This is a genomic window from Streptomyces fradiae ATCC 10745 = DSM 40063 (assembly GCF_008704425.1).
Classification (GTDB): Bacteria; Actinomycetota; Actinomycetes; order Streptomycetales; family Streptomycetaceae; genus Streptomyces; species Streptomyces fradiae.
In genome coordinates, this window is the sequence record NZ_CP023696.1 from 3761278 (window position 1) to 3818636 (window position 57359).

Consider the following 57359-nt stretch of genomic DNA (forward strand, 5'->3'; position numbering starts at 1 on the left):
GGGCTCCCAGCGCGGCTGGAACTTCGCGTTGAACTTGTACAGCGACTCGATCTGGAACCACCGCGACAGGAACACCAGCAGCCCTCGCCAGACCCGCAGGACCGGGCCGGCGCCCAGCCGCTCGCCGCGGGCCAGCGCCGAGCGGAACATCGCGAAGTTCAGCGACACCCGCGCCACCTTCAGCTGCGGGGCGGCCTGCAGGGCGGCGACGATCAGCAGCTCGTTCATCCCGGGGTCGGCGGACCGGTCGCGGCGCATCAGCTCCAGCGACATGCCGTCCGCCCCCCACGGCACGAAGTGGATGATCGCCTTCAGATCGCCGTACGGGGAGGTCTCCGCCGACTCGTCGGCCTTGTGGGCGGTCGCGATGACCGCGTCGCCGTCCGCCGGGTCGCCGATGCGGCCCAGCGCCATGGAGAAGCCGCGCTCGGTGTCGGTGCCCCGCCAGTCGGCTGCGGCCCGGCGGATGCGCTCCAGCTCCTCGTCCGGCAGGTCACGCGCGCGCCGCACCCGCGTCTCGTAGCCGTTGCGCTCGATCCGCTTGACCATCTGGCGCACATTGCGCATGGCGCGCCCGGACAGCGAGAAATCCGCGACGTCCACCACCGCCTCGTCGCCCAGTTCCAGGGCGTCCAGGCCGGTCTCGCGCGTCCACACCTGGCCGCCGGTCTCCGAGCAGCCCATGACGGCGGGCGTCCAGGAGTGGGCCCTGGCCTCGTCCATGAACCGCTCGATGGCACCGGGCCAGGCCTCCACGTCGCCGATCGGGTCCCCGCTGGCCAGCATCACCCCGGACACCACGCGGTACGTGACGGCCGCCTTGCCGCTCGGCGAGAACACCACCGCCTTGTCGCGGCGGAGCGCGAAGTGGCCCAGCGAGTCCCGGCCGCCGTGCCGGGCGAGCAGCTCCCGCAGCCTGGCCTCGTCGTCCTCGGTGAGCCGGGCCACCGGGTGCTCGGGTCGGAACGCCAGGTAGATGGTGGTGACCGCGGTGAGCAGCCCCAGCGCGCCGAGCGAGTAGCCGACCGTCCAGGAGACGCTGCCGCCGTACGCCACGGGCCCCTCGACGCCGACCAGGCCCAGCAGGACGTGCTCCAGCCGGTCGCTGAGGCTCGGGTCGCCGACGACCTTCCCGGGGTGGGCGCTCACGACCAGCAGGCCCAGGCCCAGCGAACCGGCGCTCATGAGCACGAAGTTGGCCAGGGCCCGCCAGCGGCTGCGCGGGTCCGGCAGGGCGGCGAACTGCCTGCGGTGGCCCAGCAGCAGGGCGAGCAGGGCGAGCGACAGCAGCACCCCGACGACCGAGTGGCGGTACAGGAACTGCGCCACCGCCCCGGCCGGGAGCAGCACCACCGCGGCCCGCCACGCGCGGCGCTTGCGGCGCTTGAGCCCGTGCGCGAGGAGGAGCAGCAGGACGCCCACGCTGAGGGACAGCGCGGCGGACAGCGGTCCCAGCGTGCCCGGCAGGACCTCCACCAGGTCGTGGAACCGGCTCGCCCGGAAGCGGGGGAAGACCCCGGCGGCGATGTCCACCAGGCCGATGAACGTGCAGGCCGTACCGACGAGCGCGGGCACCTTCTCGGCACGCGGTCCGCGCAGGATCCGGCGTACCCGAGTCGGAACCGATGCCGACTTATCCCCATCTACCGTGACAGACATGGCTTCCCGTGGCTCCGCGAGAGATTGACGCGTCCCTTCGGCCCGAAACGACGTCGGGGCCGGAACAACCGGACGATGTGCGCTCTCTAGGACGGCGGGTCGGCGCGGAGGGTTCACTCCCGCCCGGAAAATTCGCCGCGGCGCCTGACGGCACACGGCGACACGCCATGGCGACACGCGACACGCGACACGGCGACACACGACGCGCCGAGCACGACGAGAAGAAGGCTTCGACGACGCATGGGTCTCACCAGCAACAAGGTCCTGGCGCTGGCCGTCCTCGCCGCGGCGGCGCTGTTCGCCGCCACGGTGTGGCTGTGGCCGCGCCTCGCCCGGCGGTCCTGGCGCGCGGTGCTGGGCAGGGCCGGCCTGCTCCTGGCGACCCAGCTCGCGCTCTTCGCCGCCGTGGGCCTGGCCGCCAACAACTACTTCCTCTTCTACGGCTCCTGGGCCGACCTCCTCGGCCGGGAGCAGGAACTGGGCGTCGTCGTCGACCACTCGGCGGGCGGCGAGCACGTCAAGGTGGTGGAGAAGCGCCCCATGGACGTGCCGGGCGGCCACCACCCGCAGGTGGGCGGCCAGATCCAGAAGGTGGTGATCTCCGGCCCGAAGTCCGGCATCGACAGCCCCGCGTACGTCTACCTGCCGCCCGAGTACTTCCAGCCCGCGCACGCCCGCCGCACCTTCCCCGCCGCCGTCGTCCTCACCGGCTATCCGGGCACCGCCGAGAACCTGCTCAAGGGCCTGCGCTACCCGCGTACCGCGTACGAGCAGGCCAAGGCCGGGAGGATGCAGCCCATGGTCCTGGTGATGCTGCGGCCGACGGTCGCGCCGCCGCGTGACACCGAGTGCGTGGACGTGCCGGGCGGGCCGCGCACGGAGACGTACTTCGCGGAGGACCTGCCGACCGCCGTCTCCCGGGCCTACCGGGTCGGCGGGGCCGCGCGGAACTGGGGGTTGATCGGCAACTCGACGGGCGGCTACTGCGCGCTGAAGATCGCGCTGCACCATCCGGGCCGGTTCGCCGCGGGCGCCGGGCTGTCGGCCTACTACAAGGCGGCCGAGGACGTCACGACCGGCGACCTGTTCCGGGGCGACGCGAAGCTGCGCAACCGCGCCGACCTGCTGTGGAGCCTCGACAACCTGCCCCAGGGCCGTACGTCGTTCCTCGTCACCACCTCCCGGCAGGGCGAGGGGAACCTGGCGGGCACGCGTGACTTCATCGCGAAGGTGAAGGCGCCCGCGCGCGTGTCGTCCATCACGCTGGACAGCGGCGGCCACAACTTCGGCACCTGGAACCGCGAGATCCCGCCCGCGCTGGTCTGGCTGAGCGGCCGGCTCAGCGCCGCGTGACGGCGCCGCGCCGGCCGCTACCGGCCGGGGGCAACCTGGCCGGCGCCGCGCCGGCCGTACCGGCTCAGGGCCGCGTGACCGCCGGGGCCGCCTCCGTGCCGTCGCCCTCGCCGTTGCCGTTGCCGTTGCCGAGGCCGTCGCCGCCGTCTCCGACGCCGTCGCCGTCGCCGTCGCCCAGGGAGCGGCGCAGGGCCCCGTGCAGCCGTTCCGGGGTGAGGACGCCCAGGTAGCGGCCCCCGTCCGGGTCCACGACGGCGACCCAGCCGGCGTCGTACCGCAGCATCGCGGAGAACGCCTCCCGAAGCGACCCGCCCAGCTCCACCCGCGCCTCCATGCGCCGCGCGTACTCCCGCACCCCGCCGGGCGCCGCGCCCGCCGCGGACGTACGAGCCGGGGACGCGCCCGCCGTCCCCGGGGCGGCCGGTCCGGCGGCCTCCGCGGCGGCCGGGAGCCAGCCGTACGGGCGGCCCTCGGCGTCGACGACCACCGACCGGGCGCCGTCCCACGCGCGCGGGAGCGGGTCGTCGAGCCGTACGACGGGCGGCCGGTCGAGGTGGGACTCCTCCACGGGGGTCACCGACAGCCGCCGCAGCGCCCGGTCCGCGCCGACGAACTCCGCGACGTACGGCGTGGCCGGGGAGCCCAGGACCGCGGCGGGCGGGTCCAGCTGCTCGATGGTGCCGTGCCCGTACACGGCCATGCGGTCGCCGAGCCGGACGGCCTCCTCCAGGTCGTGCGTGACGAACAGGACCGTCTTGCGCATCCGTGCCTGGAGCGCGAGGAACTCGCTCTGCAGGCGCTCCCGCACGACCGGGTCGACGGCCCCGAACGGCTCGTCCATCAGCAGCACCGGCGGGTCGGCGGCCAGGGCGCGCGCCACGCCGACCCGCTGGCGCTGCCCGCCCGACAGCTGGTCGGGGTACCGGTCGCCGAAGGCGCGCGGGTCGAGGCCCACCAGCTCCAGCAGCTCCGCCGCGCGCGCGTGGGCCCTGGCCCGGCGCTCGCCGAGGAGGCGCGGGACGGTCGCGGTGTTCTCCAGCACCGTGCGGTGCGGGAAGAGGCCGACCTGCTGGATGACGTAGCCGATGCCGCGCCGCAGCTCCACGGGGTCGGTGGCGGCGACGTCCCGGCCGTCGACCAGGACGCGGCCGGAGGACGGTTCCACGAGCCGGTTGACCATCTTCATGGTGGTGGTCTTGCCGCAGCCGGAGGGGCCGACGAGGGTGACCAGCTCACCCCTGCCCACCTCGAACGACAGATCGTCCACGGCGGTCGTGCCGTCCGCGTACCGCTTGGTGACGTGTTCGAAGCGGATCACTGCTCCCCCTTGAGGCGCGTGGTGGCGTTGAGGCCATGGTGCACGGTCCGGAGCGTCCTCCGGGTGAATGTCGGTGCCGGGCGTTAGGGTCGAACCCATCGAACACCGCATCGAGTCCACGGCGCTGACAGGCCGTCCGGAGCCGGGGGAGGTGGGAAGCGATGACCGGCTGCCTCGCGGCCAACGACTGGATCTGCCCGGAGTACGTGACCTCCCGCGCCGGGGAGCTCGCGGACGCGACCGCGCAGCACCTGTGGATCACCGGTGTGTCGGTGCTCCTCGGGCTCGCCGTCGCCTTCCCGCTGGCGCTGCTCGTGCGGGCCCGGCCGGGGTTCGCCGGGCCCGTGCTGGGCCTGACGACGGTGCTGTACGCGGTCCCGTCGCTGGCGATGTTCTCGCTGCTCCTGCCGGTGTTCGGGCTGTCGGCCGCGCTGGTCGTGACGGGGCTGGTGCTGTACTCGCTGACGATCCTCGTACGGAACATCCTGGCCGGGCTGGCGGCCGCGCCCGCCGAGACGCGGGAGGCCGCGCGCGGGATGGGGTACGGCACCGGGCGGCTGCTGTGGGAGGTGGAGCTGCCGTTGGCCCTGCCGGCGGTGCTGGCCGGGGTGCGGATGGCGACGGTGTCCACGGTCGCCCTGACGACCGTGGGCGCCCTGGTGGACTACGGCGGCCTGGGCACCCTCATCACCGACGGGCTCAGGAGCTTCTTCAAGGCCCAGGTGCTCACCGCCTCCGTGCTGTGCGTCCTGCTGGCGGTGACCGCCGACGTGCTGCTGCTGGGCGTCCAGCGGCTGCTGACCCCGTGGACGCGGGCCACCCGGCGACGGGCCCCGGCGCCCGCGCGGGAGGGGCGGCCGGGCGGTGGTCCGCGGCCTGAGGGCGGTTCGCGGCAGCGTGGTGGCGGGTGGCCGGGGGGCGGGCCGCCGCCGCGCGGTGGTGCCGGGGAGTCCGGTGCCGGAGGGCTGGGTGGCGGCGGGGAGTCCGGTGCCGGGGGACTCGGTGGCCGGGGACTCGGCGGCGGGGGGCTCGGTGCCGGCGGACTCGGTGGCGTCGGGAAGGGGGGCTGAGCGATGGGTGTGGTGGGCGACGCCTGGGCGTGGCTGTCGACCGGCGCCAACTGGCGCGGCGAGGCCGGCGTGTGGCACCGGCTGGGGGAGCACCTGTGGTTCAGCGGGATCTCCCTGCTGGTGGCCTGCCTGATCGCGCTGCCGCTCGCGTTCTGGCTGGGGCACGTCGGCCGGGGCGGCGCCCTGGCGGTGAACGTGTCGAACGTCGGCCGCGCGGTGCCCACGCTGGCGGTGCTGGTGCTGCTGACGCTCACGCCGCTGGGCCGGTACGGGGGCGTGCCGGCGGTCGTCGCGCTGGTGCTGTTCGCCGTGCCGCCGCTGCTCACCAACACGTACCTGGGCATGCGCGAGGTGGATCGGACGGTGGTGGAGGCCGCGCGCGGCATGGGGATGTCCGGCGGGCAGCTCTTCCGTACGGTCGAACTGCCCCTGGCGGCGCCGATGGTGATGACGGGCCTGCGGCTGGCGGCCGTCCAGGTGATCGCCACGGCCACCCTCGCCGCGATGGCCGGCGAGGGCGGCCTGGGCCGGATCATCACGGCTGGTTTCCACACGTACGACACGGCGCAGGTGTTCGCGGGGGCGCTGCTCGTGGGCGCCCTGGCCCTGCTGGTCGAGGGCGTGCTGGCGGCGGCGGGCAGGGTGCTCGCGGGCCATGGACCGAACGGACGGAGACCTGAATCGTGAGAAGCGCGAACAACCGCCTGGCCGTCGCGGCTCTGGGCGTCCTCGCCCTGACCGCGGGGCTCACCGGGTGCGGAGGCAGCCTGGAGGAGCGCGGCGGGTCGACCGGCGACCCCTCCGGGACCGGGGGCAAGGGCGCGGTCGTCGTCGGCTCGGCCGGCTTCACCGAGTCGCGGGTGCTCGCCGAGCTGTACGCGGGCGTCCTGGCGGACGCGGGATACCGCACGTCCATCAGGACCGTGGAGAACCGCGAGCTGTACGCACCCTCCCTGGAGAGCGGCGAGATCGACGTCGTACCGGAATACGCGGCTACGCTTGCGGAATTCCTCAACGCGAAGGCGAACGGCCCGAAGGCGGCCCAGGAGAAGCCCGTCGCGTCGAGCGATGTGACGGCCACCGTGGCCGCCCTGGAGAAGCTCGCCGCGCCGCGCGGGCTGAAGGTCCTTCCGGCGGGTGACGCGGTCGACCAGAACGCTTTCGCGGTGACCAGGGAATTCGCCGCCGAACACCAGCTGAAGTCCCTTTCCGATCTCGGCCGTTCGAAGATCAAGGTGAAGATCGCGGCGGGCGACGAGTGCACCGTCCGGCCGTTCTGCGCGCCCGGTCTGAAGTCCGTCTACGGAATCGACGTGGCGGGCGTCGACCCCAAGGGCGTGGGCACGCCCCAGGCCAAGCAGGCCGTGAAGGACGGCGCCGCGCAGCTGGTGCTGACCACGACGACCGACGCCACGCTCGACGCCTTCGGACTGGTGCTGCTGGAGGACGACAGGAAACTCCAGAACGCCGACAACGTCCTGCCCGTCGTCAATGCGCGGGACGCCGGTTCACCCGGCGTCGCGGACGCCCTCAACAAGATCACCAAGTCGTTGTCGACGGCGGATCTGGTCGAGCTGAACCGGAAGGTCGACGCCGAGCGCGCAAAGCCCGCCGACGTGGCGAAGGCTTACCTGGAGGAGAAGGGACTGGTCGGTGGGTAACGGCCGCCCGTACGGGAAGTGGAGTCACCGTGCCGGTTCGCCGCGCGCACGGAACAATGCCGGGCCCCCGTCCCGAACTTCCCGTACGCACGGTAAATTTCAGGCCATGCCACGTGGACGCCACCGCCATTCCCCACCCCTGCACCGGCTGCTCCCGCCCTCCGCGGTGGCCGGCGCGTCCGTCCTGTGCGCGGCGGGCGCCTGGCTCCTCGCCGATCCGCTGGGGCTGCGTCTGCTCGTCGCCGCGGCGGCGGCCGCCGCGGTCACGGGAGCGGTCCTCATGCGCTCCTGGGACCGCGCGGCCGGCCGGCGGGTCGCCGAGCTGACCCGCGCCAGGGCCGGCGACCAGTGGAAGACCGAGGAGCGCATAGCCGATCTGGAGGCCGACCTCGAGGAGGCCCGCGAGCTGCGTGCCAAGCTGGACGCGAAGCTGCGCGCCAAGCGGGTCGAGCTCGCGGGGCTGCGCAACGAGCACGCGGAGCTGCTGCGCCGGTACGCCACCGCCGAGACCCAGCGCGCCAGCGCGCTGGAGGGCCGCCGCCGGCTGGCGCTGGGCGCCACCGCCCCGGGGGCTCGCGGCACGGGCGGTACGGCCGGCGCTCCGGCGGGCGGCGCTCCGGCGTCCGGCGGGGCGCCCGCGGTCACGTCCGCCGCGCCGGCCAAGGAGGACTACCTGCGCGCGGCGCGGGCCCTCGACAGCCTCGCGCGCAACGCCGCGGAGCAGAAGGCCCGCCGCTCCGCCGAGCCGTCGGCCGGTCGTCCCGCCGATCGACCCGCCGATCGCCCGGCCGGTCCCGTGGCCGGGGTGCCGGGTGCTCCTGCCGGGGCGATCGGTCCGGCCGGTTCGCCCGCCGGCACGGCCGGGTCCTCCGCCGGCGCGGCACCCGGCCTCACCGGCCCGGTGTCCGGTACCGCCGGGCCCACCGGGCCCACCGGTCCCACCGCCGGGGCGACCGGCACGTCCGCCCTCGCGATGCGCCCCGTCCCGGCGGCGGCCACCATCGTCCCGTACGCCGCCCGGCGCCGCCCCGTCCCGCGCCCCTCGGGCAGCTTCGACTTCTTCGGCACGCGGAAGGCGGCCCCCGCGCCGGGCGGTGACACGCCGGGCGGTGACAAGAAGAAGCCCGCCGCGATCGAGGCGGCCGTCCAGGACGAGGACCTGGCGGACGTCGTCGGCGAGGAGGCCCTCGCCGAGGCCGGCCCGGCCGGCCGGGAGGCGGCGGGGCGGGCGGTCGGCGAGGTCATCGACCTCACCGCGCACGACGAGACCGAGCAGCTCGACGTGGCCGGGCTGCGCGACGCGGTCGGCTCGTAGGCACGGCGGGGCGGCGCGCGTACGGCACGCCGCTGGAGCACACCCAGCTCGCGCTGGAGACCGGAGGCGGCCGGGGACATGTGGTCCCCGGCCGCCTTCCGCGCGTCAGGGGGCGCCCCGCACGGGGACGCCTGCCCCGGGCCGCCGGGCGTCCGCCGTACCGCGGCTACTTGTCGATGTCGCCGACGACGAAGAAGAACGAGCCGAGGATCGCCACCATGTCCGAGACCAGCGTCCCGGGCAGCAGCTCCGACAGCACCTGGATGTTGTTGTAGGAGGCGGAGCGCAGCTTCAGCCGGTACGGGGTCTTGTCGCCCTTGGACACCAGGTAGTAGCCGTTGACGCCGAGCGGGTTCTCCGTCCACGCGTACGTGTGGCCCTCCGGGGCCTTGAGGACCTTCGGCAGCCGCTGGTTGACCGGGCCGGGGGGCAGCTCGGCGATCCGGTCCAGGCACGCGTCGGCGAGGTCGAGCGCGTTGTGCGTCTGCTCCAGCAGGCACTCGAACCGCGCGAGGCAGTCGCCCTCCCGCCGGGTGACGACCTTCAGGGTGTCCTGGAGCTCTCCGTAGGCGAGGTACGGCTCGTCGCGGCGCAGGTCGAAGTCGACGCCGGAGGCCCGGGCGATGGGGCCGCTCACCCCGTACGCGTGCGCCGCCTCGGGGCTCAGCACGCCGACGCCGCGGGTCCGGCCGCGGAAGATCTCGTTGCCGAGGACCAGCCGGTCGTACACGTCCATCCGGGAGCGGACGGCGGCGACGGTCTCGCGGGTCCTGCCCAGCCAGCCCGCCGGGAGGTCCTCCTTCAGCCCGCCGACCCGGTTGAACATGTAGTGGATGCGGCCGCCGGAGACCTCCTCCAGGATGTGCTGGAGGTCCTCGCGCTCCCGGAAGGCGTGGAAGATCGGCGTGATGCCGCCCAGCTCCAGCGGGTACGAGCCGAGGAACATCAGGTGGTTGAGGACCCGGTTCAGCTCCGCGAGGAGGGTCCGCGTCCACACGGCACGCTCCGGGACCTCCATGCCGAGCATCCGCTCGACGGCGAGGACGACGCCCAGCTCGTTGGAGAACGCCGACAGCCAGTCGTGGCGGTTGGCCAGCATGATGATCTGCCGGTAGTCGCGTGCCTCGAACAGCTTCTCGGCGCCGCGGTGCATGTAGCCGATCACCGGCTCGGCGTGGCGGATCACCTCGCCGTCGAGGACCAGGCGGAGGCGGAGCACACCGTGCGTCGAGGGGTGCTGGGGGCCGATGTTCAGCACCATGTCGGTGCTCTCCGCGGCACCGCCGATGCCGACCGTGGTCTCCCTGGGCTGGGTGGTCTCCGTCATGCCGCTCAGTATCCCCCGGCGGGCCGCCCCTGGAGCAGCCAGGTGAAGTCGCCCAGGCCGCCCCGCGCGGTCAGCTCGGCGGCCTCCCCGGCGCCGGCGAGGGCCCGTACGTAGGCGGCCGGATCGGAGGAGGCCAGCGCGAGCGGCGGGCGCTGCCCGGACACGCCGAGCCGCCGCAGGGCGTCCCGCTGCGACAGCAGCTCGGCCGGGCCGGACGCGGCGGCGGCGCACGCGTCCAGCGCCACGTGGGAGGTGAGGTCGCGGGTGCCGTCCGGGACGGGCGGGACCTCCCGGCCGTCCCGGAAGCCGGTGAGCGTGCCGTAGGGGGGCCGTGCGCCCGCCGTGTGCGCGTAGTCGACCGCGACCGCCAGCCCGGCCGCCACGGTGCCGGCCGCCGCCGCCCACGCCTCGTCGCGGGGGCGGCCGATCTCGGCGCGGGCGCCCGGCCCGCGCAGCGGCCACCAGCGGTCGAGCCACCCGGCGTCCGCCCCGCGGACCGGTGGGCCGAGCCGTTCGGCGCCGTCCCGGCGGACCTCCACGTACCGGGGCGTGCCGTCGTCGTCCACCTGGGCGACCTCGACGGGGACGTTGTCCAGCCACTCGTTGGCGAACAGCAGGCCGCGCACCCCGGCGGGCGGCTCGGCGACCCACTCGACGCGCGGGTCGAGGCCCGCGGGCCGGGGCGCGCGCTCCACGGCGTACGCCCGCAGGCGCACGCCTTCCGGAAGCCTGCCGGGCTCCGGCCGGGCGCCGCCCGGCCCGGCGCCCGGCCCGGCGCCGCCCGGCCCGTGTGTGGTGCCCGGACCGCCCGCCGGGACCCCGGTGCCCGTGGCGCCGCCCCCCGCACCGGGCGCGGCCGACGCGTCGAGGGCGGCCAGCACGCCGGTCACCAGCTCGCCGCGCCCCGCGCCCATGTCGACGAACACCACCTCGTCCAGGTCCCCGGCGGCCCGCAGCTCGCCGGCGACCCGGACCAGGAGCCGGGCGACGGCACCGGCGTACAGACGCGAAGCGTGGACGGAGGTGCGGAAGTGGCCGGCGGGGCCCTCGGGGCGCAGGTAGAAGCCGCCCGGCCCGTACAGCGCCTCCTCGGCAGCCGCCCGCCAGCCCCGCCACGGCCCCGGCCCGCCGCCCCGGACCCGGGCCCGCCCCCGCGTCGGGCCCGCCTCCGGGCACGGTCCCCGGCCCTGGTTCCGCCCTCGGTCCGGGCCCTGGTCCGGGCCCGTGCCCCGCTTGCCGGACGCGTCCGCTCCGCCCGTCTCCGCCGTCTCATCCGCCACGGGCCCAGTGTCCCTCCCGGTGCCGCCGCGCGGGTCCACCCTGCGGAGTAGGCCAGCCGGAGAGGTATCGCTCTCCTGGTTGACCCGTGCACCTATCGGATTTCCCTACGCTTGCTACGTGCAGCGCCTCTACGACTTCCTCCGCAGACACCCGACGGGCGTCGACAGCTTCTGGGCGGTGATGCTCTCCGGGTTCTCCGCCCTGTGGGTGGGCACGGTCCCGGAGGACGGGCCGCACCGGGGGGTCGCCGTCGTCATCGTCCTGCTGTTCGGGCTGGTCGTGGCGTTGCGGCGGCGCGTGCCCGAGGTGATGCTGCTGCTGGCGGTGGCCCTCGGCTGCGCCCAGCTCGTGGTGGGGCTGCAGCCCAACCCGGCCGACTTCGCGATGCTGGTGATCATCTACACGGTCGCCGCCCACGACGGGCCGCGCTGGGCGTCGCGGCTCGCGCTGGTCGGCGGGGCGTGCGCGGCGACGATCTCGCAGCTGCGGTGGCCGCTGGAGGGGGTCTCCACGCCGGGCCAGGTGTTCTTCACGGTCGTGATGTCGGTGCCGTTCGTGCTGGCCTGGGTGCTCGGTGACTCGATGCGCACCCGCCGGGCGTACCTGGCCCAGCTGGAGGAGCGCACCGACCGGCTGGAGCGGGAGCGGGAGGCGCAGGCGAAGGTGGCGGTGGCCGCCGAGCGGGCCCGTATCGCGCGGGAGCTGCACGACGTGGTCGCCCACAACGTGTCCGTCATGGTCGTCCAGGCGGACGGCGCCGCGTACGTCCTGGACAGCTCGCCCGAGCAGGCGCGGCAGGCGCTGGAGACCATCTCCTCCACCGGGCGGCAGGCCCTCGCGGAGATGCGGAGGCTGCTCGGCATCCTGCGCACCGGCGAGCCGGAGGAGGCGGGGGAGTACGTGCCACAGCCCGACGTGCAGCAGATCGAGGACCTCGTGGAGCAGGTCCGCACGGCCGGCCTGCCCGTCGAGTTCACCGTGGAGGGCACCCCGCGCCGGCTGCCCAGCGGGGTCGAGCTCACCGCGTACCGCATCGTGCAGGAGGCGCTGACCAACACCCGCAAGCACGGCGGCCCCGACGCCGGGGCCAAGGTGCGGCTGACGTACTTCGACGACGGACTCGGCCTGCTGGTCGAGGACGACGGCCGGGGCGCCGCGCAGGAGATGTACGTCGACGGCGGCGCCGACGGCAGGGGTCACGGCCTGATCGGCATGCGCGAGCGGGTCGGCATGGTCGGCGGCACCCTGGACGCCGGCCCGCGCCCGGGCGGCGGCTTCCGGATCAGCGCCCTCCTCCCCCTGCAACCCGCCCGCTAGCCCCACCGCCCCGCCCCGCCCCACCCCGTCCCCCGGCCCCACCCCGTCCCACTCCGTCCCGCCCCACCTCGCCCGCCTTGGCCCCGCTAGGAACAGGACCCCAGACATGACCATCCGGCTGATGCTCGTCGACGATCAGGTGCTGCTGCGCACCGGCTTCCGCATGGTGCTCGCCGCCCAGCCGGACATGGAGGTGGTGGCGGAGGCCGGCGACGGGGTGGAGGCGCTCCAGGCGCTCAAGACCACGCCGGTCGACGTGGTGCTCATGGACGTCCGCATGCCGAAGCTCGACGGGGTGGAGGCCACCCGGCGCATCTGCGCCGAGCCGGGCGCGCCCCGCGTCCTCATCCTCACCACCTTCGACCTGGACGAGTACGCCTTCTCGGGGCTGAAGGCGGGCGCCAGCGGCTTCATGCTCAAGGACGTGCCGCCCGGCGAGCTGCTCGCCGCGATCCGCGCCGTCCACAGCGGCGACGCGGTGGTGGCGCCCTCCACGACGCGCCGCCTGCTGGACCGGTTCTCGCCGATGCTGCCCAGTGGCGGCGGCAGGCAGTCCGAGCACAAGGCGGTCTCCCGCCTCACCGACCGGGAGCGGGAGGTCATGCTCCTCGTCGCCCAGGGGCTGTCGAACGGCGAGATCGCCGCCCGCCTCGTCCTCTCCGAGGCGACCGTGAAGACCCACGTGGGCCGCATCCTCACCAAACTGGAGCTCCGCGACCGCGTCCAGGTCGTCGTCCTCGCCTACGAGACCGGCCTGGTCCGCGCCGGCGGGGGGAGCCTGTCCTGATGCTGCTGTGGCTGAACGGCCCCTTCGGCGGGGGCAAGACGCAGACCGCCCACGAGCTCCACCGGCGCCTGCCCGGCAGCGTCGTGTGCGACCCGGAGGAGGTCGGCTTCGGTCTGCACCGCATGACCCCGCCCCCGCTGCGTGCCGACTTCCAGGACCTGCGGTCCTGGCGGCAGGGCGTCCACGAGGTGCTCGACCTCGTCCTGCGCCGACACGGCACCGGGCCGGTCATCGCCCCGATGACCCTCGTCGACCCCGGCTACTTCGCCGAGATCGTCGGCCGCCTGCGCGACGACGGCCACGAGGTGCACCACTTCGCGCTGCTCGCGGGCCGCGACACCGTCCTGCGGCGGCTGGCCGAGCGCGGACTGGGGCGCGGCCTGAAGAGGGAGAGCTTCGCCGTCGCCCGGCTGGACCACTGTCTGGAACGGCTCTCCCGTCCCGAGTTCGCCCACCACCTCCACACCGACCGGATGACCGTCCCGCAGGTGGCCGACGCCGTGGCCGCCCACGCCGGGCTGCGCCCGCTGCCCGACACGTACGGCCCGCTCCGGCACCGCCTCCACCGCGCCGTGGTCGGGCTGCGCCACATCCGCCTCGGCTGAGGAGGCGCGGCCCGCGCGGAGACGCCTAGCGCAGCACCGTCTCCAGGAAGTCGCCGCCGATCCGCGCCACCGCCGCCACGTCGAGCTGGTGCAGGACGTAGCGGCCGCGGCGGCGGACCGTCACCAGCTCGGCCTTCTTCAGCACCGACAGGTGGCGCGACACCTCCGGCGGCGTGATCCCGTACGTGTCGGCCAGCTCGCTCGTGGTGTACGCACCGCGCGCGAGCTGCCGGCACAGCCGCATCCGCAGCGGGTGGGCCAGGGCCTCCATGCGTCGCTGCAGCAGCTGCACCGAGGCGGGGCCCGCCACGGACGGCGCACCGACCGGGTACTGCACCACCGGGCGCCAGCGCGGCGCGTGCAGCACCACCAGGTGCGGCCAGCCGAAGCTGGTCGGCAGGAACGTCATGCCGGCTCCCACCGCCGGGTCCGTCGCCGTCGTCCGGGCGTGGGTCATCTTGTCCACCTGGATGAGCCGCCGCGGCCCGTCCTCCTCGACCGCGACGGCGGGCGACACCGCCCGTACGGCCTCGGTCACCCCCCTGTGGCGCAGCAGCTCGCCCTTCTCGCGTGCGTCGGCGACCAGGCCGGGCCCGACGCGCCGCCACGTGTCGGCGAAGAACGCCTCTTCGCATTCCTCGAACAGGCGCCGCAGCCACGCCCTGACCCCACTCGGGTCGTCGAGCAGCCGGCGGGCGAACTCCAGCTGCCGGGGCCCCCGGTTCGCGGCCAGTTCCAGCACACGGGCCGGCCGCACCGGCTCCTCCTCCATGGAGGAGGAGCAGTTGAACTCCAGCGCCGCCCGGACGAACCGCTCCTCGTCCAACCGGTCCAGCAGATCCAGCTCCTCCGCGAGCGTCGTCCCCGGCCGCCCCCCGCCCGGCAGCCCCGCGTACGGGTGGAAGACGTCCGACATCGTCGCCGTCCACAGGAAGTTCGCCTCGTGGAGCCGGTCGGCCAGGTCCGGCTTGAGTCCCGCCGCCGTCGCCGTCGCCCATCCGTGCAGCCCCGGATGGTGCGCCGGCTCGTCCAGCGCGTGCAGGGCCACGCCGAGCTCGGCGAGGGGCGAGACCGCGAAGTCGATCCGCTCGGGCGGCAGGCCGGTGATGTCTATCGTCACGCTCACGCCCCCTATGGTGCGCCGTGCCGGATGGAGCGGACGCTCGCTTGACGACCCTGGTCAATCGATGGGCCTCCCCCGCCTTGACCGCCGCAGCCTGGTCCCGTGAACGCGACCCAGCAGCACCTCCTCGACTCCTACCGTGCCACCGTCCACGGCCGCCCCCTTCCGCCCCCGCCGGGCACCACACCCCTACGGGCCCTCTTCCACCGAGCCTCCTCCCCCTCCCGAACGCCCAGACCCGTCCCGGCCTCCGCCACCCCTTGAGGTCGCACCGACCGCCTTCCGGATCAGCCTCCGATCAGTCCTACCGCGTCTCCCTCACCTCCTCCCGCAACACCTGCCGCACCGACTCCATGAACTCCGCCACCGCCTCCCTCACGTCGTCCGCCGTCCACTCGAGCCCCGGCGCCGTGACCCCCACCTCGGTCACCGCGACGCCGGGCGGGCCACCCGCGCTCCCCGCGTACCAGCTCTGGAAGAGAGCCGTCCCCGCCTCCTCCGCCTGCCGGACCGCAGCCTCCGTCAGCGCCTCGGGCGGGTACGGCAGCCACACCTGGAACTCGTGGGTGTGCGGCACCTCGGGGTGCACCCGGAACCACGGCACGCCCGCCGCCTCGAACCCGGCACGGAGCGCATCCGCCACGACCCGCGCCTGCGCCACGTAGGACGGCAGCCTCGGCAGTTCCTGCTCCAGGCCCAGCAGCGCCGCGAGCGCCGCCGGATGCTGCTGGAAGACGCCGCCCCCGTATCGGTGGCGCCACACCCGTGCCTCGTCCGCGAACGACTCCGGCCCCACCAGCGCCGCCCCCGACATGCCGTTCAGCGACTTGTAGAACGACACGTACACGCTGTCCGCCAGGCCGGCGATCTCCGGCAGGTCCCGTCCGAAGTGGGCCGTCGTCTCCCACAGGCGGGCCCCGTCGAAGTGCACCACCGCGTCCCTCTCACGGGCCGCCTCCACCACCTCCTCCAGCTCCTCCCAGGCGGGCAGCACGAACCCCGCGTCGCGCAGCGGCAACTCCAGCATCAGCGTCCCGAACGGCTCCCCCACCGCCCGTACCTCCTCGGCCGTCGGCAGCCGGCCCGCCCGTGTCGGGTGGACCGTCCGCAGCCCGCTCAGCGCCCCCAGCGCGCCCTGCTCGTGCACCTCCGGATGGGCCAGCGGATGCAGCGCGACGACCTGGCTGCCGGTGCGCCCCGCCCAGCACCGCAGGGCCACCTGCTGCGCCATCGTCCCCGTCGGGAAGAACACCGCCTCCGGGAAGCCGAGCAGCTCCGCCACCCGCCGCTCCAGATGCCCGACGATGCCGTTGCCGTAGAGGTCGACGGCCTCGTCCAGGTCGTACACCGACGGCCCCTCGGCCGCGAGCCTCGTGAGCCACTGCGCCGGTGTCGTCTCCGCCGACGTCCGGTGCAGCGACCTCCCGGCCGCCCGCCACGCGGCGTTCCGCCGCCGCCGTTCCGCCCCCTCGTCCTCGACCACCCCGCCTGAGTCCGCCTCCTTGCCGTCGTCCGCCTCGGTGCCGTCGGTCACCTCCTTGCCGTCGGTCACCTCCTGTTCTTCGAGCACCTCGCCGCCGGCGTTCACTTCCGCGTACCCGTCCGCCCCCTCGTCCTCGACCGCCTGCCTGGCTCCGTCTGCTCCCCTGCCTTCGGCCTCCTCTCCCCGCGTCCCGCGCCCGCGTTCGTTCTCCTCCGGCCGTCCCTGCCCGGCCTCCGTGCTCTTCTCGGCCCCGTCGCGGCGTCCGGCGAGCTCGCTTTCGTCACCCATCGCATCAGTCATGCGGCGATCATGCCCAGGCGCCGTCCACAGCCGCGTGGGATTATCGGACCGGCCTATGGGGCCTGTGGACGGCCCGGAGGCGGCGGCGAAACGCTGGCGTAGCATGACGAGAAATCGTCCGGTACCCGCCGAGGACTGGAACGGAAGGCCGTCGCCACGTGAACCCACCAGCAGAACCCCGCCCCGCCCGGCTCTCCGTCGGCGTCGTCGGCGCCGGCCGGGTCGGACCCGCCCTCGCCGCGTCCCTGCAGCTCGCCGGGCACCGCCCGGTCGCCGTGTCCGGTGTGTCCGACGCGTCCCTGCGGCGCGCCGCCGACCTGCTCCCCGGCGTCCCCGTCGTCCCGCCCGCGCAGGTCATGGAGCGCGCCGAGCTGGTGCTGCTGACCGTCCCGGACGATGCCCTGCCCGGCCTGGTCCAGGGTCTCGCCGAGACCGGGGCCGTCCGCCCCGGGCAGCTCCTCGTCCACACCTCCGGCCGGTACGGCGTCGCCGTCCTGGACCCCGCCCGCCGCGCCGGGGCGCTGCCGCTCGCCCTGCACCCCGCCATGACCTTCACCGGTACGAGCGTCGACGTGCAGCGCCTCGCCGGGTGCTCCTTCGGGGTGACCGCGCCGGAGGAGCTGCGCCTGGCCGCCGAGGCGCTCGTCATCGAGATGGGCGGCGAGCCCGAGTGGATCGCCGAGGAGGCCCGCCCGCTCTACCACGCGGCCCTCGCCCTGGGCGCCAACCACCTCGTCACCCTGGTGGCCCAGTCGATGGAGCTGCTGCGCCGGTCCGGCGTCGGCTCGCCCGACCGGATGCTCGGCCCGCTGCTCGGCGCCGCGCTGGACAACGCGCTCCGCTCCGGTGACGCCGCCCTGACCGGCCCCGTCGCCCGCGGGGACGCCGGGACGGTCGCGGCGCACGTGGCGGAGCTGCGCAAACACGCCCCGGCGACGGTCGCCGGCTATCTGGCGATGGCCCGCTCGACCGCGGACCGGGCCCTCGCACACGGGCTGCTCAAGCCAGAACTCGCGGAGGACCTGCTCGGAGTCCTCGCCGCGGGACCCGCGGGAGAAGAACGCACCGACGACACCGAAGGCCCGGAAGGGGACACCAGCCGATGAGCCCGACGCCGCACTCGCCAGGGACGTCCGGCGGCACCTCGGGCGCCCACCCCGGCGTCACGCTCGTCCACACCCGTGAGGACCTCGACCGGCTCGTCGACCAGGCCCGCGGGGCGGCCCCCGGCTCGCAGGTGGCCGTGGTCATGACCATGGGCGCCCTGCACGACGGGCACGCCACACTCGTGCGGGCCGCGCGCGGGCGGGTCGGACGGGACGGGTTCGTCGTCGTGACCGTCTTCGTCAACCCGCTGCAGTTCGGCGCGGGCGAGGACCTCGACCGCTACCCCCGCACCCTCGAGGCCGACGTGCGGGTCGCGGGCGCGGCCGGAGCGGACGCCGTGTTCGCGCCGTCCGTGGAGGAGATGTACCCGGGTGGCGAGCCGCAGGTCCGCCTCTCCGCCGGCCCGATGGGGGAGCGGCTCGAAGGCGCCTCCCGCCCCGGCCACTTCGACGGCATGCTCACCGTCGTGGCCAAGCTGCTCCACCTGACCCGACCCGACGTGGCGTTCTTCGGGCAGAAGGACGCCCAGCAGCTGGCCCTCATCCGGCGCATGGTGCGCGACCTGGCGTTCCGCGCCGAGATCGTCGGCGTGCCCACGGTCCGGGAGCCCGACGGCCTGGCCCTCTCCAGCCGCAACCGCTATCTGTCGCCCCGCGAGCGCCGCACGGCGCTGGCCCTGTCGGCCGCGCTGTTCGCCGCGCGCGACCGGCTCGCCGCCCAGCAGGCGCTTCGCGCACGCGCCGAGACCCTGCCGACGTCGCCGAGCCGCGCCGAGGCCCTGTCCCGGCTCGGCGAGTCCCGCGCGGCGGCGGACGCCCACGCCGTCGCCCAGGTGGCCCAGCACGGCCAGGGCGGCGGTGCCGACGGCGTCCGCGCGGCGGCCCGCGCCGTCCTCGACGAGGCCGCCGAGGCGAAACCGCCCCTCCACCTCGACTACCTCGCCCTGGTGGACCCGGCCGACTTCACCGAGGTGCCCGACGACCACACGGGCGAAGCGGTCCTGCTCGTCGCGGCCCGCGTCGGCACCACGCGGCTGATCGACAACCTGCCCCTCACCTTCGGAGCCCCCGCATGACCGGCATACGACTGCATGCCCCGGCGCCCGGCTGGGCCATCGACGCCGACGTGGTCGTCGTGGGCTCCGGCGTCGCCGGCCTGACCGCCGCCCTGCGCTGCACGGCGGCCGGGCTCCGTACGGTCGTCGTCACCAAGGCCCGGCTCGACGACGGGTCCACCCGCTGGGCGCAGGGCGGGATCGCCGCCGCGCTCGGCGAGGGCGACACGCCCGAGCAGCACATGGAGGACACCCTCGTCGCGGGCGCCGGCCTGTGCGACGAGGAGGCGGTCCGCGTGCTCGTCACGGAGGGGCCCGACGCGGTACGCCGCCTCATCGCCACCGGCGCCCGGTTCGACACGGACGCGGCCGGCACGATCGAGCTGACCCGGGAGGGCGGCCACCACCGCCGCCGCATCGCCCACGCGGGCGGTGACGCGACGGGTGCCGAGATCTCCCGCGCCCTGGTCGACGCGGTCCGCGAGCGCGCCGTCCGCACCATCGAGAACGCCCTCGTCCTGGACCTGCTCACCGACGCCGACGGACGCACGGCCGGCGTGACCCTGCACGTGATGGGCGAGGGCCAGCACGACGGCGTCGGCGCCGTCCACGCCCCGGCCGTCGTCCTCGCGACGGGCGGCATGGGCCAGGTCTTCTCGGCCACCACCAACCCGGCCGTCTCCACCGGCGACGGCGTCGCCCTCGCCCTGCGCGCCGGGGCCGAGGTGAGCGACCTGGAGTTCGTGCAGTTCCACCCGACCGTCCTGTTCCTGGGCCCCGAGGCGGAGGGCCAGCAGCCCCTGGTCTCCGAGGCGGTACGGGGCGAGGGCGCCCACCTGGTCGACGCGGACGGCGTCCGGTTCATGGTCGGACAGCACGAGCTGGCCGAGCTGGCGCCCCGCGACATCGTGGCCAAGGGCATCATGCGGCGCATGCGGGAGCAGGGCGCCGACCACATGTACCTCGACGCCCGCCACTTCGGCGCCGAGATGTGGGAGTCCCGCTTCCCGACCATCCTCGCCGCGTGCCGCACCCACGGTTTCGACCCGGTGACCGAGCCCATCCCGGTCGCCCCCGCCGCCCATTACGCCTCCGGCGGCGTCCGCACCGACCTGCGCGGCCGCACCACCGTGCCGGGCCTCTACGCGTGCGGGGAGGTGGCCTGCACCGGCGTGCACGGGGCGAACCGGCTCGCCTCCAACTCCCTCCTGGAGGGCCTGGTCTTCGCCGAGCGCATCGCGGACGACATCGCCACCACCCTCGCCACCACCCTCGCCGCCCCGGAGACGGCCGCCCCGGAGACGGCCGACCCGGAGACGGCCGACCCAGCCACGGCGGGCCCTCACCCGCACGGCCCCGCCTCCGCCGGCCCCGGTCCCACCACCGCCCCCGGCGGCCCGGAGCCCCGCACGGCCACCCCCGTCCCGCACCCCGCCCCCCGTGTCCTGCCGCTGCTCGACCCGGCCGCACGCCCGCGCGTGCAGCGGGTGATGACCCACGGCGCGGGCGTCCTGCGCTCCGCCGACAGCCTCGCGAAGGCGGCCGAGCAGTTGGACGCCATCCACGGCGACGCCCTCGGCGGGGCCGGGGGGAGCGGCCACAAGACGGCCGAGCCCGGCGTCGAGTCCTGGGAGACCACCAACGTCCTGTGCGTGGCCCGCGTCCTGGTCGCGGCCGCACGCCACCGCGAGGAGACGCGCGGGTGCCACTGGCGCGAGGACCGCCCCGACCGGGACGACGCCGCCTGGCGCCGCCACCTCGTCGTACGTCTCCGTCCGGACCGGAGCCTGGACGTCCGTACGACCGCCACCCACGACTTCCCCCCGACCGACCGGCCTCTGAGCCACTCCGCCGCCGGCACCCGAGACCCGGCCCGAGACCCGGCCCGAGACCCGGCCCGAGACCCGGCCCGAGACCCCGCCCACCACCCCGCCGCACAGGCCGCCGCCCGCAGGGAGCAGCAAGCATGACCACGCCCGAAGAACGCCCGCAGCCCGTGGACGTCCCCCTGATCCAGATCGGCGCCCCCGCGCCCGCCGAGGACCCGGCGGAAGCGGTCGGCGGCTGCGGCGACGGCTGCGGCTGCGGAGCCGGCCCGGAGGGCGACGAGGTGTACGAGTGCGGGCTCGACCCGGCGCTCGCCGAGCTCCTCGCCCAGCTGGGCCTCGACCCGGTGCTGGTCGAGGACGTCGCGTACCGCGCGATCGAGGAGGACCTCGACGGCGGCGTGGACGTCACCACCGTCGCGACCGTCCCCGAGGACGCCGTCGCCACCGCCGACTTCACCGCGCGCGAGGCGGGCACCGTCGCCGGCATCCACGTCGCCGAGGCGGTGCTGTCGATCGTGTGCACCGAGGAGTTCGAGGTGGAGCGGCACGTCCTGGACGGCGACCGCGTCGAGGCGGGGCAGAAGCTGCTGTCCGTCACGGCCCGCACCCGCGACCTGCTGACGGGGGAGCGCAGCGCCCTCAACATCATGTGCCGCCTCTCCGGCATCGCCACGGCCACGCGCGCGTGGGCGGACGCCCTGGAGGGGCACAAGGCGAAGGTCCGCGACACCCGCAAGACCACGCCGGGCCTGCGCGCCCTGGAGAAGTACGCGGTCCGCTGCGGCGGAGGCGTCAACCACCGCATGTCCCTCTCCGACGCCGCGCTGGTCAAGGACAACCACGTGGTGGCGGCCGGCGGCGTGGCGCAGGCGTTCAAGGCCGTGCGCGAGCAGTTCCCCGACGTGCCGATCGAGGTCGAGGTCGACACCCTCCACCAGGTCCGCGAGGTCCTGGAGGCGGGCGCCGACCTGATCCTGCTGGACAACTTCACGCCCGCCGAGACCGAGGAGGCCGTCACGCTCGTCGCGGGCCGCGCCGTCCTGGAGTCGTCCGGCCGGCTCACGCTGGAGAACGCCGCCGCCTACGCCGCGACGGGCGTGGACTACCTCGCGGTCGGCGCCCTCACCCACTCGTCGCCGATCCTCGACATCGGACTCGACCTGCGAGAGGCCCGGGGCTGACCGATGCTCCTCACCATCGACGTCGGCAACACCCACACCGTCCTCGGCCTCTTCGACGGCGAGGAGATCGTCGAGCACTGGCGGATCTCCACGGACGCCCGCCGCACCGCCGACGAACTGGCGGTGGTCCTCCAGGGCCTGATGGGCATGCACCCGCTGCTCGGCGAGGAGCTGGGCGACGGCATCGAGGGCATCGCGATCTGCTCGACGGTCCCGTCCGTGCTGCACGAGCTGCGCGAGGTCACCCGCCGCTACTACGGCGACGTGCCCGCCGTCCTGGTCGAGCCCGGCATCCGGACGGGCGTGCCGGTCCTGACCGACAACCCCAAGGAGGTCGGCGCCGACCGGATCATCAACTCGGCGGCGGCGGTCGAGCTGTACGGAGGCCCGGCGATCGTCGTGGACTTCGGTACGGCGACGACGTTCGACGCGGTCAGCGCGCGCGGCGAGTACGTCGGCGGGGTCATCGCGCCCGGTATCGAGATCTCCGTCGAGGCGCTCGGCGTCCGGGGCGCGCAGCTCCGCAAGATCGAGGTGACCCGCCCGCGCGGGGTGATCGGCAAGAACACCGTCGAGGCCATGCAGTCGGGCATCATCTACGGGTTCGCCGGGCAGGTCGACGGGGTCGTCCAGCGCATGCGGCAGGAGCTGGTCGGCCCGGACGGCGACCCGTCCGACGTGACGGTCATCGCGACGGGCGGGCTCGCGCCGATGGTGCTGGGCGAGGCGAAGCTGATCGACGAGCACGAGCCGTGGCTGACCCTGATCGGCCTGCGCCTGGTCTACGAGCGGAACGTGTCCCGCATGTGACGCGCACGCAGCGCCGGTGCGGGAAACCGCGGGCCACGGAGCCCGGCGGGAAGCCGGGCAGCGGCGGCCACGGGAGCGCGGCCGGCAGCCACGGAACGGCGGCCCTGGAGCGGGGCCGGGAGCAGAACGCGCCCGGCCCCGCTCCTGCACCATCTTTGACCGCTATGCCCGTATTGTCGGAACTATGCCCACGCCATACGGATCCCGAGGCGGCCTGGCGTTCAGCGCAGACGAACTGCGTGTGCTGCGACGCGCCCTGGGCCACGCCCTGCACCCGACCAAGCTCGCCGACGAGGACGTGCGGGACTGTCTGCGCCTCGCCGGTGCCGTGGACGAGGCGGTCCGCGAAGGCGGCAGGATGAGGGCCTTCGTCCTGGCCGACCTGGCCCGCTACCGGGCCGCCCTGCCCGGTGCGTCCCCCGGCTACCTGGACCTGCTCCGCGACGCCCTCGCCGCCGGGTACGACCCGGTGCCCGCCGACCTGGCGGCGCTGCGCTCGCTGCGCGGCGCGCGGGAGGCCGCCGCGCTTCTGGCGCGCTGCGAGGAACTGGCCGAGCGGTCCGTACGCGCCCGCCTGGCGGCCCGCCACGCCCCGGCCGCGCACGCTGTCCCCGCACCCCCGGCCGCGCACGCCGTCCCGGCACCGCACACCGTCCCGGCGCCCGCGGCGGCGCGGACCGCACCCGCGCCGGCCACTCCAGCCGCCCCGGTCGCTTCGGTCGCTCCGGCCATCCCGGCCCCGGCCACCCCCCGCACCCGTCTGCTCGTCCTCCAGGGCGGGCGGGCCGGGGACGGCGCCGAGGAGCCGAAGCGGCCCCAGCCGCCCAAGCCGTCCGCGCCCGCGCCGGCGGGGCGCCCGGTGCCCAAGCCGTCCGAGGTCTTCCCGCCGCGCCGCCGCCCGACTCCGCCCCCGTCGGAGAAACGGGTCGCGGGGTAGTTACGCTGGACGCCATGGACTACGTATCCGCGCTCCTTCCGCCCGTGGTGATGGCCATCTTCTTCACCGTGGTCATCGTGACGATCGTCAAGAGCCAGGGCGGCCCGAACAAGTCCAAGGAGGACGCGGCCGTCGACGCGGCGTTCGCGCGTGCCGAGGCCGCACGGACCGAGGGTGCGCCGAAGCCCGGCAAGGCCTGACGCCCATCGGGCCCGGCCCCCGGAGCACCCGAAGCCCCCGCCCGCACCCCCGCGGGCCCGGGCGGGCAGAGGCCCCGCCCCGGCGGCCCACGACCGGGGCCCGCCGGAGCCGTGCCCCGGCCTACGGCCGCAGGGCCACGGCCCGGTGCCGCGACCCAGAGCGTGGCCCCCGAGCATGGCCACCCCCGAGCATGCCCCCGGAGCATGCCCCAGAGGACGTACGGCGTGATCAGCGCCGTACGTCCTTTTTGCTCCGTCAATAACGGTTCGTCACGAGTGGCCCCACTATGGTGACGTTGTGCCCCGTCAATTGGGAGACCTCGAGGACGCCGTGATGACGCGCGTCTGGCAATGGAACCGTCCGGTCACCGTCCGGGAAGTCCTGGAGGACCTCCAGCGGGAACGGTCCATCGCCTACACCACGGTCATGACCGTGCTGGACAATCTCCACCAGAAGGGCTGGGTCCGCCGGGAAGTCGTCGGCCGGGCCTATCGATATACGGCGGTCTCCACGCGGGCCGCGTACTCCGCCGCACTGATGAACGAAGCGTGGTCGCAGAGCGACAACCCGGCCGCCGCTCTCGTCGCCTTCTTCGGCATGATGTCGTCCGAGCAGCGGGAAGCGCTGAACGACGCGATCCGCATCGTGCAACGCGACACCCCCGAAACTGCCGAAGCCCCGGAAGGCCCCGCCCCGGCGGAACGCCAATCCCCCGGAAAAGGCCGGCCTCCCGCCGCCGGAGAAGCGCCGAATGCCCCCGCGGAAGGCACCGCGCCGGACGACAGCACTCCGCGCGCGGACGAAAGCGGAGAGCAAGGTACGGGCCAAGGCCGCCCGCCCGCCGCCGCCACGCCCGGGGGCCCGCAAAGCGACGCCGAACGCCCGGCGGAAAGCCCGGACGACGGTTTCCCCGGTACGACTCCGCAAAGCACCCCCCGAGTCCTCGCCGCGCCCCCGGAGTCGAACGCCCGACCGACATCCGCCCCGCCCGTGGAGCCCGACCGCCCCGCCGGTCCCCCCGGCCCCGCCACCGGCCCGCCGCCCACCCGCGGGAAGCGGGCCCGCGAGGGCGGCAACGGCCGGGGCGGCGCGGAGCGATAGCGTTCCCAGCCATGTCACCCACGTCATCCGGCCCCGGCCCCACCCCCGGCCCCACCCCCGAACCCACCCCCGGCCCCACCTCACCCACCCCCTCCCACGCCCCCACGCCCACTCCACCCCCCACCCCCACCCCCGCCCGGACACCCACACCCCCACCCACACCCACCGCCATCCCCGCCCCCGCCCCCACACCCCCCACCGCCGACCGGGCGAGAACCGTCACCGTCCGCCGGGCCCGCACCAGCGACGTGCCGGCCGTCCGCCGCCTCGTCGATCCGTACGTCGCGCGCGGCATCCTCCTCGACAAAGCGACGGTGACGCTTTACGAGGACATCCAGGAGTTCTGGGTCGCCGAACGGGACGAGGACGCGGCCGTAGTGGGTTGCGGCGCCCTGCATGTGATGTGGGAAGATCTCGCCGAAGTCCGCACTCTCGCCGTCGATCCCGACTTCAAGGGCGCCGGCGTCGGCCACCAGGTGCTCGACAAGTTGCTGCACACCGCCCGCTGGCTCGGGGTGCGCCGGGTATTCTGCCTCACCTTCGAAGTGGACTTCTTCGCCAAGCACGGCTTCGTCGAGATCGGCGAGACGCCCGTCGACGGGGATGTCTACAGCGAGCTCCTGCGTTCCTATGACGAGGGCGTCGCCGAGTTCCTCGGCCTGGAACGGGTGAAGCCGAACACCTTGGGCAACAGCCGGATGCTTCTGCACCTGTGAGCGTGCCGCCGGACGCGATCCCTATGTCCGAATCGCGTATGTTTCCCGCGTTCTCGCGGTTCTGAACCCGTCCCGAGGGTTTGTGTTTTCCTGAGAAAAGCGGTTTCCTTTCCGCGTACTGCTTTTTCGATGAAAGGAAATCCGGTGGCACAGAAGGTTCAGGTCCTTCTTGTCGACGACCTCGACGGCGGCGAGGCGGACGAGACCGTGACGTTCGCTCTGGACGGCAAGACCTACGAGATCGACCTCACCACCGCCAACGCGGAGAAGCTGCGTTCCGTGCTGGAGCCGTACACGAAGAGCGGCCGGCGCACCGGCGGCCGTACGGCCGGCGGCCGCGGCAAGGGCCGCGCCGCCGCGAGCGGCAGCCCGGACACCGCGAAGATCCGCGCGTGGGCCAAGGAGAACGGCTACCCGGTGAACGACCGCGGCCGGGTCCCGGCCGAGGTCCGCCAGGCGTACGAGGACGCCAACCGCTGAGCGGCGGCCTCCCGACGCCCGCCCTCCGCCGGGCGGCCCCGCCGGGAGCCCCGGGCGCGCACCACGCCGGCACGGGCGCCGTCAGCCGAGGGCAGCGCCCCCGGCGCGGGCGGCGGCCAGCAGCCGGGCCCGGTGGCACTCCGCCGCGGCCACGGCCACCAGCCGTACCAGCCCGGAGCCGCCCGAGAGCCCCGCGCACGCGGTGGCGCCGGTCTCCGTGAGCCCCGCGAGCGTGGCCTCCACCTCGCGGCCCGGATCGGGCGGCCGCAGCCACACCGGGGCGCCGGGCGCGCCCGCCGCGTCCCAGCCCGGGGGAGCCGGGGCGGTCATCCGGCACCCCGCCCCCCAGGCGGCCAGGTCCAGGGCGACCCCGCCCCACTCGAGCCAGTCGAGCAGGCCGGGAAGCTCGTCGGCGGTGCCCGCCCCCACCAGGACGCGCATCCGCCGCCCCTCGACCGCGACCGGCCAGTCGCCGCGCACCCGCCGCAGCACGGCGAGGCCGGCGGCGACGGGGAGGTCCAGGACGTCGAAGCGCAGCCCGGTCGGCAGCCGCACCGGCGGCCCGTCGACCGCGGCCCAGCCCAGCACCTCCGCGTACCAGCGCGCGACGGGCGATCCGTCCGCACGGCGCCGCCGGTTCGTACGGCGCCCGTCGAGCGGGGCGCGGGGTGCGGGGACGGGAAGGGCCATGCCCCGGGAACTTCCCCCGCACCCCGGAAGTTACGTGGAGTGCGGGGGTGGTCGCGGTGGGTGTGCGAGAGGAAGGCGGGCGGGGTCGGGCGGCGGCGCAAGGGTGTTCGCCCGTAGCTGAGGGGACGGGCGTGCGCCGCATGGACCGTCACCGCTTGCGGGTAAGACATCCCTAGTGGGGAGGGGCGACACGCGGGTGCGGACGTCTTACGTTCGCCATCGGCGTACTGCCGGTACGGGTATCTGCCTGGCCTGCGGGAACATCGTCTCGCACCATCGGGTTGGAGCAGTTGTCGGCGTTCGGGGTCAGGAGGCCATCGACGGGTGTCGGCAGTTGGAATGAGCGGTCCCCGCTTGCGGGACTAAGCTGCGGAAGGACAGGGAGGGGACCGACCCCTTACTGCCTGACCGCTCTGAGGAGCGATTAACGATGTTCGAGAGGTTCACCGACCGCGCGCGGCGGGTTGTCGTCCTGGCTCAGGAAGAAGCCCGGATGCTCAACCACAACTACATCGGCACCGAGCACATCCTCCTGGGCCTGATCCACGAGGGTGAGGGTGTCGCCGCTAAGGCCCTGGAGAGCCTCGGGATTTCGCTCGAGGCGGTCCGCCAGCAGGTGGAGGAGATCATCGGCCAGGGCCAGCAGGCCCCGTCCGGGCACATCCCCTTCACGCCCCGTGCCAAGAAGGTGCTGGAGCTGTCGCTCCGCGAGGCCCTTCAGCTCGGCCACAACTACATCGGCACCGAGCACATCCTGCTGGGTCTGATCCGCGAGGGCGAGGGCGTCGCCGCCCAGGTCCTCGTGAAGCTGGGCGCCGATCTCAACCGGGTGCGGCAGCAGGTCATCCAGCTGCTCTCCGGCTACTCCGGGGGCAAGGAGGCCGCCACCGCCGGCGGTCCCGCCGAGGGCACCCCCTCCACGTCCCTGGTCCTCGACCAGTTCGGCCGGAATCTGACCCAGGCCGCCCGCGAATCCAAGCTCGACCCGGTCATCGGGCGCGAGAAGGAGATCGAGCGGGTCATGCAGGTGCTGTCCCGCCGTACGAAGAACAACCCGGTCCTCATCGGCGAGCCCGGCGTCGGCAAGACCGCCGTCGTCGAGGGCCTGGCGCAGGCGATCGTCAAGGGCGAGGTGCCCGAGACCCTCAAGGACAAGCACCTCTACACCCTGGACCTCGGCGCGCTGGTCGCCGGCTCCCGCTACCGCGGTGACTTCGAGGAGCGCCTGAAGAAGGTCCTCAAGGAGATCCGCACGCGCGGCGACATCATCCTCTTCATCGACGAGCTCCACACCCTGGTGGGTGCGGGCGCCGCCGAGGGCGCCATCGACGCCGCGTCGATCCTGAAGCCGATGCTGGCCCGCGGTGAGCTCCAGACCATCGGTGCCACCACGCTCGACGAGTACCGCAAGTACCTGGAGAAGGACGCCGCGCTGGAGCGCCGCTTCCAGCCGATCCAGGTCGCCGAGCCGTCCCTGCCGCACACGATCGAGATCCTCAAGGGTCTGCGCGACCGGTACGAGGCGCACCACCGCGTGTCCATCACGGACGAGGCGCTGGTGCAGGCCGCCACGCTGGCCGACCGGTACATCTCCGACCGCTTCCTGCCGGACAAGGCGATCGACCTCATCGACGAGGCCGGCTCCCGGATGCGCATCCGCCGGATGACCGCGCCGCCGGACCTGCGCGAGTTCGACGAGAAGATCGCCGGTGTCCGCCGGGAGAAGGAGTCCGCGATCGACGCGCAGGACTTCGAGAAGGCCGCGTCGCTGCGCGACAAGGAGAAGCAGCTCCTGGCCGCCAAGGCCAAGCGGGAGAAGGAGTGGAAGGCCGGCGACATGGACGTCGTCGCCGAGGTCGACGGCGAGCTGATCGCCGAGGTCCTGGCGACCGCCACCGGCATCCCGGTCTTCAAGCTGACGGAGGAGGAGTCCTCCCGTCTGCTCCGCATGGAGGACGAGCTCCACAAGCGCGTCATCGGCCAGAAGGACGCCATCAAGGCCCTGTCGCAGGCCATCCGCCGTACGCGGGCCGGCCTCAAGGACCCGAAGCGCCCCGGTGGCTCGTTCATCTTCGCCGGCCCGTCCGGTGTCGGTAAGACCGAGCTGTCCAAGACGCTCGCCGAGTTCCTCTTCGGCGACGAGGACGCGATGATCTCGCTCGACATGTCCGAGTTCAGCGAGAAGCACACCGTGTCCCGCCTCTTCGGCAGCCCGCCCGGATACGTGGGCTACGAGGAGGGCGGCCAGCTCACCGAGAAGGTGCGCCGCAAGCCGTTCTCCGTCGTCCTCTTCGACGAGGTCGAGAAGGCCCACCCCGACATCTTCAACTCCCTGCTCCAGATCCTGGAGGACGGTCGCCTGACCGACTCCCAGGGCCGGGTCGTGGACTTCAAGAACACGGTCATCATCATGACGACCAACCTCGGGACCCGGGACATCTCCAAGGGCTTCAACCTGGGCTTCGCCGCCCAGGGCGACGTCAAGACCGGCTACGACCGGATGAAGGCGAAGGTCAACGAGGAGCTGAAGCAGCACTTCCGCCCCGAGTTCCTGAACCGTGTCGACGACACCGTCGTCTTCCACCAGCTCAGCCAGGAAGACATCATCCAGATCGTCGACCTGATGATCGCCAAGGTGGACGAGCGTCTGAAGGACCGCGACATGGGCATCGAGCTCAGCGGTGACGCGAAGATCCTCCTGGCGAAGCGGGGCTACGACCCGGTGCTGGGTGCCCGTCCGCTCCGCCGGACGATCCAGCGCGAGATCGAGGACATCCTGTCGGAGAAGATCCTCTTCGGCGAGCTGCGCCCCGGTCACATCGTGGTCGTGGACACCGAGGGCGAGGGTGAGGAGAAGAAGTTCACCTTCCGCGGCGAGGAGAAGTCGGCCCTGCCGGACGTGCCGCCCATCGAGGCGGCCGGCGGCCCCGGACCGAACCTCTCCAAGGACGCCTGACGCCGCAGGCCTGACGGCCGGCGCCTGAACGGGCCCGCCCCGAGACCGTTGCCATGGTCTCGGGGCGGGCCCGTTCGCGTACCCGGGCCGTGGCCGGTGGCCGCCGGGGCGTCCCCGGCGGCGGCCCGTCCCCGGTGGTGGCCCGTCCCCGGCGGTGGTTCGGGCAGGCTCGCCCGGCCCCGGTCGCCCCGGATGAGCGGCCGGCCGGCCCTCGGTCCGGTTCCGGCCCGTCAGCAGGTCCCTCGGTCCGGTTCCGGGGGCGTCAGCAGGTCCCTCGGGTCCGGTTCCGGGGCGTCAGCAGGTCGGCTCGGGCTTGTGCCAGGTGCACTCCAGGGAGGCGGCCGGGAGGGACGCGGCCGGGGCGGGGGCGCGGAGACCCGGCCGCGGTTCGGCGCGGCGGATCTCGCCGGCCGCGGTGTCCGAGGAGGCCAGGGTCACCACGACGGCGTCCTCGATGTCCTTGACCGACGCGGCCAGGTGGTTGTTCAGCACCACGCTGTAGACGAGGCGGCGGCCGGCCGCGTCCGCGACGTACCCGGAGAGCGCCGACGCGCCGGTGAGGGTGCCGGTCTTGGCGCGGGCGTTCAGCGCGGCCGGGGTGTCGCACATGCGGCGCCGCAGCGTGCCGCCGACCGCGCGGTCCGGGGCGCAGGCGACGGGCAGGGAGGCGTACCAGTCGGCGAACCAGGGGGCGTCCTGGACGGCGAGCAGCAGGTCGGTGAGGCGCTGGGCGGGGATGAGGTTCATCCGGGAGAGGCCGGAGCCGTCGGCCTGGCGGAGCCCGGAGGTGTCGACGCCCTCCTTCACCAGGTACGCGTCGACGGCCTCCAGGCCCGCCTCCCAGGTGCCGCGGCCCGAGACGCGGTGGCCGACGGCCTTGGTGAGGGCCTCGGCGTGCATGTTGTTCGAGAGCTTCATGAAGGGGTGCATGAGCTGCTTGAGCGGCATGGACTCGTGCGCGGCCACCGGCTTGGCGGAGGCGGGGGTGGGCAGGCCGAGCCGGGTCGGGCCCCAGACGCGTACGCCGTGGGCGGCCAGGGCGTCGGCGAAGACGGCGGTGGCGTAGCCGGTCGGCTCGTCGACGGTGACCCACTCCTTGGTGGGGGAGGCGCCGACGGGGATCTCGCCGCGGACCACCAGGGTGTTGGTGCCGTGGGCGCGCTCGATGGTGAGGGTGTCGGGGCGCCCGGCGGCGACGGTGGTGGCGCGGTTGTCGACGCGTACGTAGCCGGTGCGCGGGGTGAGGGCGACGGTGGGGCGCGCGCCGGGTGCGGCGGGGGCGGCCTCCACGATGACCGTGCCGGAGTCGTAGTCGGTGTCCGGGGCGAGGGTGAGCGCGGAGATCTGCGCGGAGTAGTACGAGGACTCGTCGTCCGCCGCCCAGGAGCGGCCCAGCCGGCGGGTGTCGAAGCGGGTGTCGTCGGCGACGAGGCGGCCGGTGACGTGGCGGATGCCGGCGGCGGCCACGCGGGCGGCGAGCCGGTCGTAGTCGGCGGCGAGCGTGGTGGGGTCGCCGGTGCCGCGCAGGTAGAGGTCGCCGTGGAGGGTGCCGGCGTGGCGGCGGCCGGTGGCCAGCACCTCGGTGCGGAAGCGGTGGTCGGGGCCGAGGAGGGCCATGGCCGCCACGGAGGTGGGGATCTTGGTGTTGGAGGCGGGCATCAGCCGGTCGCCGCCGTCGCGCCGGTAGAGGACGGCGCCGGTCGCGGCGTCGGCGACGACCACCCCGGCGGCGGCTCCGTCGAGGCGCGGGTCGGTGAGGATCTCGTCGATGGCGCCCTTGAGGCCGGTATCGGAGGGCCCGGCGCCGGCGGGTGCGCCGGTGAAGCCGTGCAGGGTCCAGGCGAGGAGCGCCGCGAGGCCGAGGGCGGTGGCGCGGGCGGCCGATGACTTGCGCGTCTGCGTGGTGCGCGTCACGGGTCTCATGGCCGAAGGATCCCGGAGCGAGGGCGCCGCAGGAAGACGGCGGGCCGCTTCCCCGTGACGATGCGCACAGGGCGATACGGACGTACTACCCGCAATAGTGACCCAAGGGGTGAATCGATCTTCCGGCGAGGTGGTCGGGGTCATAGTGCGCGGGGGTGATGTGCGGGGTCGCGCGGCGCGATGTGCTCCGTTGTGGGGCGACAGGCCCCGCCCACCTTGGAGATGCGGGGCCGGTGTCCGTTTTGGGTGTATATCCCAGGGGTGGTGGCGGTGCTGTCCGAGCCGTCAAGTGTCCGCGTCACACAGCGGGCACTACGACCGATTGTCGTAGAAACGGCGTTTGGGACATGCCGGGAGAAGCCGGTACCAAGGATGACCGAAGCCCCGGCACGCCGCTCGTGCCGCCGGCTCGCCCCCATCCCCCACTCGGAGGTTCACCTCGTATGTCGCAGCGCGCCCAGCACCCCACCCGTAACGCCGTCGTCGCCCTCGCTGCCGCCGGCATCGGAGTCACCGCGGTGTTCGGAGCAGGTGCGTCGGCCGTCGCGGCCGAGGCCAAGGCCCCGCTCGCCATGGACACCGCCGCCGCCGTCGCCGCCCAGGCGCAGGCGCAGGCGCAGGCCGCCCAGCAGGCCGCCGCCGCCAAGGCCGCTCAGGCCGCCAAGGCGAAGGCCGCCAAGGCCGCCGCGGTCAAGGCCGCCGCCAAGAAGGCCGCCGCCGCGAAGAAGGCCACGAAGGCCGCCGCCTGGGTCAAGCCCGTGGCCGGCTACACGCTGACCGCCGGCTACAACCAGGGCGGCGCCATGTGGACCAACAAGCACTCGGGCCAGGACTTCGCCGTCCCGGTCGGCACCCCGGTGAAGGCCGTCCACGGCGGCACCGTCGTCAAGGCCGGCCCCAACGGCGGCGGCGACGGCCCCGCGTACGGCAACGCCATCGTGATCAAGCACCCGAACGGCACGTACTCGCAGTACGCGCACCTCTCGAAGATCGGCGTGAAGCCCGGCGCCAAGGTGAAGACCGGCCAGCTCATCGCCAAGTCCGGCAACACCGGCAACTCCTCCGGCCCGCACCTGCACTTCGAGATCCGCACGACGCCGAACTACGGCTCCTCCCTCAACCCGGCGACGTTCCTGCGCGCCGAGGGCGTCGTCCTCTGACGGACCGCACCCGGCCCGTCACGGATCAGTCCGCGTCGGGGAAGTGGAGCACCGGGAAGCTCCCCGTGTTCGTCGGGGCGTGCTCCGGCAGCCACAGCACCGCGATGGCACCGCCCCCCTCCGGGGCGGTGCCGTCCGGCGTCGCGGCGTTCCGGAAGGTGAGCCGCGCGCCCAGCACCCGCGCCTGGCCCGCCGCGATGGTCAGCCCCAGCCCGTGCCCGGCACCCGCACGGCCCCGGTCGCTGGCGCCCGTGCGGAACCGGCTCGGCCCCTCCCGCAGCAGCGCCTCGGGGAACCCCGGCCCGTGGTCCCGCACCCGCAGGACCCGCCCCTCGACGGTCACCTCGACCGGCGGCCTGCCGTACTTGGCGGCGTTGGTCAGCAGGTTGCCGAGGATCCGCTCCAGCCGCCGCGGGTCGGTGCTGACCCACGACTCGTGCACGACCCGCACCTCCGCGTCCGGGTTCAGCAGCGCCACCCGGCGGCCGACGAACTCGCCGAGCGCGATCTCCTGGAGCTCGGCCCGCTCCGACGCGCTGTCCAGCCGGGCCACCTCCAGCACGTCCTCCACCAGGGTGCGCATGGCCCGCGCCCGGTCCCGCACCAGCTCCGTCGGCCGGCCGGGCGGCAGCAGTTCGGCGGCCGTCAGCAGCCCCGTGACCGGGGTGCGCAGCTCGTGCGCGATGTCCGCGGTGACCCGCCGCTCGGCCTCGATGCGCTCCTGGAGGGCGTCCGTCAGGGCGTCCACGGCCCGCGCCAGCTCGTCCGTCTCGTCCCGTACGACGCCGCCGATGGCGTCCCGCACCCGCACCTCGGTGTTGCCCTGCGCGACCTTCCCGGCTGCCGCGGCGGCCTTGCGCAGCCGCCGCGAGAGCTGGCCGCCGATCAGCACGCCCAGCGCCGATCCGGCCAGCACCACCGACACCGACCCGACGACCAGCGCCTCGTCCAGCCGCCGCATCACCGTCGCGCTGCGGTCCGCGAAGGGCGTGTGGAGCGACAGCACGTCGCCGTTGCCGAGCGGCACGGCCGCCCACACGTCGGGCGCGCCGGCCGCGTGCTCCTCCACGTAGGTGCCGCGGCGCCTGCGCTCCACGAGGCGGTCCAGTTCGCGCGGCAGCTTGGGGTCGTTGAGCTTCGTGCCGAAGCGGGGCTCCTTCGGCTTGGACGACTCGTAGACGCGCTGGGCGAAGAGCAGCCGCTCCATCTGCACCTCGCGCGCGTTGTCGAGCATCGACACACGGGCGGCGTTGTGGACGACCAAGCTGAGCGCGACGGCGATCAGGGCGCCCACGGCGGCGATGGCCACCGAGATCTTCCACCGCACACCCGTCCGCAGTGCGGGCTGTCTCATCGGCGTCAGGCCCTGAGCTTGTATCCGAAGCCGCGGACGGTCTCGATCCGGTCCTGGCCGATCTTGGCGCGCAGCCGCTGGACGTGGACGTCCACCACGCGCGTGTCACCGCCCCAGCCGTAGTCCCAGACCCGCTCCAGCAGCTTGTCCCGCGACAGCACCGTGCCCGGCGCCGACGAGAACTCCAGCAGCAGCCGCATCTCCGTCGGCGTCAGCGCGACCGGCGCCCCGCCCCTGCGGACCTCCATGCCCTCCGTGTCGACCTCCAGGTCCCCGAAGGCCAGCAGCCCGCGCTCGGCCCGCCCGCCCCGCTCGCCCGCGTCGCCGCCCGCCGCGCCGCCCGCGTTCTCGAAGCGCCGCAGTACGGCTCTGATCCGCGCCATCAGCACGGCCCCGTCGAACGGCTTGGTGACGTAGTCGTCGGCGCCCGCCTCCAGGCCCAGCACCACGTCGATGGAGTCGGCCCGCGCCGACAGCATGATCACCGGCACCGTCGACTCGTCGCGGATGCGGCGGCACAGGCTGACCCCGTCCATCCCGGGCAGCATCACGTCCAGCAGGGCGATGTCGGGCTGCCGCGCCCGGAACGCCTCCAGCCCCGACAGCCCGTCCGGCATCGCCGTGACCGCGAAGCCGTCCCGCTCCAGGGCCAGCTGCGTGGCCTCCCGGATGACGTCGTCGTCCTCCACGAACAGGACGTGCGTCTCCGCCATACCGCGCCCTCCCGCGCCCGCCGCCACTTCCGGCCTCAGTTCTCGCTCGGCGCGGTCGGCGCGGGTCCGCTGATGTCCCCGCCCTCGACCGCCTTGCTGTACTCGTTGTGCACCGCGTAGTGCTCGGTGAACCGGTCCGACGACCAGCGGTACGTGATCACGTCCTCGCCGGACGGATAGGCGATCGGGTCGCCCTTCGCGTACACCTGCTTGGTCACGACCAGGTCGCCGCGGTCGATCTCCGAGTAGACCGCCGGCTCCTCCAGCGCGAAGACGTTCTCGTACCGCTGCTCGCGCACCCGGTACACGTACGTGCCCACGCCGACCGCGTCACCGCAGGTCATCACGTTCACCACGACGTCGGCCACACCGGTGCCGGTGAGGTTCCCGTACGACGTGTCGACCGGGTACGCGTCCTCGGCACACGGCTTCAGGTCCCGCTTCACCTGGTCGCCGACCTTCGGGTCGTCCTTCAGCAGGGCGACCACGTCGACCCGGCGGAACGCCGGCGACGCCGAGGCGGTGGGCGTCGGCGGCCCCGACACCGCGGACTGGTCGGCCGGCACCGCGCCCTCGTCGCGGGCCCCGGTGCCGCCGGTGGAGCAGCCCGTGGCCAGCAGCCCGAGCACGCCGACGGCGGCGAGCCCGGCCACCGCCGCCCTCCCCGCCGCCGTACCACCGCCGGGCTCCGGCGGCGTGGTGCCGCCGTTCCCGTCCTCGCCGCTCAGGCCGCGCACCGCTCCTGCTCCCGTCCGTACCGCCGCTGTTCCACCACCCGCGCCCCGCGCCCGGCGCGCCGCCGGTCCGGCGCCGGACCGGGACGGTCCGCCGCGCCCGTGCGGTCCGCCGCGCCCGCGCGGCCGGGCGTAGCCGTCCGGCCGGACGCGCCCGTCCGGTCCGAGCCGGTGGCGCGGGCCCTGGGGGCGGTGCGGTCCGTGCGGTCCAGGGCGCGGGCGTCGAGGTCCCGGCTCTCCAGCTCCTGGCGGAGCCGGGCGAGCGCGCGGTGCAGAGTGCTCTTCACCGTACCGGTCGACATGCCGAGCGCGGCGGCGGTCTCCTCGGTGCTCATCTGCTCCCAGTGGCGCAGCACGACGACGCTGCGCTGCTTGGGCGCCAGCACCTTCAGCACGTCCATCAGCAGGGCACGGTCCGCGTGCTGCTCGGTCGCGTCGTCCACGGACGCGTCGGGGAGCTGCTCGGTGGGCACCTCCTCCAGCTTGCGGGCGCGCCACCACTCGGTCCGGGTGTTGATCATGACGCGCCGCAGGTAGGCGTCGGCGAGGGACTTGTCCGCTATGCCGTCCCAGCGGCCGTACGTGCGGGCGAGGGCGGTCTGGAGCAGGTCCTGGGCGTCGACCGGGTCCGGCACGAGCCGCCGGGCGCTGCGCAGAAGGGCGTCCTGCCGGGTGCGTACGTACTCCTCGAATCCGAGCACCTCGCCGTGCGACATCCGAAACCGCCTCCGTCTCCCCGTGAAAATGCCGTGGTCCCCGCAGCGCCCGGCGGCCCTTTCGGCCGCCCTCCGGCGCTGACACAGGAGAAGCTACGGAGCGGTTGTCACGGCACTGTGCGGTCCGCCCCTCGGCGGACGCACGGCTGCCCATCGGTTGTGTAACAGGCGGGTGGGGGCGGCGGTGCGTGAGGCGGCGGGTGCGGAGGGAGACGGCCGGGGAGCGGTACCGGGGCTGCCGGTACGGGCCGGGGCGGGCCGGTCTGGGCCGGGGGGCTTGAGGCGTTCCCGCTGAGGGGCCGGCCGCCTTCCGGCAGGGCGGGCGGCGGCAGGCCTCCGGGGACCAGCGCCGTGACGGCGCGGGACCGGCGCCCCGCGGGGCGCCGGTCCGGAGGGCCCGCGGGCCCGCCCCGGAGGGCTGCCGGCCCGGAGGGCCCGCCCCGGAGGGCGGGCGGGCCGGGCGCAGGTCCCGTGGGCGGGGCGGGTTCAGGCGGAGGGGAGCCGGTAGCGGGCGCCGTCCAGCGGTTCCACCAGGCCGTCCGCGACGAGGCCGTCCAGGGCGCGGGCCCGCTGGACCGCGTCGTGCCAGACGGCGTCCAGCGCGGACTGCGGCACCGGGCCCGTCGCCTCCCGCAGGACGGCGAGCAGCTTGCCGCGCACCTGCCGGTCGGTGCCCGCGTAGGTCTGCCCGCGCCGCGGCGGGCCCTCGTGGGCGGGCTTGCCGGCGAGGCGCCAGGCGCACGCCCGCGCGATGGGGCAGCGCGCGCAGTCCTCGCCGCGCGCCGTGCAGACCAGCGCGCCCAGCTCCATGGAGGCCGCCGCCCAGCGGGCCGCCGTGGCCTCGTCCTCGGGCAGCAGGGCGCGGGCGAGGCGCCGCTCGGCGGCCGTCGTGGCGTTCGGCGGGTACTGGACGCCGGTCACCGCGCGGGCCAGCACCCGGCGGACGTTCGTGTCCAGCACCGGATGGCGCCTGCCGTACGCGAACGACGCCACCGCCGCCGCCGTGTACTCCCCGATCCCGGGCAGCGCCAGGAGCTGGGCGTGGTCGTGGGGTACGTCGCCGCCGTGCCGTTCCGTTATGGCGACGGCCGCGCCGTGCAGCCGCAGGGCGCGGCGGGGGTAGCCCAGCCGCCCCCAGGCGCGGACCGCCTCGCCGGGCGCCTCGGCCGCCAGCGCGGCGGGACGCGGCCAGCGGGCCATCCACTGCTCGTACACCGGCAGCACCCGGTTCACGGGGGTCTGCTGGAGCATGAACTCGCTCACCATCACCCCCCAGGCGCCCGCCTCCGGGCGCCGCCAGGGCAGGTCGCGCGCGTGCTGCTCGAACCACGCGAGGACGGGCGCGTGCAGCCGCTGGGCCGGATGGGCGGTGGCCGGTGCGGTGGCGCCCGGGTCGGGGCCGACCGGCGCCCGGTCGGCCGGGGCCGCCTCGGCAGGACTCGGCATCGGGGCGGCGGCCGGGGCCGGCTCGCCCGGGGCCGTGTCGCCCGGGGCCGGGGCCGGGGTGGCGGAGGCGGGGGCGTCCGGGGCCGGTGCGGCGGAGGCGGGACGGGCGGAAGCCGGCGGGGCGGAGGCCGGGCAGGGGGAGGGCGGGTCGAGGGGGGCCGGGGCGAGGGGGGCCGTTTCAGGAGTCTCGGTCGCAGTCATGGCCCTTCGATCCTGACACGGCCGGGCCGGAATTCCGCGCTCCCGCCCCCGGACCGGCCGCCCGTGCCTCAGGAGACCCTGCGGCGGCCGCCCGTGCGGCGCGGGGCGGCGCGCCGGCCGCGCGACCGGGTGCGCTGCCGGGGGACGGCCGCGGCCAGGTCCACGTCGGGCCCCGGCCCCGCCAGCCACCGCGCGGCGCCCGAGCCGCTCAGGCGCATGGTCTCCACCAGGCGCTGCGTCGGACCGGTCAGCAACCGTACGAAGAGGACGACCGCCAGCGCGCCCAGCACGACGCCCGCCGCCACGTCGTGCGGGTAGTGCACGCCCACGAAGACCCGCGAGAACGCCATCACGACCGCCAGCGGCATCGTCAGCCACGCGATGACCCGCCACGCCAGCGCCAGCGCCATCGCGGACGCTCCCGCGATGGCCGCGTGGTTGCTGGGGAACGACCAGTCCCCGTACGGCGGGCACTCCGCGATGGACGCGGCGGCGCCCACCACGGCACGGCACGGCCGTTCCTCGTCCACCAGCGACTTCAGCGTCTCGCTGACGACGTAGCCGAAGGCGGTGGCGACCGGCGCGAGCGCGGCGATCGCCACCGCCCGCCCGTCGGCGGGCCGGGCCCGCCACCAGGCGACGACGAACAGCACGCCGAAGACCAGGAGTCCCGCGTCGGTGCCGATCTCGGCGAAGTCGTGCACCCAGGCCGGAGTCGACCGGGCGTAGTCGGTGACGGTGCGATAGAGGTCCTCACTCATACGCAGGGACGGTACCCGGCCGCCGGAACCACCCGTTCGGCGCCATCCGCCCAGGACGCGCCGGAAGGTCCTCGCAATCCGGCCACACAGATGTGATCATCGGTAAAACTTGGCGTATCGGCGGCGCGTGGGGCGGGAGTTGGCCGCGATCTCTCGTACAGTTTTCGCCGTGGGATCTCTGCGCAATCCGGTCGGGCCGCTTCCCTCCTCCATCTACTGGCGGCGGAGGGCGGTCGTCGCGACCGTGATCGCGCTGCTGGCCGTGCTGATCGTATGGTTCGTCAGTTCCCGCGACAGCGAACGGCGGCCGGGGGCCGACGGTGCCAACGCGGGCTCGCCCGCCCCGTCCATCACACCGGGCCCCTCACCCTCCGGCTCCGCCATCAGCTCGCAGCCCGGCGGGCGCGACGAGTCCGGCGCCTCCGGCGGCCCCGGCGGTACCGCTTCCGGCGGCTCCGGCACGGGCGGCTCCGGTTCCGGTACGGGTGGGGGCCCGGGGGCCGGCACGGGCGGGGATCCCGCCGGGTCGGTCGCGGGCACGGGCTCCGGCGCGGCAGCGGGTACGGGAACCGGCACGGGAGCCGGCACGGGCGCGGGCGGCCAGGGCGGCGGTACGGGCTCCACCCAGCAGGTCCCGGCCGACTCGCCGTTGCCGAACTGCGCGCCGGGCGCGCTCCAGCTCACGCTGAGCAGCACCAAGGTGTCGTACGCCCCCGGTGAGAAGCCGCGCTTCCGGCTGACCGCGCGCAACGGCTCCGGCGCCGGGTGCAAGACCGACCTCGGACCGGCCACGGCCGTCCTGACGATCAGTGACGAGGCCGGTGACGAGATCTGGTCGTCCGAGGACTGCCCGAAGGGCCCCGGCAGCGTGTACGTCGCCGTGCCGGGCGGCGGCACCGCCACCTACACGATCGAGTGGGACCGCCGCCACAGCGCGCCCCGGTGCGCCACGCCGCCGGTGCGGGAGGCGGGGCCGGGCACGTATCTGGCGGAGGCCACGGTGCCGGGCGTCAAGGGCGTACTGCGCTCGTCCATCACGCTGGCCAAGGACTGACACGGCCGCACCGGCCCGGCCGGCCGCGCGGTCCCGCACCGGGCGGGCGATTCCGAGCCGGGCGTGCGGTCCCGAGCAGGGCGGGCCGCACCGGACGTGCGGCTCCCCGCCGGGCGGGCGATTCCGAGCCGGGGGCGCCGGCCGGGCCGCGCCGGTCCGTCAGACGTAGCGTTCGAGGATCGAGGACTCGGCCAGCCGGGACAGGCCCTCGCGGACGCTGCGGGCGCGGGCCTCGCCGACGCCGTCCACGGTCTGGAGGTCGTCCACACTCGCGGCCAGCAGCTTCTGCAGGCCGCCGAAGTGCTCCACGAGCCGCTCGATGATCGCGCCGGGCAGGCGCGGCACCTTCGCCAGCAGGCGGTAGCCGCGCGGCGACACGGCCGAGTCGAGGGTCTCGGGCGAGCCGCTGTAGCCGAGGGCGCGGGCCACCGTCGGCAGCTCCAGCAGCTCGGCGTGCGACAGGGCGTCCAGCTCGGTCAGCGCCTCGGCGACCGTACGGGACCGCTTCGCGGTCGGCTCGGGCACGTAGTCCCGCACCACCAGCTCCCGCTCGGGCTCCACGCCCGCGATCAGCTCGTCCAGCTGGAGGGCGAGGAGGCGCCCGTCGGTGCCGAGCTCGACCACGTACTCCGCGATCTCCGTGGCGATGCGGCGGACCATCTCCAGCCGCTGCGCCACGGCCGTGACGTCCCGGACGGTCACCAGGTCCTCGATCTCCAGCGCGGAGAGCGTCCCGGCCACCTCGTCCAGGCGCAGCTTGTACCGCTCCAGGGTGGCGAGGGCCTGGTTGGCCCGCGACAGGATCGCGGCGGACTCCTCCAGGACGCGGCGCTCGCCGTCCACGTAGAGGGCGATCAGCCGCATCGACTGGGACACGGAGATCACGGGGAAGCCGCACTGCCTGGACACCCGGTCCGCCGTGCGGTGCCGTGTGCCGGTCTCCTCGGTCGGGATGGACGCGTCGGGCACGAGCTGGACGCCGGCGCGCAGGATCTTGGTGATGTCCTTGTCCAGGATGAGCGCGCCGTCGAGCTTGCACAGCTCGCGCAGACGGGTCGCGGTGAACTCGACGTTCAGCACGAAACCGCCGGTGCACATCGACTCGACCGTCTTGTCCATGCCGAGGACGATCAGACCGCCCGTGTTGCCGCGGAGGATGCGCTCCAGTCCGTCCCGCAGCGCCGTGCCGGGGGCGACCGCACTGAGGGACGCGCGCATCAGCGCTTCGTTGCCGGAGCCTCCGCCCGACTTTCCGGGTGTTGCCCGGTCGTTGGCTGCCACTGCACTCCTCCGGCTCGTACGGGTGGGCGAGACCAGCCCAAAGTCTAGCGACCCCCACCGCACCAGTGGCTCCGCCGACAAATCCCCCCTTCGTCTCCCCGTAACCGGCCGGTCGCATTCCCGCACCCGGGGCCCTCCGCCCCGCACCCCGCCCCGCGCGCCCTCCTCGGCCGCCCCGGCGCACCGCCTTCCGTGCCGCGTCAGCTCTGTCCGTCCGCCCCGTCCGTCTGCCCTGTCCGTCCGGCCTGTCCGTCCGGGCCTCGCGTCCCGTCCGGGCCTCGCAGACCCCGGACCCCCGCCCGGTCCGGGCCTGGCCGGGCCCGGAGGCCCCGCCGGTCCGGGGCCGTGGGTGCTACCCCGCCGCCGTGGGTGCTACCCCGCCGCCGCGGGGGCGGAGCCCCGGCGCGTGCGGGGGAGGACCTGGAGGGCCTCGCCGACGTCCGCGACCTCCAGCACGCGCATCCCGGCCGGGACCTTCCCCGGGTCCGTCGGCACCAGCGCGTGGGTGAAGCCCAGCCGGTGCGCCTCCGCGAGGCGCCGCTGCACGCCCGTCACCCGCCGCACCTCCCCGGCGAGGCCCACCTCGCCGATCGCCACCAGGTTCTTCGGCAGCGGCGTGTCGGACGCCGCCGACGCCAGCGCCAGCGCGACCGCCAGGTCGGCGGCCGGCTCCGACAGGCGGACGCCGCCCACCGTCGCGCTGTAGATGTCCCGCTTGCCGAGGGCGCTGATCCGCCCGCGCTGCTCCAGCACCGCGAGCATCATCGACACACGGGAGGTCTCCAGACCGGAGGTGGTGCGCCGCGGCGACGGGATCTGCGAGTCCACCGTCAGCGCCTGCACCTCCGCCACCAGCGGCCGGCGCCCCTCCAGCGTCACCGTCAGGCAGGTGCCCGGCACGGGCTCGGCGCGCCGGGTCAGGAAGAGCCCGCTCGGGTCGGCCAGGCCCGTGATGCCCTCGTCGTGCAGCTCGAAGCAGCCCACCTCGTCGGTCGCCCCGTACCTGTTCTTCACGCCGCGCACGAGGCGCAGCCGCGCGTGCCGGTCGCCCTCGAAGTGCAGCACCACGTCGACCAGGTGCTCCAGCAGCCGGGGGCCCGCGATGGCGCCGTCCTTCGTGACGTGGCCGACGAGCAGCGTGGCCATGCCGCGCTCCTTGGACGCCCGGATCAGCGCCCCGGCGACCTCCCGCACCTGCGCCATGCCGCCCGGCGCACCGTCGATCTCGGGGGAGGCCACCGTCTGGACGGAGTCGAGGATCAGCAGGGACGGCTTGACGGCGTCCAGGTGGCCGAGCACCGCCGACAGGTCCGTCTCCGCCGCGAGGTACAGATGGTCGTGAAGCGCGCCGATCCGGTCGGCCCGCAGCCGCACCTGGCTCGCCGACTCCTCGCCCGTCACGTACAGCGTCGGGTGGTCGCCGCTCGCGGCCTTGGCGGCCACGTCCAGCAGCAGCGTCGACTTCCCCACGCCGGGCTCGCCCGCGAGCAGCACCACGGCGCCGGGCACGAGCCCCCCGCCCAGCACCCGGTCCAGCTCGTCCACGCCCGTCGAACGGGCCGTCGCCCGCCGTCCGTCGACCTGGGCGATCGGCACCGCGGCCGTCGAGACCGGCCCGGCCGCCGTGGTGCGGACGGCGGGCGCGCCGCCGTACTCCTCCACCGTCCCCCACGCCTGGCACTCGGGGCAGCGGCCGAGCCACTTGGCGGTCGTCCAGCCGCACTCGGTGCAGCGGTAGGACGGCCGGTCCTTGGTCGATTTCGTACGGGCAGCCATGCGGCCCACCGTAACGGCCCGCACTGACAGCGACAGGAGCATCGGCGCCCCGCCCCGCGGTACCGGGCCCGTCCCCGCCGTTCCTTAGGGGCCGCCACCGGCCATTGGCAAGTTCCCCTGTCCTCTTTCGAGGGATACGTTCACCCATAAGGCTTAAAAGTGCGGAAGGGGTAAGAGGAGTGTGCCTCGGTCGCCCTACGGTCGCCGGGTGACGAGCAGCAGGCTGGAGCACCCTACGAACACCACCGGCGCACACCGGGCGCGGCGCCGCGCGCCCCGGAGCGGGCCCCGGACGGTCGCGCCGCCCCCGCCCGCACGGTACGAGCGGCACCTCGACGGCCTCTTCACCTACTGCCTCTCCGTGCTGTGCGACCACGACGCGGCCGTCGCCGTGCTGGGCGAGGCCCTGGCCGTGGCCGAGCGCCAGCAGGGGCGCTGCCCCGCCGACCCCGCGCTCGCCAGGGCGTGGCTGTACGCGCTCGCCCGCTGGGCCTGCCTGCGCGAGCTGGCCCGGCGGCGGCGCGCCCGGCCCGGCGCGCACGCCCGGCGCCCGGCCCTCCCGTACGGCGCGCCGGCAGCGGCGCACGCCCCGGAGGCGCCCGCGGACCCGGAGAGCGGCCCCCTGGGAACGGCCCCGCGGACGGCTCCGGGCGCCGCCCCGTACGCCTCCGGCGCCACCCCGCCGGGCGCGGGGACCCCTCCGCGCGCCCCCGGCCCGCGCCGGCCCGCGCCCGCCCCGTCCGCGCACCGGCCGACGGCCGCCGTCGACCCGGTACCTCCCGGCGGCACCGAGCCCACCGGTCCCCCGCCCACCGCCGCCGGACCCGGTACCACCCCAGGCCCCGACCGCCCCGACCGCCCCGACCGCCCCGACCGCACCGGGACCACCGGAATCGCCCCGAGCCCCGACCGCACCGGTACCTCTGGTACCTCCGGAATCGCCGGTAGCACCGGAACCACCGGTACCACCGGTACCACCGACCGCCACCGCGACGAGCTGGCCCTCCTCGCCTGGCCCGAGGCGGCCGGGACCACCCCGGAGCAGCGGGAGGCCCTGGAGCTGGCGGTGCGGCACCAGCTGGGCCACGCCGAGGTCGCCGCCGTCCTCGGGATGGCCCCGCAGGCCGCCCGCGAGCTGCTGTCGGCCGCCGCGTGCGAGGTGGAGCGCACCCGCGCCGCCCTGTCCGTCGTGGAGAACGGCACCTGCCCCGCCGTCGCGCGGCTCACCGGCGACCACCGCGTCCTGCTGTCGGCCGCCCTGCGGCGGGAGCTGGTCCGGCACGTGGACGACTGCCCGCGGTGCCGCCGTACGGCCGAACGCGCCGAGGCCGCCGGACCCTGGCCCGGCTCCACGGTGACCCCGGCCACCCTCCCGCTCGTGCCGGCCCCCCGCCCGGCGGCGCGCGCCGCGATGCTGCACGCCCCCAGGACGCGCTCCGCGGGCCCGCGCTTCGGACGGGACGGCTTCCCCCTCGACCCCAAGGACCAGGCGGCGCGGCGCGACCGGATGCGGGCGCGCGCGGTGACGACCACCGTCGTGGCCACGGTCATCGCGGCGCCCGTCCTCGCGCTGTGGGCCGCGTACCGGAGTGACACGGCGGGCGACGAGGGCCGCGGCGACCAGGCGTTCAGCGCCACGGACGAGACGGGCGCCCCGGCGGGCGACCGCCACTACGCGAACGCGGGCAGCGCGCAGGCCGACCCCGGCTTCCGCACGCGCCGCCAGGCACCGGACGTCTCGGTCGAGGTGGTGGGCGGCGGCTCGGCCCCGTCGCCCGCCCTGTCCGGTCGCGTCGGGCCGGGCCGGGTCGCGGTCACCGCCCAGCCGTACGGCACGGCGACGCTGCTGACGCTCACCGCGACCGGCGGCCGCGTCGACTGGTCGCTGTGGACGGACGCCCCCTGGTTGTACGCGAGCCGCACGTCCGGCGCGCTGGAGCCGGGCGCGTCGGTGAAGGTGTACGTCTCCGTGGACCGCGCCCGCGAGCCGCGCGGCCCGTGGAGCGCGCGCATCCACGTGCACCCGTCGGGCGCCGTCGTCTCGCTCACCGGGTACGGCCCCGACGACCGCCCCGGCACCTCCGCGCGGCCCCGTCCGCCGTCCCGGCCCGCGCCGCCGCCGGACACGCCGCCCGCCCCGTCGCCGACCCCGCCGCCCCCGTCGAGCGAGCCGCCCCCGGCGACGCAGCCACCGCCGTCCGAGCCGCCCGCCCCGTCGCCGACCCCGCCGCCCGCGACGGAGCCGCCCGCGTCGGAGCCCCCGGCCCCTGACGGCCCCTGACGGCGTCCCCGGCCCCTGACGGCGCCGGCTACGGGGCCACCCGCCTCCTACCCCTGGTCCGCGCGGACCGGGTCCGCCGGGTGCGGGGCCACCAGGGGCAGCGCCGACGCGAGCCGGGCCTCGCACAGCCCGGCCAGCACGTCGTAGGCGGCCTCGCCCATCAGCTCCGTCAGCTCCGGCCGGTACGTGACGTAGACCGGCTCGCCCGCCCCGTGCGCCGAGGTCGCGGAGGTGCACCACCAGTGCAGGTCGTGGCCGCCGGGGCCCCAGCCCCGGCGGTCGTACTCGCCGATCGACACCTGGAGCACCTTGGTGTCGTCCGGTCGCTCGATCCAGTCGTACGTCCGCCGCACCGGCAGCTGCCAGCACACGTCCGGCTTGGTCTCCAGCGGCTCGCGGCCCTCCCGCAGGGCCAGGATGTGGAGCGCGCACCCGGCGCCGCCCGCGAAGCCGGGGCGGTTCTGGAAGATGCAGGAGCCCTCCCAGCGGCGGGTCTGGCGCTCACCGTCCTCGTCGAGCTGCACCCACCCGGACGAGACGCCCTCGTCGTGGAACTGCCACAGCTGCGGCGTCAGCCGCGCCACGTGCCCGGCGACGCGCTTCTCGTCGTCCTCGTCGGAGAAGTGCGCGCCCAGCGTGCAGCAGCCGTCGGCGGCGCGGCCGGCCTGGATGCCCTGGCAGCCGCTGCCGAAGACGCACGTCCAGCGGGACGTCAGCCAGGTCAGGTCGCAGCGGAAGACTTGGTCCTCGTCGGCCGGGTCGGGGAACTCCACCCACGCGCGCGGGAAGTCCAGGCCCTTCTCGTCGTCCTCCGGAGCCTTGGGCACCTCCAGAGCCTCGGGCGCCTCGGGCGTCCCGTGCACCCCCGCCATGTCGGGAGCCCCGGGGACCTCCGCCACCACAGGCTCCACCAGCGCCGCGGGAACCCCGGAGGTCACGGCAGGCGCACCGGAGACCGCCGGGACGGCGGGCCCGGCCCCCGCCAGGGCGTCGCGCTTCTTGCTGCCGGATCCCGTTTTGCCCGGCTTGGCCTTCTTCGTCTTTGGCACCCTTCCAGCGTAGGGGCAGCCCGGAGCGCGGGAGCAGTAGCGTGCTGCCATGAGACTCGGAGTCCTCGACGTCGGTTCGAACACGGTGCACCTGCTGGTCATGGACGCCCATCCGGGCGCCTGCCCGCTGCCCGCCCACTCGCACAAGGTGGAGCTGCGCCTCGCCGAACTGCTCGACGCGGACGGCGCGATCGGCGCCCCCGGCATCGACCGGCTGGTCGCCGTCGTGCGGGACGCCCTGCACACGGCGGAGGAGAAGGGCTGCGAGGCCGTCCTGCCCTTCGCCACCTCCGCCGTCCGCGACGCCGCCAACGCGGACGCCGTCCTCGCGCGCGTGAAGGCCGAGACGGGGGTGACCCTCCAGGTGCTCACCGGTGAGGAGGAGGCCCGGCTGACGTTCCTCGCCGCCCGTCGCTGGTTCGGCTGGTCGGCGGGCAAGCTGCTGCTCCTCGACATCGGCGGCGGCTCGCTGGAGATCGCGTACGGCATCGACGAGGAGCCCGACACGGCCGCGTCCCTGCCGCTCGGCGCAGGGCGGCTCACCGCCGGCTGGCTGCCCGGCGACCCGCCGGACCCGGCCGACGTGCGCGCGCTGCGCCGCCACGTGCGCGCGGAGATAGCGCGGACGGTCGGCGAGTTCGCCCGGTTCGGGCCGCCGGACCACGTCGTCGCCACGTCCAAGACGTTCAAGCAGCTGGCCCGGATCGCCGGGGCGCCGGGTTCCGGCGAGGGGCTGTACGCGCAGCGCCTGCTGAGCCGTGCGTCACTCGAGGCGTGGGTGCCGAAGCTGGCCGGGATGACCGTCGAGCAGCGCCGCGAGCTGCCCGGGGTGTCGCCGTCGCGGGCCGCGCAGCTGCTGGCCGGGGCGCTGGTGGCGGAGGCGGCGATGGACCTGCTCGGTGTCGGGGCGGTGGAGATCTGCCCGTGGGCGCTGCGCGAGGGCGTCATCCTGCGGCGCCTCGACCACCTCCCCGAGTGACCGGCCGGGCCCGTACCCTTTCCCTCGTGGCAGACGTGGCACAGCAAGCGGACCGGGCGGGGGCGCGCGCGCCCCGCGCGAAGGTCGCCCTCTCGACGGCCTCGGTCTACCCGGAGTCGACGGCGACGGCCTTCGAGGTCGCCGCGCGCCTCGGGTACGACGGCGTCGAGGTCATGGTGTGGACGGACCCGGTCAGCCAGGACCTGGAGGCCCTGCGCAGGCTGTCCGACTACCACCAGGTGCCCGTCCTCGCCGTGCACGCGCCCTGCCTGCTGATCACGCAGCGGGTCTGGTCGACCGACCCGTGGGTGAAGCTCCAGCGGGCCCGTACGGCGGCGGAGAAGCTGGGCGCGTCGACGGTCGTCGTCCACCCCCCGTTCCGCTGGCAGCGGCAGTACGCGCGCGACTTCGTCGACGGCGTCTGGCGGATGGCGAACGAGACGGACGTGCGGTTCGCCGTCGAGAACATGTACCCCTGGCGCTACCGCGACCGCGAGATGCTCGCGTACGCCCCCGAGTGGGACGTCACCAAGGACGACTACCGCCACTACACGGTCGACCTCTCCCACACGGCGACCGCCCGGACGGACGCGCTGGCCATGGTGTCCCGCATGGGCGACCGGCTGGGCCACGTCCACCTCGCGGACGGCCGCGGCTCCGCGAAGGACGAGCACCTGGTACCGGGCCGGGGCACGCAGCCGTGCGCCGAACTGCTGGAGCACCTGACCCGCACGGGCTTCGACGGGCACGTCGTCATCGAGGTCAACACGCGGCGCGCCATGTCCGCCGCCGAACGGGAGGCCGACCTCGCGGAGGCGCTGGCCTTCACCCGGCAGCACCTGGGGACGTCCGCCGGGGTGCTGTGACGGGCGTGCTGTGACGGGCGTGCCGTGACGGGAGCGCGCCCCCCGCGCGCCCGGCAGGCGCCCCGCCCCGCCGCGCGCCCCACCCCCGCTCCGCCGCCCCGCACGCGCCCGCCCGCCGCCCCGCACGCGCCCGCCCGCCGCCCCGCACGTGCCCGCCAGGCGAGCCGGACGTCCCACCATGCGGACGTGGTGTCCACTACCTGGAGGGGCGGCGTACGCTCGAAGGAGCCAGTCTCTCTGATGAGGAGCGAGCGACGATGCCCGAGCTGAGGTCCCGCACAGTCACCCACGGCCGCAACATGGCGGGCGCCCGCGCCCTTATGCGGGCCTCCGGGGTACCGGGCGAGGACATCGGCCGCAAGCCCATCATCGCCGTCGCCAACTCCTTCACCGAGTTCGTCCCCGGCCACACCCACCTCCAGCCGGTCGGCCGGATCGTCAGCGAGGCCATCCGCGCGGCGGGGGCCATCCCGCGCGAGTTCAACACCATCGCCGTGGACGACGGCATCGCCATGGGCCACGGCGGCATGCTGTACTCGCTGCCCTCCCGCGACCTGATCGCCGACTCCGTCGAGTACATGGTCGAGGCGCACTGCGCGGACGCGCTGATCTGCATCTCCAACTGCGACAAGATCACCCCCGGCATGCTGATGGCGGCGCTGCGCCTCGACATCCCGACGGTCTTCGTCTCCGGCGGCCCCATGGAGTCCGGCCGCGCCACGCTGGTCGACGGCACGGTCCGCACGCTCGACCTGGTCGACGCGATCTCCGACGCGGTCAACGACAAGATCTCCGACGAGGACATCCTCCGCATCGAGGAGAACGCCTGTCCGACGTGCGGCTCCTGCTCCGGCATGTTCACCGCCAACTCGATGAACTGCCTGACGGAGGCCATCGGCCTGTCCCTCCCCGGCAACGGCTCCGTCCTCGCCACCCACACCGCCCGCCGCGCCCTGTACGAGAACGCGGCCCGCACGGTCGTCGACATCACGAAGCGGTACTACGAGCAGGACGACGCCTCGGTCCTGCCGCGCAACGTCGCCACGTTCGCCGCCTTCGAGAACGCCATGGCCCTGGACATCGCCATGGGCGGCTCCACCAACACGATCCTGCACCTGCTGGCCGCCGCGCAGGAGGCGGGCGTCCCCTTCGGGCTGGAGGAGATCGACGCCGTCTCGCGCCGCGTCCCCTGCCTGGCGAAGGTCGCGCCGAACGTCGCGAAGGACCGCACGTACTACATGGAGGACGTGCACCGCGCCGGCGGCATCCCCGCCCTGCTGGGCGAGCTGCACCGCGCGGGCCTGCTGAACGAGGACGTGCACGCCGTCCACAGCCCGTCGCTCGCGGACTGGCTGAAGAGCTGGGACGTGCGCGGCGGCTCCCCGTCGCCGGAGGCCGTCGAGATGTGGCACGCGGCGCCCGGCTGCGTCCGGTCCGCGGAGGCGTTCTCCCAGTCGGAGCGGTGGGAGGCGCTGGACCTCGACGCCGAGGGCGGCTGCATCCGCTCGGCGGAGCACGCCTACTCGAAGGACGGCGGCCTGGCGGTCCTGCGGGGCAATCTGGCGGTCGACGGCTGCGTGGTGAAGACGGCCGGCGTGGACGAGTCGATCTGGACGTTCGAGGGCCCGGCGGTCGTCTGCGAGTCCCAGGAGGAGGCCGTCGAGAAGATCCTCAACAAGCGGGTGAAGGACGGCGACGTCGTCGTCATCCGCTACGAGGGCCCCAAGGGCGGTCCGGGCATGCAGGAGATGCTGTACCCGACGTCGTTCCTGAAGGGCCGGGGACTCGGCAAGACCTGCGCGCTGATCACCGACGGGCGCTTCTCGGGCGGCACGTCCGGTCTGTCCATCGGCCACGCGTCGCCGGAGGCGGCGTCGGGCGGCACGATCGCCCTCGTCGAGGACGGTGACCGCATCCGCATCGACATCCCGAACCGGACGATCGAGCTGCTGGTCGACGACGACACGCTCGCGGCCCGCCGGGACGCCCTCGCCGGGACGTACGCCCCGAAGGACCGCACGCGCAAGGTGTCGGCGGCCCTGCGCGCGTACGCGGCGATGGCCACCAGCGCCGACAAGGGCGCGGTCCGCGACATCACCCGCCTGCCCTGACCCGCCTGGCCCCCGGGCCCGCCCCGGGGGCTCCGCGCCCTACGCCGTACGGGCGCCCCACGCCGTACGGGCGTCGGCGCCGCACGGGCGTTCCGGCTCCGCCCGAGCCCGGAGCGGCCCCGCCCGCCCCGTAGCCGAGGCGGGCCGGGGCCGGGCCGGGGCTCCCGCCCAGGCCACTCACCACCCCGCCGGGTCCACCCCGAACACCGTGCCGTCCGGCGCCCCGCCGTACACCTTGCCGCCCGCCGCCACGGGGGCCGCCAGTAAGGGCACGACACCGCCGGCCATGCGCGGCCCGCTCTGCCCGGCCAGCACCCCGCGCTCCGCGTCGACGCCCAGCAGCCGCCCGTCACCGGCCATCAGGAACACCCGGCCGCCCGCGACCACCGGCCTCGACACCCGCGCCGCCCCGGTCTCCAGCCGCCACAGCTCCCGCCCGCCCCCGGCGCCGGCACCCAGGTCCACCGCCGCCAGCGCCCCGCCGGACCCGACCACGTACGCGGTCCGGCCGTCCACCACGGCCTGCGCCTGGTCCGCCGCCCCCGACAGGGCCACCCGCCGCACACCCCGGTCCCGCAGGTCCAGCCGTACGACCGCGTCCGTGTACAGGTCCCGGTCGGCGGAGAGCAGCACCAGCGCCCCCCGCGCCACCTGTACGGGGGTGAGCGCACCGGGCACCCGCTCGCGCCACAGCACCCGGCCGTCCCGCGGGTCCACGGCGCTGACCTCCGTCGATGCCCCGTCCACGGCGACGGCCGCCGCGTACACGGGCTCGCCCGCCGCCGCCCCGGCCACCCACTGCGCGCGTGCGGCCGGCCGCCCCGACCAGCGCTCGGCGCCCGTCGCGGCGTCCAGCGCCCGCGCCCGCCCGTCCGCGCGGACGAGGAGCACCGTGTCGGGGCCGTGCACCACGCCCGTGTACGCCCCCAGGTCCGCACCCCACCGCACGGCGCCCGAGGCCGCGTCCAGGGCCTCCAGCCGGGAGGCCCCACCCGTCGCCGCCCGGCCGCTGACCACCCGTACGAGGCCGTCCGCGGCCACCACGGGCGCGGCCTCGCGCGGTGTGCTCTCGCGCGGTGTGCCCTCGCGCGGCGCGGCCGGCGGCCCGGCCGGGACGGACCAGACGACCGTCCCGTCGGCCGCGTCCAGCCGTGCGGCCTTCACCCCGGACGCGGAGCAGTACAGTGCGCCCGCCGCGGCGGCGCAGACGGGGGGCTGCCCGGCAGCACCCCCCGTACCGAGCGGCACCGCCCACTCCCGGAACCCCCTCGCGGCGGCGGCCGCCCCGGCGTCCGCGGCGCCGGAGGGCCCGCCCGTGTGCCGTACGGCGATCAGCCCGCCGACGAGCGCCCCGGCTACGGCGACGGCCGCGGCGACCCACACGAGCCGGGGCCGCGCCCGGCGCACCCCGGCGGCCCCGGCGACAGCACCGCTCCCGACCGCGCCGCCACCACCGGCCAGCCGGCCGTCCCCACCCGACACCGCCCCCTCAGCTCCACCGGCAACCCCATCGCCCCCGCAAGACCCACCCCCAGCTCCACCCCCAACCCCACTGCCCCCAACCCCCCGAACCCCACGGCCCCCACCAACCACCTCTCCCACACCGGCAGACCGCTGCTCCGGCACCACCGCACCCCGCCCGGCCCCGCGCTGTGCGGGCACCCGAGCCACCTCAGCCCCCGCACCGCCACCCGACCCCGCCCCACCAGCCACACCCGAACCCGCATCCGCCCCCGAACCCGCATCCGCCCCCGAACCCGCCCCCGAGCCCACACCACCCCCGTCGCCCACACCACCCCCGTCACCCACAGCACCCCCATCACCCCGCACCCGCAACGCGGCCATGACCTCCTCCGGCGTGGGCCGCGCGTCCGGGTCCTTGGCGAGGCACCGCCGCAGCAGCGGGGCGAGCCCGTCCGGCACCCCGGCCAGATCGGGCTCGTTGTGGACCACCTGGTACGCCACCACGTACGGGCTGTTCGAGTCGAAGGGCCCCCGCCCCGTCGCCGCGTGCACCAGCATGGCGCCCATCGCGAACACGTCCGCGGCCGGGCCCACGTCGCGCGGGCGCTGGAACTGCTCGGGCGCCATGAACGGCGGCGTGCCGATCAGCCGTCCGGTCTCGGTCCGCACATCGCTGTCGCTGGGCCGGGAGATGCCGAAGTCGATGACCTTCGGCCCGTCCGCCGCGAGGAGGACGTTGCTGGGCTTCAGGTCCCGGTGGACGACGCCCGCCCGGTGGATGTCGCGCAGCGCCTCCGCGAGCCCGGCACCGAGCCTGCGCAGTTCGGCCGCGTCCAGGGGCCCGTTCCGCTTGACCCGCTCGGACAGCGTCGGCCCGTCGGTGAACAGGGTCGCCATCCAGGGCCGCGCGGCATCCGGGTCGGCGTCGACGACCGGCGCGGTGAACGCCCCGCTCACCCGCCGGGCGGCGTCGACCTCCTGCCGGAAACGCGCCCTGAACTCGGGGTCCGCCGCGTGCTCCAGGTGGATCACCTTCACGGCGAGGCGCAGCCCCGAGTCGGACCTGGCGAGCCGGACGACCCCCATGCCCCCCGAGCCCAGCCAGTCCTCCAGCCGGTACCTGCCGGCGTACTCCGGATGCTCCGCTTCCGGTACGGGACCGGAGCTGCGCAGCGGCGGCATCGTCCACCCCCGTGTGTGCTCGCTCGGACGCGCGACGCACGGCCCGGGCGCGCGCGACGCACGGAGCCTAGTCGATGATGCGTGCGATGTCGGTGTGGCTTGTTAGCCTCCGAACCCATGGAAGCACCCGCATCGGGCGGGCGCCTCGGGGGGAGGCACAGATGAGTACGAACTCGGTCAAGCGCTATCCGGTCGCGCCGGGGGTCCAGCTCCGCGTCCGCAGCGGTCCGGGCACGCAGTACGGTGTGATCAAGACCCTGCCGACGGGCGTGCGGGTCCCGATCAACTGCCAGTCGCCCGGCACCTGGGTCACCGGCACGTACGGCACGTCGAACATCTGGGACAACATCGGCAACGGCGAATGGGTCGCCGACGCGTACGTCATGACCGGTGCCGACGGATACGTGACGGTGCGCTGCGGCTGACGGGCACGGCGGCGGCGACGGCCGGCGGGGGATAATCGGCCCCGTGAGCGACCCCACGGCCAGCACGGACCCCACCAACGACAAGCCGGCGAACGACACGTCCACGAACGACAAGCCGACGAACGACGAGATCGCCGACGGCACACCCCCGGCCACCGCCCCAGCCGCCCGGCCGGACGGACCGCGGCCCGAGCCCCTGCGCTTCTTCGGCACGACGTGGGTCGGTCACGACGGCGGGTACGGGCTGAGGCGGGCCGGGGTGGCGGCCGGGTCACTGGCCGCCGCCGTCGCGGGCGCGCTCGTGCTGCGCTTCGCGTACGAGGGGCTGGCCATCGCCAGCGTCGGCGGCTTCGTGAACGGCCTGCTGGTCGTGATGTTCGCGGTGTGCACGGCCATCGCGTTCCAGCGCACGTGGGAGGGGTTCGTCCGCCGCCCGGCCGACCCGGCCCGCGAGGAGGCCCTGCGGAGCCTGAAGGCGGTCGGCTTCGTCGGCTCGCTGCTCGCCTACTTCGTCCGTTCGCTCGTCGAGGCGCCCGGCGAGAAGCTCGCCCGAGCCGAGTACGAAGCGGCCCGAGCCCGCCACGAGAAGCGCCGCACCACCCGCACGGGAAACCCGGCCGCCCGCAAGAAGCGCCCCCGCCGCTGACCCCGCCACCCCGCCCCCCACCCCACCAGGCCCCCCACCCCGCCTCCACCGGCCCGCCCATACCGCCCCTCGGACACCCCGACCACCGCGCCCGCCCCGGTGGAAGGATGGCCCCCGGCAGGTACCCAGCGCATGGCGAGGTGAGCAGAGCAATGACCCAGACAGTCGCGGTACTCGGCACCGGCAAGATCGGCGAGGCGCTCCTCAGCGGGATGATCCGGGCCGGCTGGCCCGCCGCCCGCCTCCTGGTCACCGCCCGCCGCCGGGAACGCGCCGACGAGCTGCGCTCCCGCTACGGCGTCGAAGCCGTCGGCAACGCCGAGGCCGCCAAGCGCGCCGACACGCTGATCCTCGCCGTCAAGCCGCAGGACATGGGCCGCCTCCTCGACGAGCTGGCCCACCACGTCACCCGCGACCACCTGGTCATCAGCGCCGCCGCCGGCATCACCACCGCCTTCATCGCGGAGCGCCTCGCACCGGACACCCCGGTCGTCCGCGTCATGCCGAACACCCCCGTCCTCGTCGACGAGGGCATGTCCGTGATCTCCGCCGGGGCCCACGCCACCACCGACCACCTCGCACACGCGGAGGAGATCTTCGGTGCCGTCGGCAAGACCCTCCGCGTCCCCGAGTCCCAGCAGGACGCGGCGACGGCGCTGTCCGGCTCGGGTCCGGCGTACTTCTACTTCCTGGTCGAGGCCATGACCGACGCGGGCATCCTCCTCGGTCTGCCCCGCGCCCAGGCCCACGACCTGATCGTCCAGGCGGCCATCGGCGCGGCCGTGATGCTCCGCGACAGCGGCGAGCACCCGGTGAAGCTCCGCGAGGCCGTCACGTCCCCGGCGGGCACGACCATCAGCGCCATCCGCGAGCTGGAGAACCACGGCGTACGGGCCGCACTGATCGCCGCCCTGGAAGCGGCCCGCGACCGCAGCCGCGAACTGGCCTCCGGCAACGGCTGACCCCCGGCCACCGGCCACCGGCCGCCCCCAAGCCGACAAGCCGACGGGCGACCCGCCGACAGCCGACAGCCGCACCGGCCGACAGCCGCACCGGCCGACGAGCCGCGCCGGCCGACGAGCCGCCCAAGCCGGGGACGACGGACCGCTACGCCCCGCCCTCACCCCCCAGCCCCCGCAGCACGGCCGCCGTCGACACGACCCGCGCGAACCCACCCGCCTGCAGGGAGACCGCCGTCGCCCGTGACAGCTCGTCGGCCGTCAGCGTCCAGCCGAAGGGCCCCGCCGCGTCGAAGGTGTGCATGGCATCCAGCGGGAACAGCACGTCGTAGCCGAGGTTCCCGCCCATCCGGGCGGTCGTCTCGTTGCACATGTTCGTCTGGATGCCGATCACCACGATCTGCCGCACCCCCGCACCGCGCAGCCATGCGTCGAGGTCCGGCTCCCCGTAGAACGCCGAGTTCACCGACTTCGTCACCAGCAGCTCCGGCCCCGCGCCCCTGCCCAGCCGCTCCGCGACCACGTCCTGGAAGGCGTTGCCCGGCCGGCCCGGCCGCAGCGGGGACCGCGGCGACCGCGAGTCGTGCCGTACGAACACGACCGGCCGCCCCGACGTCTGCCACGCGTCGATCAGCGCGGCCATGTTCTCCTCGGCCCCCGGGTTGTTCCTCGGCCCCCAGTACGGCTCCCCGAAGCCCCGCTGCACGTCCACCACGATCAGCGCGGCGTCGGCCACCACCTCGACCCGGTCCCCGCCGGGACCACCCATGACCTGCTCGTTCAGTTCCATGCCGCTCATCCTCCGGCCGGGGCGCCCACCCCCACCAGTGGCGGAAACGCCGCCCATCGATGGGATGCCGCCACCCCCGTGGCACCCTGACCCCATGCCGCCGCACCCCAGCCCCGCATCCCCGAGCGCAGCACCACCCCCCAGCCCCAGCCACACCCCCGCAGCCACCCCCGGCGTCCCCGCCTCCGACCCTCCCAGCGCACCAAGCCCCTCACCGCCACCCCCCTACCGCGTGGCCATGCTCGCCTTCCCCGGCGTCAGGGCCTTCGACGTCTCCGTCGTCACCGAGGTGTGGGGCGTCGACCGCGCCGACCGCGGCGTCCCGCCGTTCGAACTGCGCCGCGCCGCCGAGCACCCCGGCACGCCGATCCCCCTCCCCGGCGGCCTCGCGCTCACCCCCGACCGCCCCCTCGGCTGGCTCGACCGGGCCGACCTCGTCATCGTCCCCGGGCTCACCGACCCCGACGTGGAGATCGCCGGCCCCGTCCTCGACGCCCTGCGCCGGGCCCACCGGGCGGGCACCCCCGTCGCCGCCCTCTGCGCCGGGGCGTTCGCCCTCGCCCGCGCCGGCCTCCTCGACGGCCGCCGCGCCGTCACCCACTGGTACGTCGCCGACCGCCTCCGCGCCCGCCACCCCGCCGTCACTGTCGAACCGAACGCCCTGTTCATCGAGGACGGCGGCGTGTGGACCTCCGCCGGCACCGCCGCCGGCGTCGACCTGTGCCTCCACCTCGTCCGCACCGTCCACGGCGCCGAGACCGCGGCGACCATCGCCCGCGCCATGGTCACCGCCCCGTTCCGCACCGGCACGCAGGCGCAGTTCATCGAGCACCCCACGCCCCGCGCCGACCGCGACGCCGACGCCCTCGCCGCGGTACGCGCCCACGCCCTGGCGCACCTCGACGCACCGCACACCGTTGCCTCGCTCGCGGCCCGCGCGGGCATGTCCCCCCGCACCTTCGCCCGCCACTTCCAGGCGACCACCGGCACGCCCCCGCTGCGCTGGCTCACCGCCCAGCGCGTCGCCGCCGCCCAGAAACTCCTCGAACGCACCGACCACCCCCTCCCGGAGGTGGCCCGCCGCGCGGGCTTCGGCAGCGAGGTGACCATGCGGCAGCACTTCGCCGCCCACCTCGCCACCAGCCCGCGCGACTACCGGGCCGCGTTCCGTCAGGCCGCCGGTACCAGCCCCACCGCCCGGTAGGCCCGGTCCACCACTGGACGCGCCAGGGCCCGCGCCCGCTCGGCACCGGCCCGCAGCACCCCGTCCACGTACGCCGGGTCGGCCACCAGCTCCGCGTGGCGCTCCCGTACCGGCCGCAGCAGCTCCACCACCGCGTCCGCCACGTCCCGCTTCAGCGCCCCGTACGAGGAGTAGCCGGCGGCCAGCTCCGCCGGGTCACCCGCACCGGTCGACACGGCGAGCACGTCCAGCAGGTTCGCCAGGCCGGGCCGGCCCTCCCGGTCGTAGACGACGTCCCGGCCGCTGTCGGTGACCGCCCGCATCACCTTCCGCCGCACCGTGTCCGGCTCGTCCAGCAGGTAGACGATGCCCGGCCCGGTGTCGTCGGACTTCCCCATCTTGACCGAGGGGTCCTGGAGGTTCATGACCCGCGCCCCGACGGCCGGGTGCGTCGCCCGCGGCACGGTGAAGGTGTGCCCGTACCGCTGGTTGAACCGCACGGCCAGGTCCCGCGTCAGCTCCACGTGCTGTGTCTGGTCGTCGCCCACGGGCACCTCGTCCGTGCCGTACGCGAGGATGTCCGCCGCCATCAGGACCGGGTACGTCAGCAGCGAGAGCCGTACGCTCCCCCCGCGCTCCCGCTC

General features: G+C 75.1%; 48 protein-coding genes and 1 pseudogene (2 of these 49 only partly in view). 29 read left to right on the forward strand and 20 right to left on the reverse strand.

Annotated features, from left to right (window positions below; genetic code table 11):
* Nucleotides 1-1659, reverse strand: partial view of a phosphatidylglycerol lysyltransferase domain-containing protein gene (locus CP974_RS16810; protein ID WP_085921601.1) — the 5' portion only. 216 nt of this gene lie to the left of the window's left edge; only the first 1659 of its 1875 coding nucleotides appear in the window; its start codon is at nt 1657-1659; its stop codon lies beyond the left edge, outside the window.
* A 240-nt stretch (nt 1660-1899) separates the two neighbouring features.
* Between CP974_RS16810 and CP974_RS16815 the strand changes: the two genes are divergently transcribed.
* Nucleotides 1900-3012: an alpha/beta hydrolase gene (locus CP974_RS16815; protein WP_031133463.1), complete on the forward strand. Its 1113-nt coding sequence runs from the start codon at nt 1900-1902 to the stop codon at nt 3010-3012.
* 64 nt (nt 3013-3076) lie between these two features.
* Here the strand turns inward: CP974_RS16815 and CP974_RS16820 are convergent, their stop codons facing one another.
* A complete protein-coding gene (locus CP974_RS16820; protein WP_078915719.1) occupies nt 3077-4330 on the reverse strand; it encodes an ABC transporter ATP-binding protein in 1254 nt (417 codons plus the stop codon).
* Between the two features lie 161 nt (nt 4331-4491).
* Here CP974_RS16820 and CP974_RS16825 point away from each other — a divergent pair, with 161 nt between their 5' ends.
* The 4 genes from CP974_RS16825 (at nt 4492) to CP974_RS16840 (ending at nt 8376) form a co-directional block, all read left to right on the forward strand.
* On the forward strand, nt 4492-5400 hold the full coding sequence (locus CP974_RS16825; RefSeq protein ID WP_078915718.1) for an ABC transporter permease: 909 nt from the start codon (nt 4492-4494) through the stop codon (nt 5398-5400).
* 3 nt (nt 5401-5403) lie between these two features.
* Nucleotides 5404-6087 (forward strand): ABC transporter permease, encoded by a 684-nt coding sequence (locus tag CP974_RS16830; RefSeq protein ID WP_031133457.1) that lies wholly within the window; start codon nt 5404-5406, stop codon nt 6085-6087.
* Entirely contained in the window at nt 6084-7061 is a 978-nt protein-coding gene (locus CP974_RS16835) for an ABC transporter substrate-binding protein (protein ID WP_031133455.1), read from the forward strand. The genes CP974_RS16830 and CP974_RS16835 overlap by 4 nt, the downstream gene beginning before the upstream one ends.
* A gap of 106 nt (nt 7062-7167) precedes the next feature.
* A complete protein-coding gene (locus tag CP974_RS16840; protein ID WP_031133453.1) occupies nt 7168-8376 on the forward strand; it encodes a coiled-coil domain-containing protein in 1209 nt (402 codons plus the stop codon).
* Between the two features lie 166 nt (nt 8377-8542).
* On the opposite strand, the gene CP974_RS16845 is transcribed toward CP974_RS16840, so the two are convergent.
* Together CP974_RS16845 and CP974_RS16850 are read right to left on the reverse strand one after the other, a co-directional pair.
* A complete protein-coding gene (locus CP974_RS16845; RefSeq protein ID WP_031133451.1) occupies nt 8543-9703 on the reverse strand; it encodes an NADH-quinone oxidoreductase subunit D in 1161 nt (386 codons plus the stop codon).
* A gap of 5 nt (nt 9704-9708) precedes the next feature.
* Nucleotides 9709-10785, reverse strand: a complete 1077-nt coding sequence (locus tag CP974_RS16850) for an SAM-dependent methyltransferase (protein ID WP_051839659.1) — start codon at nt 10783-10785, stop codon at nt 9709-9711.
* 316 nt (nt 10786-11101) lie between these two features.
* Here CP974_RS16850 and CP974_RS16855 point away from each other — a divergent pair, with 316 nt between their 5' ends.
* The 3 genes from CP974_RS16855 (at nt 11102) to CP974_RS16865 (ending at nt 13693) form a co-directional block, all read left to right on the forward strand.
* Nucleotides 11102-12301: a sensor histidine kinase gene (locus CP974_RS16855; RefSeq protein WP_031133447.1), complete on the forward strand. Its 1200-nt coding sequence runs from the start codon at nt 11102-11104 to the stop codon at nt 12299-12301.
* A 106-nt stretch (nt 12302-12407) separates the two neighbouring features.
* Complete coding sequence (locus tag CP974_RS16860) at nt 12408-13088, forward strand: response regulator transcription factor (protein WP_031133542.1); 681 nt, start codon at nt 12408-12410, stop codon at nt 13086-13088.
* Nucleotides 13088-13693 (forward strand): AAA family ATPase, encoded by a 606-nt coding sequence (locus CP974_RS16865; protein ID WP_031133540.1) that lies wholly within the window; start codon nt 13088-13090, stop codon nt 13691-13693. Before CP974_RS16860 ends, CP974_RS16865 begins: the two co-directional genes overlap by 1 nt.
* 25 nt (nt 13694-13718) lie before the next feature.
* Here the strand turns inward: CP974_RS16865 and CP974_RS16870 are convergent, their stop codons facing one another.
* A complete protein-coding gene (locus CP974_RS16870; protein ID WP_031133538.1) occupies nt 13719-14813 on the reverse strand; it encodes a DUF5937 family protein in 1095 nt (364 codons plus the stop codon).
* A 307-nt stretch (nt 14814-15120) separates the two neighbouring features.
* On the reverse strand, nt 15121-16350 hold the full coding sequence (locus CP974_RS16875; RefSeq protein ID WP_085921335.1) for a threonine aldolase family protein: 1230 nt from the start codon (nt 16348-16350) through the stop codon (nt 15121-15123).
* A gap of 407 nt (nt 16351-16757) precedes the next feature.
* Here CP974_RS16875 and CP974_RS16880 point away from each other — a divergent pair, with 407 nt between their 5' ends.
* The 10 genes and pseudogenes from CP974_RS16880 to CP974_RS16930 all read left to right on the forward strand — a co-directional run bounded on the left by CP974_RS16880 (nt 16758) and on the right by CP974_RS16930 (nt 26015).
* The gene (locus CP974_RS16880) at nt 16758-17705 is read left to right on the forward strand and encodes a Rossmann-like and DUF2520 domain-containing protein (protein WP_031133534.1); all 948 of its coding nucleotides are present in this window, start codon (nt 16758-16760) and stop codon (nt 17703-17705) included.
* Nucleotides 17702-18781 (forward strand): pantoate--beta-alanine ligase, encoded by a 1080-nt coding sequence (gene panC / locus CP974_RS16885; RefSeq protein ID WP_031133532.1) that lies wholly within the window; start codon nt 17702-17704, stop codon nt 18779-18781. Before CP974_RS16880 ends, panC begins: the two co-directional genes overlap by 4 nt.
* Nucleotides 18778-20730 carry an L-aspartate oxidase gene (locus CP974_RS16890; RefSeq protein WP_223844573.1) on the forward strand — a complete coding sequence of 651 codons (1953 nt, stop codon included), beginning with the start codon at nt 18778-18780 and terminating at the stop codon, nt 20728-20730. Before panC ends, CP974_RS16890 begins: the two co-directional genes overlap by 4 nt.
* Nucleotides 20727-21770 (forward strand): carboxylating nicotinate-nucleotide diphosphorylase, encoded by a 1044-nt coding sequence (gene nadC / locus CP974_RS16895; protein ID WP_031133528.1) that lies wholly within the window; start codon nt 20727-20729, stop codon nt 21768-21770. The genes CP974_RS16890 and nadC overlap by 4 nt, the downstream gene beginning before the upstream one ends.
* Nucleotides 21771-21773: 3 nt before the next feature.
* A complete protein-coding gene (locus CP974_RS16900) occupies nt 21774-22580 on the forward strand; it encodes a type III pantothenate kinase (protein WP_031133525.1) in 807 nt (268 codons plus the stop codon).
* A 184-nt stretch (nt 22581-22764) separates the two neighbouring features.
* Nucleotides 22765-23517, forward strand: a complete 753-nt coding sequence (locus tag CP974_RS30310) for a hypothetical protein (RefSeq protein WP_174887796.1) — start codon at nt 22765-22767, stop codon at nt 23515-23517.
* A 14-nt stretch (nt 23518-23531) separates the two neighbouring features.
* The gene (locus CP974_RS16910; protein WP_031133521.1) at nt 23532-23717 is read left to right on the forward strand and encodes a hypothetical protein; all 186 of its coding nucleotides are present in this window, start codon (nt 23532-23534) and stop codon (nt 23715-23717) included.
* 298 nt (nt 23718-24015) lie between these two features.
* Nucleotides 24016-24378: pseudogene (locus tag CP974_RS16915) on the forward strand (BlaI/MecI/CopY family transcriptional regulator); the annotation flags it as partial.
* A 611-nt stretch (nt 24379-24989) separates the two neighbouring features.
* The gene (locus tag CP974_RS16925; RefSeq protein WP_079140563.1) at nt 24990-25535 is read left to right on the forward strand and encodes an amino-acid N-acetyltransferase; all 546 of its coding nucleotides are present in this window, start codon (nt 24990-24992) and stop codon (nt 25533-25535) included.
* A gap of 144 nt (nt 25536-25679) precedes the next feature.
* Complete coding sequence (locus tag CP974_RS16930; RefSeq protein WP_031133396.1) at nt 25680-26015, forward strand: histone-like nucleoid-structuring protein Lsr2; 336 nt, start codon at nt 25680-25682, stop codon at nt 26013-26015.
* Nucleotides 26016-26096: 81 nt separating this feature from the next.
* Here the strand turns inward: CP974_RS16930 and CP974_RS16935 are convergent, their stop codons facing one another.
* Nucleotides 26097-26705, reverse strand: coding sequence for an SCO3374 family protein (locus CP974_RS16935; RefSeq protein WP_031133395.1), 609 nt, complete (start codon nt 26703-26705; stop codon nt 26097-26099).
* Nucleotides 26706-27135: 430 nt separating this feature from the next.
* On the opposite strand from CP974_RS16935, the gene CP974_RS16945 reads away from it, so the two are divergent.
* Nucleotides 27136-29661, forward strand: coding sequence for an ATP-dependent Clp protease ATP-binding subunit (locus tag CP974_RS16945; RefSeq protein WP_031133393.1), 2526 nt, complete (start codon nt 27136-27138; stop codon nt 29659-29661).
* Between the two features lie 294 nt (nt 29662-29955).
* On the opposite strand, the gene dacB is transcribed toward CP974_RS16945, so the two are convergent.
* Entirely contained in the window at nt 29956-31584 is a 1629-nt protein-coding gene (gene dacB, locus CP974_RS16950) for a D-alanyl-D-alanine carboxypeptidase/D-alanyl-D-alanine endopeptidase (protein WP_051839645.1), read from the reverse strand.
* 443 nt (nt 31585-32027) lie between these two features.
* On the opposite strand from dacB, the gene CP974_RS16955 reads away from it, so the two are divergent.
* Nucleotides 32028-32744, forward strand: a complete 717-nt coding sequence (locus CP974_RS16955) for a M23 family metallopeptidase (RefSeq protein ID WP_031133390.1) — start codon at nt 32028-32030, stop codon at nt 32742-32744.
* 25 nt (nt 32745-32769) lie between these two features.
* On the opposite strand, the gene cseC is transcribed toward CP974_RS16955, so the two are convergent.
* From cseC to CP974_RS16985, 6 genes are all read right to left on the reverse strand, one after another.
* A complete protein-coding gene (gene cseC, locus CP974_RS16960; RefSeq protein ID WP_031133389.1) occupies nt 32770-34098 on the reverse strand; it encodes a two-component system sensor histidine kinase CseC in 1329 nt (442 codons plus the stop codon).
* A gap of 5 nt (nt 34099-34103) precedes the next feature.
* Nucleotides 34104-34811 (reverse strand): two-component system response regulator CseB, encoded by a 708-nt coding sequence (cseB, locus tag CP974_RS16965; protein ID WP_031133387.1) that lies wholly within the window; start codon nt 34809-34811, stop codon nt 34104-34106.
* Nucleotides 34812-34846: 35 nt separating this feature from the next.
* Nucleotides 34847-35548: a hypothetical protein gene (locus CP974_RS16970; RefSeq protein ID WP_031133385.1), complete on the reverse strand. Its 702-nt coding sequence runs from the start codon at nt 35546-35548 to the stop codon at nt 34847-34849.
* Nucleotides 35536-36261: a SigE family RNA polymerase sigma factor gene (locus CP974_RS16975; protein WP_223844574.1), complete on the reverse strand. Its 726-nt coding sequence runs from the start codon at nt 36259-36261 to the stop codon at nt 35536-35538. The genes CP974_RS16970 and CP974_RS16975 overlap by 13 nt, the downstream gene beginning before the upstream one ends.
* Before the next feature lie 486 nt (nt 36262-36747).
* The gene (locus CP974_RS16980; protein WP_031133381.1) at nt 36748-37707 is read right to left on the reverse strand and encodes an HhH-GPD family protein; all 960 of its coding nucleotides are present in this window, start codon (nt 37705-37707) and stop codon (nt 36748-36750) included.
* Between the two features lie 269 nt (nt 37708-37976).
* Nucleotides 37977-38669: a phosphatase PAP2 family protein gene (locus tag CP974_RS16985; RefSeq protein ID WP_037939586.1), complete on the reverse strand. Its 693-nt coding sequence runs from the start codon at nt 38667-38669 to the stop codon at nt 37977-37979.
* A 169-nt stretch (nt 38670-38838) separates the two neighbouring features.
* On the opposite strand from CP974_RS16985, the gene CP974_RS16990 reads away from it, so the two are divergent.
* On the forward strand, nt 38839-39723 hold the full coding sequence (locus CP974_RS16990; protein ID WP_078915884.1) for a hypothetical protein: 885 nt from the start codon (nt 38839-38841) through the stop codon (nt 39721-39723).
* Between the two features lie 159 nt (nt 39724-39882).
* Here the strand turns inward: CP974_RS16990 and disA are convergent, their stop codons facing one another.
* Nucleotides 39883-41004: a DNA integrity scanning diadenylate cyclase DisA gene (disA, locus tag CP974_RS16995; protein WP_031136173.1), complete on the reverse strand. Its 1122-nt coding sequence runs from the start codon at nt 41002-41004 to the stop codon at nt 39883-39885.
* Between the two features lie 372 nt (nt 41005-41376).
* Complete coding sequence (radA, locus tag CP974_RS17000) at nt 41377-42780, reverse strand: DNA repair protein RadA (RefSeq protein ID WP_031136171.1); 1404 nt, start codon at nt 42778-42780, stop codon at nt 41377-41379.
* Nucleotides 42781-42988: 208 nt separating this feature from the next.
* Between radA and CP974_RS17005 the strand changes: the two genes are divergently transcribed.
* Nucleotides 42989-45061, forward strand: coding sequence for a sigma-70 region 4 domain-containing protein (locus CP974_RS17005; RefSeq protein WP_085921349.1), 2073 nt, complete (start codon nt 42989-42991; stop codon nt 45059-45061).
* Nucleotides 45062-45108: 47 nt separating this feature from the next.
* Here CP974_RS17005 and CP974_RS17010 read toward each other — a convergent pair whose 3' ends face one another.
* Entirely contained in the window at nt 45109-45933 is an 825-nt protein-coding gene (locus CP974_RS17010) for a DUF3109 family protein (RefSeq protein WP_223844577.1), read from the reverse strand.
* Nucleotides 45934-46159: 226 nt separating this feature from the next.
* Here CP974_RS17010 and CP974_RS17015 point away from each other — a divergent pair, with 226 nt between their 5' ends.
* From CP974_RS17015 to ilvD, 3 genes are all read left to right on the forward strand, one after another.
* On the forward strand, nt 46160-47089 hold the full coding sequence (locus CP974_RS17015) for a Ppx/GppA family phosphatase (RefSeq protein ID WP_031136442.1): 930 nt from the start codon (nt 46160-46162) through the stop codon (nt 47087-47089).
* Nucleotides 47090-47124: 35 nt separating this feature from the next.
* The gene (locus CP974_RS17020; RefSeq protein WP_031136444.1) at nt 47125-47955 is read left to right on the forward strand and encodes a sugar phosphate isomerase/epimerase family protein; all 831 of its coding nucleotides are present in this window, start codon (nt 47125-47127) and stop codon (nt 47953-47955) included.
* A 257-nt stretch (nt 47956-48212) separates the two neighbouring features.
* On the forward strand, nt 48213-50066 hold the full coding sequence (gene ilvD, locus CP974_RS17025) for a dihydroxy-acid dehydratase (protein ID WP_031136758.1): 1854 nt from the start codon (nt 48213-48215) through the stop codon (nt 50064-50066).
* A 177-nt stretch (nt 50067-50243) separates the two neighbouring features.
* Here ilvD and CP974_RS17030 read toward each other — a convergent pair whose 3' ends face one another.
* Complete coding sequence (locus CP974_RS17030) at nt 50244-52712, reverse strand: serine/threonine-protein kinase (RefSeq protein ID WP_150485821.1); 2469 nt, start codon at nt 52710-52712, stop codon at nt 50244-50246.
* Between the two features lie 161 nt (nt 52713-52873).
* On the opposite strand from CP974_RS17030, the gene CP974_RS17035 reads away from it, so the two are divergent.
* The 3 genes from CP974_RS17035 to proC all read left to right on the forward strand — a co-directional run bounded on the left by CP974_RS17035 (nt 52874) and on the right by proC (nt 54745).
* Nucleotides 52874-53137: a peptidase gene (locus CP974_RS17035; protein WP_031137190.1), complete on the forward strand. Its 264-nt coding sequence runs from the start codon at nt 52874-52876 to the stop codon at nt 53135-53137.
* A 130-nt stretch (nt 53138-53267) separates the two neighbouring features.
* Nucleotides 53268-53783: a hypothetical protein gene (locus CP974_RS17040; RefSeq protein ID WP_031137188.1), complete on the forward strand. Its 516-nt coding sequence runs from the start codon at nt 53268-53270 to the stop codon at nt 53781-53783.
* Between the two features lie 152 nt (nt 53784-53935).
* Entirely contained in the window at nt 53936-54745 is an 810-nt protein-coding gene (gene proC, locus CP974_RS17045; RefSeq protein WP_031137213.1) for a pyrroline-5-carboxylate reductase, read from the forward strand.
* A gap of 145 nt (nt 54746-54890) precedes the next feature.
* Here proC and CP974_RS17050 read toward each other — a convergent pair whose 3' ends face one another.
* Nucleotides 54891-55532, reverse strand: a complete 642-nt coding sequence (locus tag CP974_RS17050) for a cysteine hydrolase family protein (protein ID WP_223844575.1) — start codon at nt 55530-55532, stop codon at nt 54891-54893.
* Between the two features lie 238 nt (nt 55533-55770).
* Here CP974_RS17050 and CP974_RS17055 point away from each other — a divergent pair, with 238 nt between their 5' ends.
* Nucleotides 55771-56736, forward strand: coding sequence for a GlxA family transcriptional regulator (locus tag CP974_RS17055; RefSeq protein WP_031136952.1), 966 nt, complete (start codon nt 55771-55773; stop codon nt 56734-56736).
* Here CP974_RS17055 and trpS read toward each other — a convergent pair.
* Nucleotides 56703-57359, reverse strand: the 3' portion of a protein-coding gene (trpS, locus tag CP974_RS17060) for a tryptophan--tRNA ligase (protein WP_031136954.1). It continues 345 nt past the right edge of the window; the window shows 657 of its 1002 coding nt (coding positions 346-1002); the start codon falls outside the window, past its right edge; it ends in the stop codon at nt 56703-56705. The genes CP974_RS17055 and trpS overlap by 34 nt on opposite strands.

Excerpts from the sequence above, each read along its gene's own strand:
- CP974_RS16815 (WP_031133463.1), top strand. The coding sequence starts at position 1,900 with ATGGGTCTCACCAGCAACAAGGTCCTGGCGCTGGCCGTCCTCGCCGCG.
- CP974_RS16825 (WP_078915718.1), top strand. The coding sequence starts at position 4,492 with ATGACCGGCTGCCTCGCGGCCAACGACTGGATCTGCCCGGAGTACGTG.
- CP974_RS16830 (WP_031133457.1), top strand. The coding sequence starts at position 5,404 with ATGGGTGTGGTGGGCGACGCCTGGGCGTGGCTGTCGACCGGCGCCAAC.
- CP974_RS16840 (WP_031133453.1), top strand. The coding sequence starts at position 7,168 with ATGCCACGTGGACGCCACCGCCATTCCCCACCCCTGCACCGGCTGCTC.
- CP974_RS16845 (WP_031133451.1), bottom strand. The coding sequence starts at position 9,703 with ATGACGGAGACCACCCAGCCCAGGGAGACCACGGTCGGCATCGGCGGT.
- CP974_RS16860 (WP_031133542.1), top strand. The coding sequence starts at position 12,408 with ATGACCATCCGGCTGATGCTCGTCGACGATCAGGTGCTGCTGCGCACC.
- CP974_RS16865 (WP_031133540.1), top strand. The coding sequence starts at position 13,088 with ATGCTGCTGTGGCTGAACGGCCCCTTCGGCGGGGGCAAGACGCAGACC.
- panC (WP_031133532.1), top strand. The coding sequence starts at position 17,702 with ATGAGCCCGACGCCGCACTCGCCAGGGACGTCCGGCGGCACCTCGGGC.
- CP974_RS16890 (WP_223844573.1), top strand. The coding sequence starts at position 18,778 with ATGACCGGCATACGACTGCATGCCCCGGCGCCCGGCTGGGCCATCGAC.
- nadC (WP_031133528.1), top strand. The coding sequence starts at position 20,727 with ATGACCACGCCCGAAGAACGCCCGCAGCCCGTGGACGTCCCCCTGATC.
- CP974_RS16900 (WP_031133525.1), top strand. The coding sequence starts at position 21,774 with ATGCTCCTCACCATCGACGTCGGCAACACCCACACCGTCCTCGGCCTC.
- CP974_RS30310 (WP_174887796.1), top strand. The coding sequence starts at position 22,765 with ATGCCCACGCCATACGGATCCCGAGGCGGCCTGGCGTTCAGCGCAGAC.
- CP974_RS16910 (WP_031133521.1), top strand. The coding sequence starts at position 23,532 with ATGGACTACGTATCCGCGCTCCTTCCGCCCGTGGTGATGGCCATCTTC.
- CP974_RS16935 (WP_031133395.1), bottom strand. The coding sequence starts at position 26,705 with ATGGCCCTTCCCGTCCCCGCACCCCGCGCCCCGCTCGACGGGCGCCGT.
- CP974_RS16945 (WP_031133393.1), top strand. The coding sequence starts at position 27,136 with ATGTTCGAGAGGTTCACCGACCGCGCGCGGCGGGTTGTCGTCCTGGCT.
- dacB (WP_051839645.1), bottom strand. The coding sequence starts at position 31,584 with ATGAGACCCGTGACGCGCACCACGCAGACGCGCAAGTCATCGGCCGCC.
- CP974_RS16955 (WP_031133390.1), top strand. The coding sequence starts at position 32,028 with ATGTCGCAGCGCGCCCAGCACCCCACCCGTAACGCCGTCGTCGCCCTC.
- cseC (WP_031133389.1), bottom strand. The coding sequence starts at position 34,098 with ATGAGACAGCCCGCACTGCGGACGGGTGTGCGGTGGAAGATCTCGGTG.
- cseB (WP_031133387.1), bottom strand. The coding sequence starts at position 34,811 with ATGGCGGAGACGCACGTCCTGTTCGTGGAGGACGACGACGTCATCCGG.
- CP974_RS16975 (WP_223844574.1), bottom strand. The coding sequence starts at position 36,261 with ATGTCGCACGGCGAGGTGCTCGGATTCGAGGAGTACGTACGCACCCGG.
- CP974_RS16980 (WP_031133381.1), bottom strand. The coding sequence starts at position 37,707 with ATGCCGAGTCCTGCCGAGGCGGCCCCGGCCGACCGGGCGCCGGTCGGC.
- CP974_RS16985 (WP_037939586.1), bottom strand. The coding sequence starts at position 38,669 with ATGAGTGAGGACCTCTATCGCACCGTCACCGACTACGCCCGGTCGACT.
- radA (WP_031136171.1), bottom strand. The coding sequence starts at position 42,780 with ATGGCTGCCCGTACGAAATCGACCAAGGACCGGCCGTCCTACCGCTGC.
- CP974_RS17010 (WP_223844577.1), bottom strand. The coding sequence starts at position 45,933 with ATGGCGGGGGTGCACGGGACGCCCGAGGCGCCCGAGGCTCTGGAGGTG.
- CP974_RS17015 (WP_031136442.1), top strand. The coding sequence starts at position 46,160 with ATGAGACTCGGAGTCCTCGACGTCGGTTCGAACACGGTGCACCTGCTG.
- ilvD (WP_031136758.1), top strand. The coding sequence starts at position 48,213 with ATGCCCGAGCTGAGGTCCCGCACAGTCACCCACGGCCGCAACATGGCG.
- CP974_RS17030 (WP_150485821.1), bottom strand. The coding sequence starts at position 52,712 with ATGCCGCCGCTGCGCAGCTCCGGTCCCGTACCGGAAGCGGAGCATCCG.
- CP974_RS17035 (WP_031137190.1), top strand. The coding sequence starts at position 52,874 with ATGAGTACGAACTCGGTCAAGCGCTATCCGGTCGCGCCGGGGGTCCAG.
- proC (WP_031137213.1), top strand. The coding sequence starts at position 53,936 with ATGACCCAGACAGTCGCGGTACTCGGCACCGGCAAGATCGGCGAGGCG.
- CP974_RS17050 (WP_223844575.1), bottom strand. The coding sequence starts at position 55,532 with ATGGAACTGAACGAGCAGGTCATGGGTGGTCCCGGCGGGGACCGGGTC.
- CP974_RS17055 (WP_031136952.1), top strand. The coding sequence starts at position 55,771 with ATGCTCGCCTTCCCCGGCGTCAGGGCCTTCGACGTCTCCGTCGTCACC.